At 71.2% G+C, this 57,099-nt stretch carries 48 protein-coding genes (2 of these 48 only partly in view); 26 read left to right on the forward strand and 22 right to left on the reverse strand.

Annotated features, from left to right (window positions below; genetic code table 11):
• Both murJ and ABD269_RS15170 read right to left on the reverse strand, forming a co-directional pair.
• On the reverse strand, nt 1–1,396 hold the 5' portion of the coding sequence (gene murJ / locus ABD269_RS15165) for a murein biosynthesis integral membrane protein MurJ (RefSeq protein WP_344118308.1). Its footprint begins 821 nt before the window's first position; the window shows 1,396 of its 2,217 coding nt (coding positions 1–1,396); the start codon lies at nt 1,394–1,396; its stop codon lies beyond the left edge, outside the window.
• 45 nt (nt 1,397–1,441) lie between these two features.
• On the reverse strand, nt 1,442–3,733 hold the full coding sequence (locus ABD269_RS15170) for a DUF6049 family protein (protein WP_344118309.1): 2,292 nt from the start codon (nt 3,731–3,733) through the stop codon (nt 1,442–1,444).
• Nucleotides 3,734–3,940: 207 nt separating this feature from the next.
• Here ABD269_RS15170 and ABD269_RS15175 point away from each other — a divergent pair, with 207 nt between their 5' ends.
• Entirely contained in the window at nt 3,941–5,398 is a 1,458-nt protein-coding gene (locus tag ABD269_RS15175; RefSeq protein ID WP_301894109.1) for a CCA tRNA nucleotidyltransferase, read from the forward strand.
• A gap of 88 nt (nt 5,399–5,486) precedes the next feature.
• Here ABD269_RS15175 and ABD269_RS15180 read toward each other — a convergent pair whose 3' ends face one another.
• From ABD269_RS15180 to ABD269_RS15190, 3 genes are all read right to left on the reverse strand, one after another.
• Complete coding sequence (locus ABD269_RS15180; protein WP_344118310.1) at nt 5,487–6,755, reverse strand: MFS transporter; 1,269 nt, start codon at nt 6,753–6,755, stop codon at nt 5,487–5,489.
• 133 nt (nt 6,756–6,888) lie between these two features.
• Complete coding sequence (locus ABD269_RS15185; RefSeq protein WP_344118311.1) at nt 6,889–7,971, reverse strand: inositol-3-phosphate synthase; 1,083 nt, start codon at nt 7,969–7,971, stop codon at nt 6,889–6,891.
• A 49-nt stretch (nt 7,972–8,020) separates the two neighbouring features.
• Nucleotides 8,021–8,689, reverse strand: a complete 669-nt coding sequence (locus ABD269_RS15190) for a PadR family transcriptional regulator (protein ID WP_301894106.1) — start codon at nt 8,687–8,689, stop codon at nt 8,021–8,023.
• 360 nt (nt 8,690–9,049) lie between these two features.
• Between ABD269_RS15190 and ABD269_RS15195 the strand changes: the two genes are divergently transcribed.
• Nucleotides 9,050–11,701, forward strand: a complete 2,652-nt coding sequence (locus ABD269_RS15195) for a transglycosylase domain-containing protein (protein ID WP_344118312.1) — start codon at nt 9,050–9,052, stop codon at nt 11,699–11,701.
• A gap of 133 nt (nt 11,702–11,834) precedes the next feature.
• Complete coding sequence (locus ABD269_RS15200) at nt 11,835–13,328, forward strand: glycosyltransferase family 87 protein (RefSeq protein ID WP_344118313.1); 1,494 nt, start codon at nt 11,835–11,837, stop codon at nt 13,326–13,328.
• Between the two features lie 35 nt (nt 13,329–13,363).
• On the opposite strand, the gene ABD269_RS15205 is transcribed toward ABD269_RS15200, so the two are convergent.
• The 3 genes from ABD269_RS15205 to ABD269_RS15215 form a co-directional block, all read right to left on the reverse strand.
• Nucleotides 13,364–14,395: an alanine racemase gene (locus tag ABD269_RS15205; protein WP_301894102.1), complete on the reverse strand. Its 1,032-nt coding sequence runs from the start codon at nt 14,393–14,395 to the stop codon at nt 13,364–13,366.
• 84 nt (nt 14,396–14,479) lie between these two features.
• Nucleotides 14,480–15,598, reverse strand: a complete 1,119-nt coding sequence (locus ABD269_RS15210) for a lipid II:glycine glycyltransferase FemX (protein WP_301894099.1) — start codon at nt 15,596–15,598, stop codon at nt 14,480–14,482.
• Nucleotides 15,599–15,699: 101 nt separating this feature from the next.
• Nucleotides 15,700–16,029 (reverse strand): hypothetical protein, encoded by a 330-nt coding sequence (locus tag ABD269_RS15215; RefSeq protein ID WP_116212868.1) that lies wholly within the window; start codon nt 16,027–16,029, stop codon nt 15,700–15,702.
• Between the two features lie 276 nt (nt 16,030–16,305).
• Here ABD269_RS15215 and rpsF point away from each other — a divergent pair, with 276 nt between their 5' ends.
• The 4 genes from rpsF (at nt 16,306) to rplI (ending at nt 18,048) form a co-directional block, all read left to right on the forward strand.
• On the forward strand, nt 16,306–16,596 hold the full coding sequence (gene rpsF, locus ABD269_RS15220; protein WP_058045341.1) for a 30S ribosomal protein S6: 291 nt from the start codon (nt 16,306–16,308) through the stop codon (nt 16,594–16,596).
• A gap of 81 nt (nt 16,597–16,677) precedes the next feature.
• Entirely contained in the window at nt 16,678–17,271 is a 594-nt protein-coding gene (locus ABD269_RS15225; RefSeq protein ID WP_116212869.1) for a single-stranded DNA-binding protein, read from the forward strand.
• A 75-nt stretch (nt 17,272–17,346) separates the two neighbouring features.
• Nucleotides 17,347–17,583 (forward strand): 30S ribosomal protein S18, encoded by a 237-nt coding sequence (gene rpsR, locus ABD269_RS15230; protein WP_004950692.1) that lies wholly within the window; start codon nt 17,347–17,349, stop codon nt 17,581–17,583.
• Nucleotides 17,584–17,601: 18 nt separating this feature from the next.
• Nucleotides 17,602–18,048, forward strand: coding sequence for a 50S ribosomal protein L9 (rplI, locus tag ABD269_RS15235; RefSeq protein ID WP_102918483.1), 447 nt, complete (start codon nt 17,602–17,604; stop codon nt 18,046–18,048).
• Between the two features lie 73 nt (nt 18,049–18,121).
• Here the strand turns inward: rplI and ABD269_RS15240 are convergent, their stop codons facing one another.
• Complete coding sequence (locus ABD269_RS15240; protein ID WP_344118314.1) at nt 18,122–19,462, reverse strand: MATE family efflux transporter; 1,341 nt, start codon at nt 19,460–19,462, stop codon at nt 18,122–18,124.
• A gap of 469 nt (nt 19,463–19,931) precedes the next feature.
• Here ABD269_RS15240 and dnaB point away from each other — a divergent pair, with 469 nt between their 5' ends.
• Nucleotides 19,932–21,428 (forward strand): replicative DNA helicase, encoded by a 1,497-nt coding sequence (dnaB, locus tag ABD269_RS15245; protein WP_301894080.1) that lies wholly within the window; start codon nt 19,932–19,934, stop codon nt 21,426–21,428.
• Between the two features lie 32 nt (nt 21,429–21,460).
• Here dnaB and trxA read toward each other — a convergent pair whose 3' ends face one another.
• Together trxA and ABD269_RS15255 are read right to left on the reverse strand one after the other, a co-directional pair.
• Nucleotides 21,461–21,829 (reverse strand): thioredoxin, encoded by a 369-nt coding sequence (gene trxA / locus ABD269_RS15250; protein ID WP_344118315.1) that lies wholly within the window; start codon nt 21,827–21,829, stop codon nt 21,461–21,463.
• On the reverse strand, nt 21,826–22,275 hold the full coding sequence (locus tag ABD269_RS15255) for a MerR family transcriptional regulator (protein WP_301894077.1): 450 nt from the start codon (nt 22,273–22,275) through the stop codon (nt 21,826–21,828). The genes trxA and ABD269_RS15255 overlap by 4 nt, the downstream gene beginning before the upstream one ends.
• Nucleotides 22,276–22,372: 97 nt before the next feature.
• Here ABD269_RS15255 and ABD269_RS15260 point away from each other — a divergent pair, with 97 nt between their 5' ends.
• The 3 genes from ABD269_RS15260 (at nt 22,373) to ABD269_RS15270 (ending at nt 25,878) form a co-directional block, all read left to right on the forward strand.
• Entirely contained in the window at nt 22,373–23,746 is a 1,374-nt protein-coding gene (locus tag ABD269_RS15260; RefSeq protein WP_344118316.1) for a serine hydrolase domain-containing protein, read from the forward strand.
• Nucleotides 23,747–23,836: 90 nt separating this feature from the next.
• Nucleotides 23,837–24,967: a pyridoxal-phosphate-dependent aminotransferase family protein gene (locus ABD269_RS15265; protein ID WP_344118317.1), complete on the forward strand. Its 1,131-nt coding sequence runs from the start codon at nt 23,837–23,839 to the stop codon at nt 24,965–24,967.
• Nucleotides 24,968–25,131: 164 nt separating this feature from the next.
• A complete protein-coding gene (locus tag ABD269_RS15270) occupies nt 25,132–25,878 on the forward strand; it encodes a TetR/AcrR family transcriptional regulator (RefSeq protein ID WP_344118318.1) in 747 nt (248 codons plus the stop codon).
• Between the two features lie 47 nt (nt 25,879–25,925).
• On the opposite strand, the gene ABD269_RS15275 is transcribed toward ABD269_RS15270, so the two are convergent.
• Nucleotides 25,926–26,387 carry a MarR family winged helix-turn-helix transcriptional regulator gene (locus ABD269_RS15275; RefSeq protein WP_301894070.1) on the reverse strand — a complete coding sequence of 154 codons (462 nt, stop codon included), beginning with the start codon at nt 26,385–26,387 and terminating at the stop codon, nt 25,926–25,928.
• Nucleotides 26,388–26,617: 230 nt separating this feature from the next.
• Between ABD269_RS15275 and ABD269_RS15280 the strand changes: the two genes are divergently transcribed.
• The 5 genes from ABD269_RS15280 to ABD269_RS15300 all read left to right on the forward strand — a co-directional run bounded on the left by ABD269_RS15280 (nt 26,618) and on the right by ABD269_RS15300 (nt 32,301).
• Nucleotides 26,618–27,850: an MFS transporter gene (locus tag ABD269_RS15280; protein WP_344118319.1), complete on the forward strand. Its 1,233-nt coding sequence runs from the start codon at nt 26,618–26,620 to the stop codon at nt 27,848–27,850.
• A 12-nt stretch (nt 27,851–27,862) separates the two neighbouring features.
• On the forward strand, nt 27,863–28,297 hold the full coding sequence (locus ABD269_RS15285; protein WP_344118320.1) for a GlcG/HbpS family heme-binding protein: 435 nt from the start codon (nt 27,863–27,865) through the stop codon (nt 28,295–28,297).
• Between the two features lie 192 nt (nt 28,298–28,489).
• The gene (locus ABD269_RS15290) at nt 28,490–29,884 is read left to right on the forward strand and encodes an FtsW/RodA/SpoVE family cell cycle protein (protein WP_301894065.1); all 1,395 of its coding nucleotides are present in this window, start codon (nt 28,490–28,492) and stop codon (nt 29,882–29,884) included.
• 29 nt (nt 29,885–29,913) lie between these two features.
• The gene (locus ABD269_RS15295; protein WP_344118321.1) at nt 29,914–30,537 is read left to right on the forward strand and encodes an HAD family hydrolase; all 624 of its coding nucleotides are present in this window, start codon (nt 29,914–29,916) and stop codon (nt 30,535–30,537) included.
• Nucleotides 30,538–30,708: 171 nt separating this feature from the next.
• Nucleotides 30,709–32,301: a globin domain-containing protein gene (locus tag ABD269_RS15300; protein WP_344118322.1), complete on the forward strand. Its 1,593-nt coding sequence runs from the start codon at nt 30,709–30,711 to the stop codon at nt 32,299–32,301.
• A gap of 32 nt (nt 32,302–32,333) precedes the next feature.
• On the opposite strand, the gene ABD269_RS15305 is transcribed toward ABD269_RS15300, so the two are convergent.
• The 4 genes from ABD269_RS15305 to ABD269_RS15320 form a co-directional block, all read right to left on the reverse strand.
• A complete protein-coding gene (locus ABD269_RS15305; protein WP_344118323.1) occupies nt 32,334–32,843 on the reverse strand; it encodes an NUDIX domain-containing protein in 510 nt (169 codons plus the stop codon).
• 54 nt (nt 32,844–32,897) lie between these two features.
• Nucleotides 32,898–33,797: a LysR family transcriptional regulator gene (locus ABD269_RS15310; protein ID WP_116212882.1), complete on the reverse strand. Its 900-nt coding sequence runs from the start codon at nt 33,795–33,797 to the stop codon at nt 32,898–32,900.
• A 193-nt stretch (nt 33,798–33,990) separates the two neighbouring features.
• Nucleotides 33,991–35,130 (reverse strand): cystathionine gamma-lyase, encoded by a 1,140-nt coding sequence (locus tag ABD269_RS15315; RefSeq protein ID WP_344118324.1) that lies wholly within the window; start codon nt 35,128–35,130, stop codon nt 33,991–33,993.
• 76 nt (nt 35,131–35,206) lie between these two features.
• Entirely contained in the window at nt 35,207–35,587 is a 381-nt protein-coding gene (locus ABD269_RS15320; protein WP_116212884.1) for a phage holin family protein, read from the reverse strand.
• 94 nt (nt 35,588–35,681) lie between these two features.
• Here ABD269_RS15320 and ABD269_RS15325 point away from each other — a divergent pair, with 94 nt between their 5' ends.
• The 3 genes from ABD269_RS15325 to ABD269_RS15335 all read left to right on the forward strand — a co-directional run bounded on the left by ABD269_RS15325 (nt 35,682) and on the right by ABD269_RS15335 (nt 37,161).
• Nucleotides 35,682–35,999: a cupin domain-containing protein gene (locus tag ABD269_RS15325; protein ID WP_301894059.1), complete on the forward strand. Its 318-nt coding sequence runs from the start codon at nt 35,682–35,684 to the stop codon at nt 35,997–35,999.
• A 188-nt stretch (nt 36,000–36,187) separates the two neighbouring features.
• The gene (locus ABD269_RS15330; protein ID WP_116212886.1) at nt 36,188–36,406 is read left to right on the forward strand and encodes a DUF5326 family protein; all 219 of its coding nucleotides are present in this window, start codon (nt 36,188–36,190) and stop codon (nt 36,404–36,406) included.
• 308 nt (nt 36,407–36,714) lie between these two features.
• Complete coding sequence (locus ABD269_RS15335) at nt 36,715–37,161, forward strand: SsgA family sporulation/cell division regulator (protein WP_116212887.1); 447 nt, start codon at nt 36,715–36,717, stop codon at nt 37,159–37,161.
• Here ABD269_RS15335 and ABD269_RS15340 read toward each other — a convergent pair.
• The 3 genes from ABD269_RS15340 to ABD269_RS15350 all read right to left on the reverse strand — a co-directional run bounded on the left by ABD269_RS15340 (nt 37,158) and on the right by ABD269_RS15350 (nt 40,454).
• Complete coding sequence (locus tag ABD269_RS15340; RefSeq protein WP_301894057.1) at nt 37,158–38,732, reverse strand: SPFH domain-containing protein; 1,575 nt, start codon at nt 38,730–38,732, stop codon at nt 37,158–37,160. The two genes, ABD269_RS15335 and ABD269_RS15340, sit on opposite strands and share 4 nt — an antisense overlap.
• Nucleotides 38,733–38,878: 146 nt before the next feature.
• Nucleotides 38,879–39,079, reverse strand: a complete 201-nt coding sequence (locus tag ABD269_RS15345; protein WP_301894056.1) for a hypothetical protein — start codon at nt 39,077–39,079, stop codon at nt 38,879–38,881.
• A gap of 16 nt (nt 39,080–39,095) precedes the next feature.
• The gene (locus tag ABD269_RS15350; protein WP_425572898.1) at nt 39,096–40,454 is read right to left on the reverse strand and encodes a YibE/F family protein; all 1,359 of its coding nucleotides are present in this window, start codon (nt 40,452–40,454) and stop codon (nt 39,096–39,098) included.
• A 195-nt stretch (nt 40,455–40,649) separates the two neighbouring features.
• Between ABD269_RS15350 and thiC the strand changes: the two genes are divergently transcribed.
• Nucleotides 40,650–42,410, forward strand: coding sequence for a phosphomethylpyrimidine synthase ThiC (thiC, locus tag ABD269_RS15355; protein ID WP_344118326.1), 1,761 nt, complete (start codon nt 40,650–40,652; stop codon nt 42,408–42,410).
• A 102-nt stretch (nt 42,411–42,512) separates the two neighbouring features.
• Here the strand turns inward: thiC and ABD269_RS15360 are convergent, their stop codons facing one another.
• The 3 genes from ABD269_RS15360 to ABD269_RS15370 all read right to left on the reverse strand — a co-directional run bounded on the left by ABD269_RS15360 (nt 42,513) and on the right by ABD269_RS15370 (nt 46,049).
• Nucleotides 42,513–43,391: a hypothetical protein gene (locus ABD269_RS15360; RefSeq protein WP_344118327.1), complete on the reverse strand. Its 879-nt coding sequence runs from the start codon at nt 43,389–43,391 to the stop codon at nt 42,513–42,515.
• A 181-nt stretch (nt 43,392–43,572) separates the two neighbouring features.
• On the reverse strand, nt 43,573–44,676 hold the full coding sequence (locus tag ABD269_RS15365) for a metallophosphoesterase (RefSeq protein ID WP_301894413.1): 1,104 nt from the start codon (nt 44,674–44,676) through the stop codon (nt 43,573–43,575).
• Nucleotides 44,677–44,948: 272 nt separating this feature from the next.
• Nucleotides 44,949–46,049 carry a LacI family DNA-binding transcriptional regulator gene (locus ABD269_RS15370; protein ID WP_116212893.1) on the reverse strand — a complete coding sequence of 367 codons (1,101 nt, stop codon included), beginning with the start codon at nt 46,047–46,049 and terminating at the stop codon, nt 44,949–44,951.
• A 377-nt stretch (nt 46,050–46,426) separates the two neighbouring features.
• Between ABD269_RS15370 and hisC the strand changes: the two genes are divergently transcribed.
• The 6 genes from hisC to ABD269_RS15400 all read left to right on the forward strand — a co-directional run.
• Nucleotides 46,427–47,506 carry a histidinol-phosphate transaminase gene (gene hisC / locus ABD269_RS15375; protein WP_344118328.1) on the forward strand — a complete coding sequence of 360 codons (1,080 nt, stop codon included), beginning with the start codon at nt 46,427–46,429 and terminating at the stop codon, nt 47,504–47,506.
• A 357-nt stretch (nt 47,507–47,863) separates the two neighbouring features.
• Entirely contained in the window at nt 47,864–49,444 is a 1,581-nt protein-coding gene (locus tag ABD269_RS15380) for a cytochrome ubiquinol oxidase subunit I (protein WP_344118329.1), read from the forward strand.
• Nucleotides 49,445–49,472: 28 nt separating this feature from the next.
• On the forward strand, nt 49,473–50,480 hold the full coding sequence (gene cydB / locus ABD269_RS15385; protein WP_344118330.1) for a cytochrome d ubiquinol oxidase subunit II: 1,008 nt from the start codon (nt 49,473–49,475) through the stop codon (nt 50,478–50,480).
• Between the two features lie 12 nt (nt 50,481–50,492).
• Entirely contained in the window at nt 50,493–54,035 is a 3,543-nt protein-coding gene (gene cydD / locus ABD269_RS15390; RefSeq protein WP_344118331.1) for a thiol reductant ABC exporter subunit CydD, read from the forward strand.
• Between the two features lie 171 nt (nt 54,036–54,206).
• Nucleotides 54,207–55,895 (forward strand): GAF domain-containing sensor histidine kinase, encoded by a 1,689-nt coding sequence (locus tag ABD269_RS15395; protein ID WP_344118445.1) that lies wholly within the window; start codon nt 54,207–54,209, stop codon nt 55,893–55,895.
• 103 nt (nt 55,896–55,998) lie between these two features.
• Nucleotides 55,999–57,099, forward strand: the 5' portion of a protein-coding gene (locus ABD269_RS15400) for a M23 family metallopeptidase (RefSeq protein ID WP_344118332.1). Its footprint extends 12 nt past the window's final position; the window shows 1,101 of its 1,113 coding nt (coding positions 1–1,101); its start codon is at nt 55,999–56,001; its stop codon lies beyond the right edge, outside the window.

Genomic DNA, 57,099 nt, shown 5'->3' on the forward strand with positions numbered 1-57,099 from the left:
CCCGGGTGGCGAGCTGGGTGACGACGACCATGCCGAGCTGGTTGGCGAGGACGAAGAAGAACGTCCACTTGGCGAGCCCCATGGCCTTACCGAGGCCGTGGCCGCGCCAGTCGAACCGCAGCCGGAGCCGGAAGCCGGTCTCGCGGAGGTACGGGAACATCGCGAGCGCCTGCACCACGAGGCCGAGCAGGGTGCCGATGCCGAGCAGCCGCACGCCCTCCGGGGGGATGTTGGCCGCGCTGACGCCGCTGGTGACGAAGCCGCCGTAGACCCAGATGAACGCGCCGAAGGTGGCGATGACGACGACGTTGTTGAGGACCGGGGTCCACATCATGGCGCCGAACTTGCCACGGGCGTTGAGGATCTGGCCCATGACGATGTGCACGCCCATGAAGAACATGGTGGGCAGGCAGTAGCGGGCGAACGCCACGGCGACGTCGAGCTGGCCGGGGCTGTCGCTGTTGTCCGGCATCATCATCCGGACGAGCAGCGGAGCCGCCAGCACACAGACGGTCGTGACCGCGCCCATGAGGACCACGACGAGGGTGAAGAGCCGGTTGGCGTACGCCTCGCCGCCGTCCTCGTCGTTCTTCATCGACCGCACCAGCTGCGGGATGAACACTGCGTTCAGCGCGCCGCCGCCGACGAGGATGTAGATCATCGTCGGCAGGGTGTTGGCGACCTGGTAGCTGTCGTTGAGGGTGCCGACGCCGAGCGCCGCCGCCATCACGAGGTTGCGGGCGAAGCCCAGGATGCGGGAGACGAAGCTGCCCGCGGCCATCACCGCGCTCGACTTCAGCAGGCTCGCCGCCTTGCCGCCCTTCGCCTGGGCCGACGGGGCCTCGGTCTCGGAGACGGGCGTGGGCTCGGGCACCGGCGGCGGGACCTGCGGGGCCGGTGCCGCGTACTGGCCGGGCGCCGGGATCGGCTGACCGGACGGGCGCTGCGGCTCGTACGGCTGCTGCTGGTCCCGGTACAGGTGCGCGAAGGCGTCCCGTTCCGGGCGCTCGTCCGGGGACGCCTGGCCGGCGAGGCCGCCGACTCCGGCGAACTGCGTCGTGGGGTCGTCACCGTACGGGCGCGCGGGCGCCCACTGCCGGGGGTCCGGGCCCTGCTGCGGCGCGGGCTGCTGCTGGTGCAGCGGGAAGGTGTTCTGGTAGGTGCCGGGCGGCGGCGGGGGGTGCGCGGCACGGTCGTACAGCGCATCGCTCACCGGGTCCTGGGCGGCCGGGTCGTGCTCGGGGTAGGGATGGGAGGCGTACGCGTCCCGGAGGTAGGGGTCCTGGGCGTACGGGCCCGGACGGGACGAGTCCGGGGCAGGCGGGGGCGGCGGGTACTGGCCCCGCTGGTCACCACCCGCGCCCTGCTCGCGGTCACCGTCGTACGGCGCGTTCATCGCTACCCCACCTCATCGTCCGCGGCCGGCCGGCCCCACTACACGTCAACGGTTCACTTTCTCACCTGTGCCGGATGGGTCGGTGCTTTCCGATCCGGTGTCCGGAGCCGGGTCCTCCGGCTGCTGGGGACTGTCATCGCCCGGACCGCCGTCCCCGGAGTCTCCCCCGTCCGCCGTCCCGCCGGCGGCGGACCGCTTGCGCTGGATGTAGATGCGGAGGCCCGCGAGGATCAGGAGGAGTACGCCACCGGCGATGACGATCAGCACCATAGGGGTGATGGACGTGACATGCACAGTGAAGGAGATGGGGTCGCCGTAGGGCTGCCCGTCATCCGTGTACAGCCGGGCCGTCACCTGGACGGGGCCGTTGGCGTTGGCGTGCGTCTCGAACTTCACCGACTGGCTGTGCCCGCCGTCGATCTTGATCTGCTGGGCCTCGCCCACCTTGAGGCGGTTCGGCCTGCTGGATTCGAGGACGAGCCGGAGCCCGGTGATGCCCTGCAGAAGACCGTTGCGCACCGTCACGGGGATCGTGGCGCTGCGCCCGGACAGCGTGGCGTCGGACTTCGGGATCAGCTGCACCTGGCGCTTGAGCTGGTACAGGTACGACTGCACGGCGTTGCGGAACTCCGCCGCTCCCCGGCGGTCACCGCGCCAGGAGTTGGACATCTCCCGCATGATCGCGCTGCCGAACGGGGTGACCACCCGGTCCTGCGAGGTCAGGATCACCTTGAAGCTGTCCAGGGTCTCCTGGGTCTTCTGGATCTCCTCGAACGCGTCGGTGGTCAGCTCCTGCTTGCGCAGCGAGTCGGGGTACGCGCCGGGGCCGGGCACCTGCTGGTTGGCGGCCGGGTCGGGCTTGGCCTTCGCCGCGTCGCCCAGGTCGACGGGCTGCGTCCAACGGCCGTCCGTCAGTCCGCCCAGGGCCGCCGCCATCGCCTGCGCCTGGCTCGTGGTGGGCATGCGCTGCGGCGCGACGACGATGCTGCGCTCGTCGTCCGGCGCCTGCTTGTTCACCAGCAGGCTCTGGGCGAGGAAGCGCTGCACGGCGAGCGAGGCGTCGTCGGCCCGGATCAGGTCGCCCTGGAAGGCGGTGGACATCCGGTCGTCCGCGACGACGGCCGTGTTGCCGCCGCCGATCTGCCGGGCGGCGCTCGGGGTGTACGAGGTCCGGTTCTCGCGGAGGCTGTCGCTGCGGGCGATGACGTTGTGGGCGCCCGCGGAGGTGGCCACGTCGACGATCGAGGAGTCGACGGCGCCCTCGAAGGGCCAGGTGAAGTCCGTGCGCGGCTTCACACCGAGGATGGTGTCCACGGTGGTCGCGGCGAGCTCCGTGGCCGACTGGAGGTGGCTGAGGGTGCCCGGGACGTCCTTGCCGTGGTGGGCGAGCGAGGCCAGGTCCGGGTCACCGAAGGGCAGCGCCACCACCTGATCGCCCGCGACGGCGGTCTGGAGCTGGCTGAGCCACTGCTTGGCGACCAGCTGGCCCTTGCCCGGCGTGTGCTTCCCGTCCGGGCCGTCGACCTTGTAGCTCTTGGTCATGGCCTCGACCGTGGCGAGCAGATCGGGGTCGATCACCCAGGTGATCGGCAGGTTCTTGCCCAGCGCCACCAGCTGCTGGAGCCGGCCGCCCGGCGCCAGGTCGGCGGCGAGGTCGTCGTTGGGGAAGATCGGCGTCTGCTGCTGGTCGGACTCCGTGCGGGCGGTCAGGTGCGTCGCGGAGACGAGCGGCCACAGGAAGGTGAGCCGCGTCTTCTTGCCCTCGGTCGCGGACGGCTGCCAGGGGAGCAGGGTCCGCTGGATGCCCAGCACCCGCTCGTAGGACTGGCCCGAGGTCTGCCCGGACAGGGAGACGCCCAGCTGATAGACGCCCTCCCGGCTGATGTCCAGGTCCTTCGCGGGCAGGGAGATGCTGAATTCGCGGCTGATGCCCGGAGGCAGCTTGTCGATCTTCTGCGTGTGGCTGCCGATCTCGGAACCGTCGGTGCCCTCCGAGAAGCCGGACCGGCCGCCGATGTCGTCGATGTCGCTGCGGCCGCTGACCTGGGGGCCCACCCGCAGGCCCACATGGGCGTCGGTGACCGTGGAGCCGCCGTTGTTGGTGACCGTGCCCGAGACGGTGAGCGTGTCGTTCTGCGTCGGCGCGACGGGCGTCAGGGCGCCGATGGAGACATCGACCGTGCGGGAGCCGGCCGACTCGGCGTGGGCCTCCGGTGCCGCCGGCAGCTGCACCAGGCCCACGAGCAGCAGCAGACCGACCAGCACCAGCGTGGTGTGCCGGGCCCACCGGCAGGCAGGAGCGGACGTCGTCCCCTGGAACTCTGCCGCCTCGGCCACGCGCTCGCCCGTCCCTCGTCGTCGTCAGTGGTCGTCGGTTATGCGTCCACGAATGGTAACGAGGCCCGCTGTGACGAAGTGCCGCGGACCGCTCCGCAAGATCGCCACCGCGCCCGATGTCCCGGCTGCGCCCGCTTTGTGCTGACCGGTGCCCTGCGCCCGTAACGAGGAGGCCCTCCGGCGTGCGGCCACGTACTCTTTTCTGTTGTGCCGAACGCCAACAATGACAGCCAGCTCCAGTCGTCGACGAACGAGCTCAGCCACGTGCAGCGCCGTGCCGTGACCGAGCTCCTGCGGGTGTCCCCCGTGGCCGACGATCTCGCCCGCCGATTCCAGGAGGCCGGGTTCACGCTTGCCCTGGTCGGCGGGTCGGTGCGGGACGCGCTGCTCGGCCGGCTCGGTAACGACCTGGACTTCACCACCGACGCCCGCCCCGAGGACGTACTGAAGATCGTCCGGCCGTGGGCCGACGCGGTCTGGGAGGTCGGCATCGCCTTCGGGACCGTGGGATGCCGCAAGTCCGACTTCGACATCGAGGTCACGACATACCGGTCGGAAGCGTACGACCGGACCTCGCGCAAGCCCGAGGTCTCCTACGGCGACTCCATCGAGGACGACCTGGTCCGCCGCGACTTCACGGTCAACGCGATGGCCGTCGCCCTCCCGCAGAAGGAGTTCATCGACCCGCACAACGGCCTGGAGGACCTGGCCGCGCGGGTCCTGCGCACCCCCGGCACCCCGGAGGAGTCCTTCTCCGACGACCCGCTGCGCATGATGCGGGCCGCCCGCTTCGCCGCCCAGCTGGACTTCGAGGTCGCGCCCGAGGTCGTCACCGCGATGACGGAGATGTCCGGCCGCCTGGAGATCGTCTCCGCCGAGCGGGTCCGGGACGAGCTCAACAAGCTGATCCTCTCCGCCCACCCCCGCGAGGGCCTGAAGCTCCTCGTCGACACCGGTCTCGCCGACCTCGTCCTGCCGGAGCTCCCGGCGCTGCGCCTGGAGCGCGACGAGCACCACCGGCACAAGGACGTGTACGAGCACACGCTCATCGTCCTGGAGCAGGCCATCGACCTGGAGGAGAAGGGCCCCGATCTCGTCCTGCGCCTGGCGGCGCTGCTGCACGACATCGGCAAGCCGCGCACCCGTCGCTTCGAGAAGGACGGCCGGGTCTCCTTCCACCACCACGAGGTGGTGGGCGCGAAGATGACCAAGACCCGGATGACCAAGCTCAAGTACTCCAACGAGCAGGTGAAGGACGTCTCGAAGCTCGTCGAGCTCCACCTGCGCTTTCACGGCTACGGCACGGGCGAGTGGACCGACTCCGCCGTGCGCCGGTACGTACGGGACGCGGGGCCGCTGCTGGAGCGGCTGCACAAGCTGACGCGGTCCGACTGCACGACGCGCAACAAGCGCAAGGCGAACGCCCTGTCCCGCGCGTACGACGGCCTGGAGGAGCGCATCGCGCGGCTCCAGGAGCAGGAGGAGCTGGACGCGATCCGTCCGGACCTGGACGGCAACGAGATCATGGAGATTCTCGGCGTCGGCCCGGGCCCGCAGATCGGCAAGGCGTACAAGCACCTGCTGGAGCTGCGGCTGGAGAACGGTCCGATGGAGCGCGACGCCGCCGTCGCCGCTCTCAAGGAGTGGTGGGCCGCGCAGGACTGAGGCGCCCGGCCGGTGTTTCACGTGAAACACCGGCAAGCGGGTGTCGTCGAGGGGCGGTGTTTCACGTGAAACACCGCCCTTTCGCGTGTCAGGGGCGGCGCAGTCCCACCAGGGCGGCGGCGACCACCGCGTAGATCAGGGCGACCGTGACCACCAGTGCGGGCGACCGGCCGTCGGGCGGCAGCATCAGGGCCGCCACGCCGGCCGCCCCGACGAAGGCGACGTTGAAGAGCACGTCGTAGAGCGAGAAGACCCGGCCCCGGAAGCCGTCGTCGACCGACGACTGGACCACGGTGTCCGTGGCGATCTTCGCGCCCTGCGTGGTGAGGCCGAGGACGAAGGCGGCGACCAGCATGGGGACGCGTTCGAAGGGGAGGCCGAGCGCGGGCTCCAGCACGGCCGCAGCCGTTGCGCAGGCCACGATCCAGCCGAGCCGCCCCAGCCGGGCCACGGCCCAGGGCGTGACGACGGCCGCCGCGAAGAACCCCGCCCCCGAGACCGCGACGGCGAGGCCGAGGAGGGCCAGCCCGTCGGACTCGGTCTCCGCCCACGCATGGCGGCAGAGCATCAGGACGGTGACCGTCAGCGCGCCGTAGCAGAAGCGCATCAGGGTCATCGCCGCCAGGGCGCGGGCGGCGGTGCGGCGTTCCGCGAGGTGCCGCAGACCGGCGGCCAGCCCTCGGGCGGTGGCCAGGAGCGTCGCGCGCAGCTCGGTCCTGGGCGTGCGGACGTCCGGACCCAGCAGGTCGAGGGGCATGCGCAGGGAGCAGAGGGCCGCGGCCAGATAGAGGACGGCGCCGAGGAGGACGACCACGGCGTCGGAGCTCGTGCCCTCGGGGGCCACCAGGCGCACGACGAAGGCGAGACCGCCGCCCGCGGTCGCCGCGAGCGTGCCGGCCGTCGGCGACAGGGAGTTGGCCATGACCAGGCGGTCCGGCGAGTCGACGACGCGGGGGAGGGACGCGGAGAGCCCAGCGAGGACGAAGCGGTTGACGGCGGTGACCGACAGGGCGGAGGCGTAGAAGAGCCAGTCGGGGACGCGGGCGACGACGAGGAGCGCGGTGCCGGTGGCCAGCGCCGCACGCAGCAGATTGCCGTGCAGCAGGACCTGGCGGCGGCGCCAGCGGTCCAGCAGCACGCCGGCGAACGGGCCGAGCAGGGAGTAGGGCAGCAGCAGGACGGCCATGGCGGAGGCGATGGCGGTGGGGGAAGCCTGTTTCTCGGGGGAGAAGACGACGTACGCGGCGAGCGCCACCTGATAGACGCCGTCGGCCCCTTGCGACAGCAGCCGGACGACCAGCAGACGCCGGAAATCCGGCAGTTGAAGCAGGACGCGCAGATCGCGCACAACAGGCATGCGGCCCAGCCTCACACACCGCGTGGGCCCCCGGGCGCATTACCCGGGGGCCCACGATCACGCGCGGTGGATCAGGCCGGACCGAAGCGGTGTGCGGCGTCCCGCACGGCGCTCCGCGGCCGTGGAGCGCTGGTCAGCGCTCGACCTCGCCCTTGATGAACTTCTCGACGTTCTCACGGGCCTCGTCGTCGAAGTACTGCACCGGCGGCGACTTCATGAAGTACGAGGAGGCGGAGAGGATCGGGCCACCGATGCCGCGGTCCTTGGCGATCTTGGCGGCGCGCACGGCGTCGATGATGACACCGGCGGAGTTCGGGGAGTCCCAGACCTCGAGCTTGTACTCCAGGTTCAGCGGGACGTCACCGAACGCGCGGCCCTCGAGGCGCACGTAGGCCCACTTGCGGTCGTCCAGCCAGGCCACGTAGTCGGACGGGCCGATGTGGACGTTGTCCTCGCCCAGCTCGCGGTCGCGGATCTGGGAGGTGACGGCCTGCGTCTTGGAGATCTTCTTGGACTCCAGGCGCTCACGCTCGAGCATGTTCTTGAAGTCCATGTTGCCGCCGACGTTCAGCTGCATCGTGCGGTCCAGGATGACGCCCCGGTCCTCGAACAGCTTCGCCATCACGCGGTGCGTGATGGTGGCGCCGACCTGCGACTTGATGTCGTCGCCGACGATCGGGACGCCCGCCTCGGTGAACTTGTCCGCCCACTCCTTGGTGCCGGCGATGAAGACCGGCAGCGCGTTGACGAAGGCGACCTTGGCATCGATGGCGCACTGCGCGTAGAACTTCGCGGCGTCCTCGGAACCCACCGGGAGGTAGCAGACGAGGACGTCGACCTGCTTGTCCTTGAGGGTCTGGACGATGTCGACCGGGGCCTCGGCGGACTCCTCGATGGTCTGGCGGTAGTACTTGCCCAGGCCGTCGAGGGTGTGGCCGCGCTGGACGGTGACGCCGCTGGCGGGCACCTCGCAGATCTTGATGGTGTTGTTCTCGCTGGCGCCGATGGCGTCGGCGAGGTCGAGGCCGACCTTCTTCGCGTCGACGTCGAACGCGGCCACGAACTCCACATCACGCACGTGGTACTCGCCGAACTGCACGTGCATCAGACCCGGCACGCGGCCGTTCGGGTCGGCGTCCTTGTAGTACTCGACGCCCTGCACCAGCGAGGCGGCGCAGTTGCCCACGCCGACGATGGCTACGCGAACCGAACCCATTCCGGTTGCTCCCTGTTTTGTACTCGACAAAGCCCTGCGAATGCAGAGCTCACTTGGCGGTGGGGTCGGACGGATCGGTCCGGGAACTCCCCCGGTCCCGGGACATGCCGCCCGTATCTCCCGATGTGTCCTGCGAAGTGGCGTCCCGGCGCAGGTCGCGCCCGGAGCGCTCGCTCTCGATCAGCTCGTTCAGCCAGCGGACCTCGCGCTCCACCGACTCCATGCCGTGCCGCTGCAGCTCGAGGGTGTAGTCGTCCAGCCGCTCGCGGGTACGGGCCAGGGAGGCGCGCATCTTCTCCAGACGCTCCTCCAGCCGGCTGCGGCGGCCTTCCAGCACCCGCATCCGTACGTCCCGCGAGGTCTGCCCGAAGAACGCGAAGCGGGCGGCGAAGTGCTCGTCCTCCCAGGCGTCCGGGCCGGTGTGGGCGAGCAGTTCCTCGAAGTGCTCCTTGCCTTCGGCCGTCAGGCGGTAGACGATCTTCGCCCGCCGCCCGGCGAGGGACGCCGCGCGGGCGTCCTCCAGGGCATTGCCGGGCTCCTCGATCAACCAGCCGTTGGCGACGAGAGTCTTCAGGCAGGGGTAGAGGCTGCCATAGCTGAACGCCCGGAACACCCCGAGTGAGGTGTTGAGGCGTTTCCGCAGTTCATAGCCGTGCATCGGGGACTCGCGGAGCAGGCCGAGGACGGCGAACTCGAGGATGCCGGAGCGTCTGCTCATATGTCGCCTCCTTGGTCCCTTAGGTCCCTTATGCCGAGCTGATGTATCGACTCGATACATCCAGACGATAGAACGAGCTTCCTGATGCGACAAGAGGGGGCACGGTGAACGAGGTCACATCACCGATTCGTGGGACACAACCTGCCTGAATTGGAGTGAACATCCGCAGTGGGAGCGATTTGACCGTGCGTAGTCTGTGCGCCATGCAGACCACCGGGAACCGAGTGACACCGTCAGGCGTCCTCGTCCCGGATGCAGTGCGCCCGGTTGCTCAGGGGGGCTACCGGACAGCGCATCGGGGGGAACGCAAGCCACCTGCCGCTTCCAGGCGATAGTGCCTGCCCGAGGAGTAGTCGTTCGATGAGCGAGCACCGCCGCAAGCCGCCGCAGCCTCAGGGCGGCGGACGAGCCGCGGCCAGGCGCGCGGCCCAGCCGACGTCCGGCCGCCGTGCCGCACCACCAAGCAGTTCCGCCGCGCCGGGTGCCGGCAGCGGTGAAGGCTCCCAGTACGGCAGCCGGGCCGAGGCCCGCCGCGCGGCACAGCGCGGCGGCGGAGGCAGCGGCAGCGGCGGAGGAGGCGGCGGGCGCAGGCGCCCGGGTGATCCGGGCCCCGCGGGCGGCGGCCGGGGTCGCAGAGACGGCGGCCGGCCGGGAAAGAAGCGCTTCATCGACTATCCGCGGTCGGGCAAGACCGGGGCGTGGCGCTGGATGCCGTCCTGGAAGCTCGTCCTGGGCGCGTGCTTCACCGTCGTCGCACTGATCCTGGGCACCGTGGGCATCGCGCTCGCGGTGGTGCAGGTGCCGAGCGAGCAGAAGGCGGCCGCCGTCCAGAAGAACGTCTATTACTGGGCGGACGGCAAGCAGATGGTCGTCGCGGGCGGCGGTGCCCTCAACCGGCAGATCGTGCCCATCTCCAAGATCCCCCTGTCCATGCAGGACGCGGTGATCTCCGCCGAGAACGCCAGTTTCCGCAAGGACTGGGGCGTCGACCCGATGGGCATCCTGCGCGCCGTCGTCAAGATGGCGCAGGGCGGTGAGACCCAGAGTGGCTCGACCATCACCCAGCAGTTCGTGAAGAACACCTATCTCAGCCAGGAACAGACGCTCAAGCGCAAGGCCACGGAGCTGCTGATCTCCATAAAGGTGGGTGCCACCAAGGACAAGGACTCCATCCTCGCCGGTTATCTCAACACCGCCTATTACGGGCGTGGTGCCTATGGCATCCAGGCCGCGGCGCGTGCGTATTTCGACAAGGACTGCACCCAGCTGACGCCCAGCGAGAGCGCCTATCTCGCGGCGACGCTGAACGGCCCGAATCTCTACGACCCCTACGGCGGTCAGGGCCCGGCGGCGACGCCCGAGAAGAACACCAAGCGGGCCACGGACCGCTGGAAGTGGACCCTGGACCGCGAGGTCCAGGTCGGTCACATGCAGGCCGCGGACCGCGACGACTGGGTGAAGAAGGGTTTCCCGATGCCCCAGAAGCCCAAGCCCGCGACCAACCGGGCCGGCCAGATCGGCTATCTCACCGACCTCGCCGACAACTACATCGTCGCCCACTCCGGAATCAGCAAGAGCCAGCTGGACCGCGGCGGATATCAGATCCACACGACCTTCGACCACGCCAAGGTCGATTACCTCTCCAAGGCCGTCGAGGACGTCCGCAAGGCCAACATCAAGCCCGATGTGCGGGACGTCGACAAATACGTCCAGTTCGGCGGGGCCTCGGTGGATCCGAAGACCGGCAAGATCGTCGCCATTTACGGGGGCGAGAACGCGCTGGAGCACTACACCAACAACGCCGACTACACCGGTGTGCAGGTCGGCTCGACCTTCAAGCCGTTCGTGCTCGCGGCCGCGATGACGCACGGCAAGCGGGATCCGTCGCTCGGCCCCACGCAGGACGACAGCCAGCGCACGCTCGTCTCGCCGGAAAGCGTCTACAACGGCAACAACAAGGTGACGCTGAGGACTTACGACGGCAAGGTCTGGCACGACGACACCGATGGCAGCGAGTGGCACCAGCCGAACGACGGTGACGAGGACAAGGGGCTCATCTCCCTCCGTACGGCGATGCAGTTCTCGGTGAACACGCCCTATATCCAGCTCGGTATGGACGTGGGCACGGATCTGGTCAAGGAAGCCGCTCTGAAGGCGGGTCTGGACAAGGACCAGCTGGCCTCCACCACTCCGACCTTCTCCCTCGGCACCTCGGCGCCGAGCGCCATCCGGCTCGCGGGCGCCTATGCGACCTTCGCCGCCAGCGGAAAGCAGATCGACCCCTATTCGGTCGAGAAGGTGGAGAAGGACGGCAAGCCGATCTTCACCCACGAGGTGTCCAGCAAGGTGGCCTTCGATCCGAACGTGGCCAATAACGTCACCGATGTGCTGAAGACCGTCGTCGAGGCGGGTACGGGCACGTCGGCACAGCTCGGGGACCGCCCGGTGGCGGGCAAGACGGGTACGACCGACGGCAATCGCTCGGCCTGGTTCGCGGGTTACACCCCGCAGCTGTCCACCTCGATCGGCATGTACCGCGTCGACCCCAACGCCAAGAAGCAGGAATTCCTCTCCATGCGCGGCGTGGGCGGCAAGCAGACCATTCACGGCGCGTCGTTCCCGGCGGACATCTGGGCCGATTACATGGGCAAGGCGCTCAAGGGCGAGCCCGTCGAGCAGTTCCAGCCGGCGCAGCCGATCGGTCAGAAGGTGTTCGGGGACGGCGCGAGCCCGTCGCCCAGCGCGGTCCCGTCCGCGACCCCGTCGGCGACGCCCTCGCAGACCCCGTCGGCGACTCCGTCGAAGCCCGCCTCCCCCAGCCCGTCGGCCAGCAGGCCCTGCTCGCCGTTCGACCGGCACTGCCAGCCGGGAGGCAACGGCGGGGCCAACGGCGGCGGTCCGGGCGGACCGGGCGGGATCGGGGGCCCCGGCGGCGACCCGGGCGAGTCACCGTCCCCGTCGGACCCCAGCCATGGCCGGCCCGGCGGACTGTTCGGCGGGATGCGCGGCTGACCAGCTGAAACACCCCGCCGAGAGACTCGGCTGAGCCATCCGACCCGAGGGCCGTCCCGCGTTCGCGTGAGGCGGCCCTCGAGGTTATCCACAGGCTCGGACGGCAACTGGCGCCGTACGGCAGGATGGGCGCATGAGGAGCGAGCGGGACGATCAGCTTGTACGGCCCACCGTCGAGGACGAGGTGGCCGCGGCCGGCAGCGAGCTCATCGGCGGACCGGTGGGGCGCCGGGCGCTGATCGGCGCGAGCTGGTGGACACCCGTCCGGGTGATCGCGCTCGTGGCGATCGGGATGTTCGCCCTCGGCATGGTGCAGAAGATGCCGTGCTACGACTACGGCTGGTTCTTCGGCGCCACCACGCAGTACACCCACGCCTGCTACTCCGACATCCCGCACCTGTACAGCGGGCGCGGATTCGACACCGGGATCGTCCCGTACTTCGACCGCATCCCGCAGGCGGTCTCCGGCGGTATGGACTATCTGGAATATCCGGTACTCACCGGCCTGTTCATGCAGGTCGCCGCCTGGCTCACCCCCGGCGGCGGGACGCTCCAGCACCGCGAGCAGCTCAACTGGTTCGTCAACGCGGGCATGCTGATGGCCTGCACCGCGGTCATCGCGGTCTGCTCCGCGCGCACGCACCGGCGTCGGCCCTGGGACGCCTTGCTGATCGCCCTCGCGCCCGCCTTCGCCCTGACGGCCACCGTCAACTGGGACCTCTTCGCGGTCGCGCTCACCGCCGCCGGGATGCTGATGTGGTCACGCGGGCGGACGGTCCTCGCGGGCATCCTGATCGGTCTCGCCGCCGCGGCCAAGCTGTATCCGCTGCTGCTGCTGGGGCCGCTGTTCGTCCTGTGCTTGCGGGCGGGCCGGCTGCGGGCGTTCCGTACGACCGCGCTGGCCGCGGCCGGGGCCTGGCTGGTGGTCAACCTGCCGGTCATGATCACGCATGACGCGGGCGGCTTCCACATCCGCGAGGGCTGGGCGAAGTTCTACACCTTCAGCCAGGAGCGCCCGATCGACTTCGGCTCGATCTGGCTCCTGATCTCCCAGCGCACGGGCAATCCGCTGGAGAACGCCAACACCTATGTGACGCTGCTGATGATCCTGGGCTCGCTGGCCATCGGGGCCCTGGCTCTGTGCGCCCCCAGGCGCCCGCGCTTCGCGCAGCTGGCCTTCCTGCTGGTGGCGCTCTTCATCCTCACCAACAAGGTCTATTCGCCGCAGTATGTGCTGTGGCTCGTCCCGCTGGCCGTGCTGGCGCGCCCCAAGTGGCGTGACTTCCTCGTCTGGCAGGCGTGCGAGGTGCTCTATTTCCTAGGCATCTGGATGTATCTGGCCTACACGGGCAGCGGCGACAAGCACCAGGGCCTGCCCACCGAGGGCTATCAACTGGCCATCGCCGTCCACTTGCTGGGGACGCTGTATCTCTGCGCGGTCGTCGTGCGCGACATCCTGCTGCCCGAGCGGGACGTCGTCCGCCGGGACGGCTCGGACGACCCCTCGGGCGGGGTGCTGGACGGGGCGCCCGACATATTCGTCCTCGGCTCCGCGCGCCGGTCCCGGCGCACGCAGCACGCTCACGGCACGTACGTCCAATGGGGGACGGAGAGCCGCCCGCAGTAGGGGCGGCTCCGGACCCCGTACCCAGGGGGGGTGGGTCAGTGGTCGAGCAGTCGGTCGAACTGGGTGGTGGTGTTCCGCAGATGGGCCACCAGCTCGTCGCCCACCTGTGGCGGTGCGACGTCGCCCGGCACGAAGAGGATCGAGACCTGCATGTGCGGGGGCTCCGCGAACCAGCGCTGCTTGCCCGCCCAGACGAACGGCGAGAGGTTGCGGTTCATGGTCGCGAGGCCCGCGCGGGCCACGCCCTTGGCGCGCGGCATCATGCCGTGCAGCGCCTTCGGCGCCTCCAGGCCGACGCCGTGCGAGGTGCCGCCCGCCACCACCACGAGGTAGCCGTCACCGGCGGTCTTCTGCTGGCGGTAGCCGAAGCGCTCGCCCTTGGCCACCGGCGTGACGTCCAGGACCGCGCCCCGGTACTGGGTGGCGTCGTGGTCGCCGAGCCACAGGCGGGTGCCGATGCGGGCGCGGAAGCGGGTCTGCGGGAACTGCTGCTGCAGCCGCCCGAGTTCCTCGGACTTGAGGTGGCTGACGAACATGGTGTGCAGCGGCAGCCGGGCGTTGCGCAGCCGCTCCATCCAGGCGCTGACCTCCTGGACCGCGTCGGAGCCGTCCGTGCGGTCCAGCGGGAGGTGGATCGCGAAGCCCTCCAGGCGCACGTCCTCGATGGCGGCGTGCAGCTTGGGCAGGTCCTCCTCGCTGATGCCGTGCCGCTTCATGCTGCTCATGACCTCGACGACGACCCGGGCGCCGACCAGGCCGCGCACCCCTTCGACCGAGGACACGGACCGTATGGCGCGGTCGGGCAGCGGCACCGGCTCCTCACCCAGCCGGAAGGGCGTGAGCACCAGCAGGTCGCCGCTGAAGAAGTCCTTGATCCGGGCCGCTTCGTAGGTCGTGCCCACGGCGAGGATGTCCGAGCCGAAGCGCGCCGCCTCGTCGGACAGCCGCTCGTGGCCGAAGCCGTAGCCGTTGCCCTTGCAGACCGGGACGATGCCCGGGAACTGCTGGAGGATGGACTGCTGGTGTGCCCGCCAACGCGCGGTGTCGACGTAGAGCGTGAGCGCCATGGCCGGTCCCGGAGCCTTTCCCTGTGCCTGCTGGATGACGTGTTCGTGTGCCTGACGGCGGTACTGCGAGGTCGGACGGAGGGGTCAGCGACGCGACATATACATGTCGAGGGCCTTGTGGAGCAGCTTGTTGAGCGGGAAGTCCCACTCGCCGAGGTACTCCGCGGCCTGGCCGCCGGTGCCCACCTTGAACTGGATGAGGCCGAAGAGGTGGTCGCTCTCGTCGAGGGAGTCGCCGATGCCGCGCAGGTCGTAGACGCTCGCCCCCAGGGCGTAGGCGTCGCGCAGCATGCGCCACTGCATCGCGTTCGACGGGCGGACCTCGCGCTTGTGGTTGGCGGAGGCGCCGTAGGAGTACCAGACGTGGCCACCGACGATCAGCATCGTCGCGGCGGCGACGGCCTCGCCCTCGTGCACCGCGAAGTACAGCCGCATGCGGTTGGGGTCCTCGGTGTTGAGGGCCGACCACATGCGCTGGAAGTAACTCAGCGGGCGCGGGCGGAACTTGTCGCGCTCGGCCGTGATCTCGTAGAGGTGCTGCCAGGTCGGCAGGTCCTCGTAGCCGCCCTGGACGACCTCGACGCCGGCCTTCTCGGCCTTCTTGATGTTGCGGCGCCACAGCTGGTTGAAGCCCTTGTGGACGTCTTCGAGGGAGCGGTTCGACAGCGGCACCTGGAAGACGTAGCGCGGCTGGACGTCACCGAAGCCGGCGCCGCCGTCCTCGCCCTGCTGCCAGCCCATGCGGCGCAGCTGGTCGGCGACCTCGAAGGCGCGCGGCTCGATGTGGGTGGCCTCGACGTCCCGGAGCCGCTTGACGTCGGGGTCGGCGATGCCGGACTTGATGGCGTTGGAGTCCCAGCGCCGGATGACGACCGGCGGGCCCATCTTCACGGAGAAGGCGCCCTGCTGCTTGAGGTGGGCGAGCATCGGGCGCAGCCAGTCCTCGAGGTTCGGCGAGAACCAGTTGATGACCGGGCCTTCGGGGAGGTAGGCCAGATAGCGCTTGATCTTGGGCAGCTGGCGGTAGAGCACCAGGCCCGCGCCGACGAGCTGGCCGTTCTTGTCGAACCAGCCCAGGTTCTCCGAGCGCCACTCGGCCTTCACATCGGCCCACGCCGGCACCTGCATGTGACTCGCCGCGGGCAGGCTCTGGATGTATGCCAGATGCTGCTCTCGGCTGATTGTCCTCAGGGTCAGGCTCATGCGGGGCGCTCCTCGGCAGGTGTGTCCCCAGGGTCGGGGCTCCGGCTCTCGCGCCGAAGCCTACTGCGACAAAGGAGCGCCCCGTCTGGGCGTACCCGCCGCTACCCGATCACACCTCCGAAGAGTCCGCCGTGCGCCATGCCCAGGAAGAAGCCCACGGCAGAGGCACCGAGCCCGATGATCAGCAGGAAGCGCTCGCCGGTCGTCGCCGATATGAACTGGCCCCACGCTCCCGTGAGGATGCCCACGAGACCGCTCCAGGAGCTGAGCAGATGGAGGTTGGAGAACGCCGAGCTGATGAAGGCGAGGGCGCCGAGCGCGATCGTCACCGCGGCGAAGGCGTTCTCGACGGGGTGGGGTTTGCCGTCGCTGTTGAGAGCGGCGTTGATCAGCGCCCGGGGACTGCGGGGCTGCCGAGCTGCCTGTGTCATGGGGCTACCTCCTGAAGGCAGGCGGCGCACTGTAGCGCCGGTCACACCCGATGCGTCCAGATTGCGGTGCCGGACCGCTCGATTTCAACCGGAAGCCCGAGTGCGGGTACTGTGTACGGTCTGCACCGGTGTCTGCCCAGACCCAGCTTCGGTCCCAGGGGCGACCCAGGGACTCTCCGCTGATTGTCAGTGTCGGCCGATACCGTTGCTTACGCATCACGACCCTCCTGCCACGGAACGACCGTGGCCGCTGAGTCCAAAGGAGGTGGGTTCCACATGCGTCACTACGAGGTGATGGTCATCCTCGACCCCGATCTCGAGGAGCGCGCTGTCTCCCCGCTGATCGAGAACTTCCTCTCCGTCGTCCGTGAGGGCAACGGAAAGGTCGAGAAGGTCGACACCTGGGGCCGTCGTCGTCTGTCGTACGAGATCAAGAAGAAGCCCGAGGGTATCTACTCGGTCATCGACCTGCAGGCCACGCCTGCGGTCGTCAAGGAGCTCGACCGCCAGATGAACCTGAACGAGTCGGTCCTCCGGACCAAGGTCCTCCGTCCCGAGACCCACTGAACCCCAGCGGTTCAGAGGTAATCGGGCTGCATCGCAACGAGTAGCAAGCAGCCAGCAGCACACCCGCCGAGAGGTTCATCCATGGCAGGCGAGACCGTCATCACGGTCGTCGGCAATCTCGTCGACGACCCCGAGCTGCGCTTCACCCCGTCCGGTGCGGCGGTCGCGAAGTTCCGCGTCGCGTCCACTCCCCGCACCTTCGACCGCCAGACCAACGAGTGGAAGGACGGCGAAAGCCTCTTCCTCACGTGCTCGGTGTGGCGGCAGGCGGCGGAGAACGTCGCCGAGTCGCTTCAGCGAGGCATGCGCGTCATCGTGCAGGGCCGGCTGAAGCAGCGGTCCTACGAGGACCGCGAGGGCGTCAAGCGCACGGTCTACGAGCTCGACGTCGAAGAGGTCGGCGCCAGCCTGAAGAACGCCACGGCGAAGGTCACCAAGACCTCGGGTCGCGGTGGCCAGCAGGGTGGTGGCTTTGGTGGCGGCGGTGGCGGCCAGCAGGGCGGCGGCTGGGGCAACGGCCCCGCCGGCGGCCAGCAGGGTGGCGGCGGGGCTCCCGCCGACGACCCGTGGGCGACCAGCGCTCCGTCCGGCGGCCAGCAGGGCGGCGGCGGAGGCGGCTGGGGCGGCGGCTCCGGCAACTCCGGCGGCGGCTACTCGGACGAGCCGCCCTTCTAGGCCCTTCGTGGGCCCGGGCCCGCAAGGGTCCGAGGGCGAAGCACCACAACTTCTTGATCACACAGGAGAGAGACAATGGCGAAGCCGCCTCCGCGCAAGCCTAAGAAGAAGGTCTGCGCGTTCTGCAAGGACAAGACCGCTTACGTGGACTACAAGGACACGAACATGCTGCGGAAGTTCATTTCCGACCGCGGCAAGATCCGTGCCCGCCGCGTGACCGGCAACTGCACTCAGCACCAGCGTGACGTCGCCACGGCCGTGAAGAACAGCCGTGAGATGGCGCTGCTGCCCTACACCTCGTCCGCGCGATAAGGGAAGGGTGACCGAAAAATGAAGATCATCCTCACCCACGAGGTCTCCGGCCTCGGCACCGCCGGTGACGTCGTCGACGTCAAGGACGGCTACGCCCGCAACTACCTGGTCCCGCGTGGTTTCGCGATCCGCTGGACCAAGGGTGGCGAGCAGGACGTGGCGCAGATCCGTCGCGGTCGCAAGATCCGCGAGATCGCCACGATCGAGCAGGCCAACGAGGTCAAGGGTCAGCTGGAGGGCACCAAGGTGCGCCTGGCGACCCGTGCCGGCGACGCCGGCCGCCTGTTCGGCTCCGTGACCCCCGCCGACATCGCTGCCGCGATCGAGGCTTCGGGTGGCCCGAAGGTCGACAAGCGCCGTGTCGAGGTGGGCTCGCCCATCAAGACGCTGGGCTCGCACCAGATCTCCGTGCGCCTGCACGCCGATGTCGTTGCCAAGCTCGGCATCGAGGTCGTCGCTGCCTGATCGCCTCGCGATCGGTAGCGTGAGAAGGGCCGCACCCCTCAGGGTGCGGCCCTTCCGCCGTTCCCGGGCGCCGTCAGGCCCGTACCGCGCCGGTGACGATCCAGCGGCCGGAGCGGGTGCGGAGCCACAGGCTCAGCATGCGCACCGTCATCATCAGCGTCATCGCCCACCACAGGGCTGTGAGCCCGCCGCCGAGCGTGGGCACCAGCAGCGCGACGGGTGCGAAGACCGCGAGCACTACCAGCATCGCCCAGGCGAGGTAGGGGCCGTCCCCGGCGCCCATCAGCACGCCGTCCAGGATGAAGACGACGCCCGCGATCGGCTGGCCGAGCGCCACGATCAGGAGGGTGGGCAGCAGGGCGTCCCGCACGGTGGCGTCGGAGGTGAACAAGGGGATGAAGAGCGGCCGCGCGGCCACCACCAGCACCCCCAGCACCACTCCTGACACGATCCCCCACTGCACCATGCGCCGGCAGGCCGCGCGGGCCCCGGCGGCGTCCCCGGCGCCGAGGTAGCGCCCGATGATCGCCTGTCCGGCGATCGCGATGGCGTCCAGGGCGAAGGCGAGCAGGCTCCACAGGGTCAGCACGATCTGGTGCGCGGCTATCTCGGCGTCACCGAGGCGGGCCGCGACCGCGGTGGCGATCATGAGGACGGCGCGCAGCGAGAGCGTGCGGACCAGCAGGGGCGCTCCGGCCTGGGCGCAGGCCCTGATGCCGGCGGCGTCGGGGCGGAGCGAGGCGCCGTTCCGTCGCGCGCCCCGGACGACCACGGTGAGATAGGCGGCGGCCATGCCGCACTGGGCGATGACCGTGCCCCAGGCGGAGCCCGCGATGCCGAGCCCGGCGCCGTAGACGAGGCCCAGGTTGAGGGCGGCGTTGGCGGTGAAGCCGCCGATGGCGACGTACAGCGGCGTACGGGTGTCCTGGAGGCCGCGCAGGACGCCGGTGGCGGCGAGCACCACGAGCATGGCGGGTATCCCGAGCGCGCTGATCCGCAGGTAGGTGGTGGCGTACGGGGCGGCGGTCGGCGAGGCGCCGAAGAGCTCGACGACCGGGCGCGCCGCGGGGAGCGTCACGGCTATGACGGCGGCGCCGATGAGGAGGGCGAGCCAGATGCCGTCCATGCCCTGGCGGATGGCGGCCTGGAGGTCGCCGGCGCCCACGCGGCGGGCGACGGCGGCGGTGGTGGCGTAGGCGAGGAAGACGAAGACGCTGACGGCGGTCGTGAGCAGGGCCGCGGCGACCCCGAGCCCGGCGAGCTGGGGGGTGCCGAGGTGGCCGACGATGGCGCTGTCGGCCATGACGAAGAGGGGCTCCGCGACGAGTGCGCCGAAGGCGGGGACGGCCAGCGAGACGATCTCGCGGTCGTGGCTGCGGGCGCTGTGCGGTCCTCGTGCGGGGGCCTTGGTCATGCTCTCAACCTAATCTTCCACAGGTAATCGCCGCAAGCGATCAGTGACCCTTACATTCGACGCGCTGCGGCGATCTTCTCTGCGTCGTTTGTCGCGATCTTGCGCCGAGCGGGAAAGTTTTTCTCCTCAACAGCCGGTGGATGGGGAAAGTGCAGGTCAGACGGGTGTGGAGGGAGTGATTGTGTGTTTGTCCACAGCGCTTTCCCCCGTGCCGTACACAGGATCCGCGGGGTTCTCCACAGGATGGGGGCCATCATCCACATGCCCTGTGGATAACCAGATTGGCTGACGGTGCCCGCGGGCCTACCGTGGACCGGCGCCCGGCGCCTGTTCCGGCTCCGAAGACCTTACGAGATCGACACGAACTCGATGCACATCAACCGGAGTCGGGCGTCTTATTTGTCAGAGCCGTGCCGTAAGAAAGAACAGCACGGCGAGGTCCGCACTGCGGACGGGAGGAGGTGGCGGGGTGAGCATCCCCGAGCCCATGGACGACCCCTGGGCGGACGCCGGCCCCGGCGACCGGCTCCCCGTCTCCCGCCCCCGCCGAGGCGACGGCCAGACCCGTGGTGAGCGTCACGACCGCGGTGGCGACGACGGCGGTTCCTGGGACCGGGGCGGATCCTCCCAGGGGGCGCAGGGCTTCGAGCGCGTTCCCCCGCAGGACCTCGACGCCGAGCAGTCCGTGCTCGGCGGCATGCTGCTCTCCAAGGACGCCATCGCCGATGTCGTCGAGGTGCTCAAGGGCATCGACTTCTACCGCCCGGCGCACGAGACGATCTTCCAGGCCGTTCTCGACCTCTACGCCAAGGGCGAGCCCGCCGACCCGATCACCGTGGCCGCGGAGCTCACCAAGCGCGGCGAGATCACCCGCGTCGGCGGTGCCGCGTATCTCCACACCCTGGTCCAGTCCGTCCCCACCGCGGCCAACGCGGAGTACTACGCCGAGATCGTCCACGAGCGCGCCGTGCTGCGCCGGCTGGTCGAGGCGGGCACGCGCATCACGCAGATGGGATACGCGGCCGACGGCGACGTCGACGACATCGTCAACAACGCCCAGGCGGAGATCTACGCCGTCACCGAGCAGCGCACCAGCGAGGACTACCTGCCGCTCGGCGACATCATGGAGGGCGCGCTCGACGAGATCGAGGCCATCGGCTCGCGCAGCGGCCAGATGTCCGGCGTCCCCACCGGCTTCACCGACCTCGACGCGCTGACCAACGGCCTGCACCCCGGCCAGATGATCGTCATCGCCGCCCGTCCCGCCATGGGCAAGTCGACCCTCGCGCTGGACTTCGCCCGCGCCTGCTCGATCAAGCACAACATGCCGAGCGTGATCTTCTCGCTCGAAATGGGCCGCAACGAGATCGCGATGCGCCTGCTGTCCGCCGAGGCGCGGGTGGCGCTGCACCACATGCGTTCCGGTTCCATGACCGACGAGGACTGGACGCGCCTGGCCCGCCGGATGCCCGACGTGTCGGCCGCGCCGCTCTTCATCGACGACTCCCCGAACCTGTCGATGATGGAGATCCGTGCCAAGTGCCGCCGCCTCAAGCAGCGCGCCGACATCAAGCTCGTGATCATCGACTATCTCCAGCTGATGCAGTCCGGCGGCGCCAAGCGCGCCGAGAGCCGCCAGCAGGAGGTCTCGGACATGTCCCGAAACCTCAAGCTGCTGGCCAAGGAGCTCGAACTGCCGGTCATCGCGCTGTCCCAGCTGAACCGTGGCCCCGAGCAGCGCACGGACAAGAAGCCGATGGTCTCCGACCTCCGTGAGTCCGGCTCCATCGAGCAGGACGCCGACATGGTCATCCTGCTGCACCGCGAGGACGCGTACGAGAAGGAGTCGCCCCGCGCGGGCGAGGCCGACATCATCGTCGGCAAGCACCGAAACGGCCCGACGGCCACGATCACGGTGGCCTTCCAGGGCCACTACTCCCGCTTTGTCGACATGGCCCAGACGTGACGCGCGGGCTGTAGGTCACGGAGGCCGCCGTCTCATTCGGGCGCGATCCACGGGAGTTCGGGCGCGAGGTCCTGGCGGAGGCGGCGCAGGGGGCGGGCGCCGACCAGGGAGCGCACCGGGGCTCCGGCGCGAAAGAGCAGGAGCGTCGGCATGGACAGGACGCCGTATGCCGCCTGCGTCCGCGGGTTGTCGTCCACGTCGAGCTGAACGATCTTGATGCGGCCCGCCTCCTGCCGGGCCAGCTCGGCGAGGACGGGCGCGATCATGCGGCAGGGAGCGCACCAGGCCGCGGTGAAGTCGACGAGTACGGGCAGCTCCGAGGCGAGTACCTCGGCTGCGAACGTGGCGTCGGTGACGGCGGGGATGTGTGTGGTGGACAGGGCACCTGTGCCGGTCGTCATGGTGTGCCGGTCTCCTCTTCGGTGTCGGGCGGGGTGAGCGCGCAGAGCGGGGGCGGGCCTCCCGGGACGTCCGCGGCGGCCTTCAGCGCGGCGGTCTCCCGTTCGGCGCGGGCGAGTTGGGCGCCGACCTCCGCCCGTACGCGCCGCAGGTGCCCGATACAGTCGTCGAGCTCCGCCAGCTTGCGGCGGTAGACCTCCAGCGAGGCCGGGCAGGAGTCGCCCGCCGGGTGGCCCGCGCGCAGACAGTCGACGAACGGACGGGTCTCCTCCAGGCCGAACCCGAAGTCCTGGAGGACCCGGATCTGCCGTAGCAGGCGCAGGTCGTCCTCGTCGTACGTGCGGTAGCCGTTGCCGGTGCGGCGGGCGGGCAGGAGCCCCAGCGACTCGTAGTGCCGCAGGGTGCGAGTGGTGGTGCCCGCCTGTTGGGCCAGTTCCCCGATGCGCATGAACACGACCGTAGACGTTGACGTGGACGTCAAGGCCAGGCCGCGGCGTGGCCCGTTTGGCTAGGGTGTGGACATGACCGCATCGTACGAAGTGTCCATGGATGGTACCCAGTTCACCGAGTTGCTCCCCGCCACCCGGCGGGCCCTGCTGCACCGCGTCGCCACCGCGCAGTCGGAGGGACGCACGCCCTCCTTGGTGGGAGCGGTGATGCGGGAGGGGCGGATGGTGTGGTCGGCGGGGCGGGGGGAGATCGCCGGGGCGGTGCCCGGACCCGATACGCAGTACCGCGTCGGCTCGATCACCAAGACCCTGGTCGCGGTCCTGGTCATGCGGCTGTACGAGGAGGGGCGCATCGATCTCGACGCCCCGCTCGACACCTACTTCGACACCCCGGAGGCCGGCGGGGCCACCGTCGCGCAGCTTCTCTCCCACACCTCCGGGCTGGCAGCGGAGGCGCGCGGACCCTGGTGGGAGCGCACGGAAGGCGCGTTGCGCCCCGAGCTCGCCGACATCTTCGGTGAGCGCCCCCAGCGGCACCCGGCCGGCCGGCTCTACCACTACTCCAACCCGGGTTACGCGCTGCTCGGCGCGCTCGTGGAGCGGCTGCGCGGGGAGCCCTGGGGGGAGGCGCTGCGCCGCGAGGTGCTGGCGCCGCTCGGCATGGACCGTACGACGCTCGCGCCCGAGGAGCCGTGCGCGGAGGGCTGGGCCGTGCACCCCTGGGCGGACGCGCTCCTTCCGGAACCGGCGGTGGACACCGGGCGGATGGCACCCGCCGGGCAGGTGTGGTCGACGGCGGCGGACCTGTGCAGATTCGCCGCGTTCCTGCTGGACGGTGACGAGCGCGTGCTCGGCCCGGAGGCCGTCGCGAGGATGCGGGTGCCGGAGTCGGGGCCGCAGGATCCGGGCTGGACGTCCGGCTACGGCCTCGGCCTGCAGCTGACCCGCCGCAACGGCCGCACGCTGATCGGTCACACGGGATCGCTGCCCGGCTTCGTGGCGACGCTGTGGGCGAGCCCGGAGGAGGCGCTGGCCGGGGTCGTCCTGGCGAACCGCACCTCCTGCCCGGTGGTCGATCCCGCGGCCGCGGACCTGGTGGACGCGGTCGTGAGCCGCGAGCCGCGGATCCCCCGGCCCTGGCGCCCGCTGGGCGAGGTGGACAGCGCGCTGCTCGAGCTGACCGGGCCCTGGTACTGGGGCGCCGCGCCGTTCGCCCTGCGCCTGTGCGCCGGGCGGGGGCTGGAGCTGACCCCGCTGTCCGGTACGGGCCGCAGTTCGCGCTTCCGCGCGGAGGACGACGGCACCTGGACCGGGCTCGACGCGTACTACGCGGGGGAGACGCTGACGGTCGTGCGGAGCGCGGAGGGCGCGGTCAGCCACCTCGACGTCGGCACCTTCGTGCTCACCCGCGAACCGTACGAGCAGGGCGACGCGGTGCCCGGCGGGGTCGGGAAGGCCGGCTGGCGGTAGGGCAGGTACGCGGCGCGCGGCGCGGACGTAGGGTCGGGGAGAGATTGGCGGGCGCCGGTACGCGGCGCGATACCACCCTGGAAGGCCACCGTGACTGCGAACACCGCACCGGTCCTGCTCGACCTCGAACCGCTCGGCGCCGCGCACTTCGCGCGCATCGAGGACAAGGTCGCCGCACTGATGCGCACGCGCGAGAGCGTCGTCGCGATGCAGGGGGAGGCGCTGCTGCCCCTGGAGGCGTGCATCCGCTCCGCCGTGCGCCCCGGCAGCACCGCGCTGAACATCATCACGGGCCCGTACGGGGAGACGTTCGGCGGCTGGCTGCGCTCCTGCGGCGCCGAGGTGGTCACGGTGACGGCGCCGTTCAGCGGCGCGGTCGGCCCGGAGCAGGTGGCCGAGGCGCTGCGCGCGCACCCGGAGATCGACTTCGTCAGCCTGGTGCACGCCGAGGCGGCCACCGGCAACACCAACCCGGTCGCCGAGATCGGGGCCGTCGTGCGGGAGCACGGCGCCCTGCTGATGCTGGACGCGGTGGCGTCCGTCGCCGCGGAGCCGCTGCTCACGGACGAGTGGGGCGTCGACCTGTGCGTCATCGGCGGGCAGAAGGCGATGGCGGGCCCGGCGGGTGTGTCGGCCGTGTCGGTCAGCGCCCGCGCGTGGGAGCGGATCGCCGCCAACGAGCGGGCCCCGCGCCGCTCCTACCTCTCGCTCCTGGACTGGAAGGAGCGCTGGATCGACGGGGGGCGTACGGCGCTTCCGCACGCCCCCGCGCAGTTGGAGATGCTCGCCCTGGAGCAGGCGGTGGACCGGATCGAAGCGGCCGGCCTGGACGCCGTGATCGCCCGGCACCGGGCCGCCGCCGCGGCCACCCGCGCGGGCGTGCGGGCGCTGGGCGCCCTCTCCCCGTACGTCACGCGTGACGAGGACGCCGCCCCCGCCGCGACGACCCTGCGCGCCCCCGACGGCGTCGACGCCCGGGAGATTGTCGCGGCGGCACTGGCCGCCGACCCGGCCGTGCCCGTGCAGGCGGCGGCCGGGACGCTCGCCAAGGAGATGATCCGCGTGAACCACTACGGGCTCGCCGCGGACCGCGCCGTCGTCCTGGCCTCCCTCTCGGCGCTCGCCGCCGGGCTGCGGGCGCTGGACATCACGGCCGGTGGCGGGACGGACGAGGCGCTGGAGGCCGCGGGCGCTGCCTGGGACGCGGTGTCGGCGGGCTGACACCCCGGGGCCACAAGGGCCGCTGTCGGTGCGTTATGCACCGACAGCGGCCCTTTTTTATGTTTTCGTCCTGTTCTGGTCGCTGCCGCACCTCGCTCATCTGCCCGGATAGAATCGGAACACCCGGCCCGTTTCGGTTTTCCGCCCCTCCGGAGGTTTCCCGCATGTCGCGACGCTGGAACACGGCGGCGCAGCTGCCCGCCCCGGCGGCCCTCCGTGCGGATGCCCGCCGCAACAGGGCACTCATCCTCGACGCGGCGCGATCCGCCTTCGAGGAACGGGGGTTGGGGGTTCCGCTGGGGGAGATCGCGCGCCGCGCGGGCGTCGGCACGGGCACGGTCCACCGCCATTTCCCTTCCAAGGAAGCGCTGTTCAGGGCCACGGTCGTGGACCGGATACGGCTTTTCACCGATACGGCACGGGAGTTGGCGGAGGCCGACGACCCCGGGGCGGTGTTCTTCCGCTACCTGGCGGCGGTGGTGCGGCTCTCGGCGCGGAACAGAGCGCTCCTGGACGCGCTGGAGGCGAGCGCCGAGGGTCTTTTCGAGCCGACCCCGGGCGTGGAGAAGGGCTTCCGGGAGGCGCTGGACGTACTGCTGACGCGTGCTCAGAAGGCAGGCGCCGTAAGGAAGGACGTCGAGGTTGAGGACGTCGTCACGCTGCTCTTCGGGTGCCTGTCCATGGAGCGGCGGCGGGGGCCGGCGGGGGCGCCCGGCAGGATGACGGCGCTGATGTGCGACAGCCTCCGGCCGAGCCGGAACGTAACGAAACTGCCCGCCATCCCGGTTTCGCGTGACGAAACGGCCTGTGCGGTGTGCGGGGGGCCGGTGGCGGCGGCCCGTACGGGGCGGCGGGCGCGGTACTGCGGTGGGGCGTGCCGGCAGAAGGCGCATCGCTCGCGTACGCGGTAGCTCCCGCTCCGAGGGTCTCCCCTTGGTCGGGGCGGGGGGAAGCCCCGTCACCCCACCGGAGCCACTGACTCCACAGCCGCCACCAGCGGCGCCAGTTCCGCGCGCTTGGACGCCTCGTCCAGTGCCTCCCGCAGTGCCGTGTCGTTCGTCGGCCGCGCCTCCGCGAGCAGCGCCAGCCCGGCCTCCGTCACGTCCGTGTAGATGCCCCGGCGATCCGTGAGACAGAGGTAGCGCGTCAGCAGGCCGCGGTCCTCCAGGCGGTTGACCAGGCGGGTCGTCGCGCTCTGGCTGAGGACGACGGAGTCGGCGACCTCGTTCATGCGCAGGTGGCCGCCCTCGCCGTTGTGCTGGCGGCTGAGCACGTCGAGTACGCCGAACTCGCGCACGCTCAGGTCGTGCCGGGACTGCAGGGCGCGCTCGATGTGGGCCTCGATCCGGCCGTGGAGCGCGGAGAGCGCGCACCAGCCCTGTGCCAGTCCGAGCAGAGCGGGATCCGGGGTGCGGGACATGGGGCGGGCCCTCCTTCGCATGCGGAGTCTTCGTGACGGGCGCCACGTACTGGGAGCACGTACAGGACGTACATGCCGTACGCCCCAGGGCCCGTACGGACAGGATAGCCCTCCGGCGCAATAGCCCGCGCTTGCAAGTAACCCGCGTCTGCAATTATTGTTCACGCTCGTAAGGCTCGCCTGCAATCAGTCTGCGCGGCCGCTCCCACCCCCTCGCTGAAGGACCCGTCATGCCTCTCGCCCTGCTGGCGCTCGCCATCGGCGCCTTCGGGATCGGCACCACCGAATTCGTGACCTCCGGGCTGCTCCCCGAGATCGCGGACGAGTTCGGCGTGTCCATCCCCACCGCCGGATACCTGACCACCGGCTATGCGCTCGGCGTCGTCGTGGGCGCCCCGATCCTCGCGATCATCGGCAGCCGCGTGCCGCGCAAGCGGATGCTGATGGCCCTGATGGGGCTGTTCATCGCGGGCAACGCGCTCTCCGCCGCCTCCCCCGTCTTCGCCCTGATGCTCGCCGGGCGCATCGTCGCGTCGCTCGCGCACGGCGCGTTCTTCGGCATCGGCGCGATCGTCGCCGCCGGGCTCGTCGCCCCGCAGAAGAAGGCGGGCGCGATCGCGATGATGTTCACCGGCCTGACCGTGGCCAATGTGGTCGGTGTGCCGCTGGGCACCGTGGTCGGCCAGAACGCGGGCTGGCGCCTCACCTTCTTCCTCATCGCCGGGCTCGGCGTGCTCGCGGTGCTCGGCATCGCCGCGCTCGTGCCCCGGCTGCCCGGGGAGCCGCGCGCCGAGCGGTCGCGCGTCGGCGGCGAACTCGCCGCCTTCCGCAACCCCCAGGTCCTGCTCGCCATGGGGATGACCGTGCTCGGCTTCGGCGGCGTCTTCACCATGAACACCTACCTCGCGCCGATGATGACCGACGTCACGGGCTACGCGCCGTCCTCCGTGACCTGGCTGCTCGTCCTCTTCGGCCTCGGCATGGTCGTCGGCAACCTCGTCGGCGGGCGGTACGCGGACCGGGCGCTGATGCCCCTGCTGTACGTCTCCCTGAGCGCGCTCGCGATCGTGCTCGCGCTGATGCCGTTCGCCGCGCACAGCAAGGTCGCCGCCGCCGTCGCCATCCCCCTGATCGGGGCCTTCGGCTTCGCGTCCGTACCCCCGCTGCAGAAGCGCGTACTCGACCAGACCGCCGACGCGCCGACCCTCGCCTCCGCCGTCAACATCGGCGCCTTCAACCTGGGCAACGCCATCGCCGCCTGGCTCGGCGGGCTCGTCATCGCGGCGGGCTTCGACTACGCCGCCCCCACCTGGGTCGGCGCCGCGATGGCCGCCTCCGCGCTCGCCCTGGCCGTGCTCTCCGCGGCCCTGGAGCGGCGCACGGGCGGGGGCGGCAGCCGGATCGCGGCGCGGTCCGCCGCACCGTCCTCCCTCACCACCGAAGCACCGTACGCATCCCACTAGGAGCACCACGTCATGACCGACACCACTTCCACCCCCGTCCTCCCGCTCACCACGGACGAAGCGGAGGCCCTGATGGCCGCCGCCCGCCGTGCCGCCGACGAGCAGGGCGTACGGATCGCCGTCACCGTCCTCGACGCGGGCGGCCACCTGCTGGCCTTCCGCCGCGACGACCGGGCGGTGCTGATCGCGGGGGAGACGAGCACCCGCAAGGCGTTCACCGCGGTGCAGCTGGACGCGCCGACCGCCGACCTGGTCGAGGCGGTGCAGCCGGGCGGGCTCTTCCACACGCTGCCGACCGCGCTCGACCGGCCGCTGCTCTTCATCGCCGGCGGGGTGCCCCTGCACCGTGCCGGGCGGCTGATCGGGGCGATCGGTGTGGGCGGCGGTGCGCCCGACCAGGACCACGGCATCGCGACCGCCGCGATCGCGACGGTCCTGGGCGGCTGACCGGAGCGCCGGGGCTCCTGCCGGGGCCCCGGCCCGCGCTCGATCAAGGACACGGCGGGGGTGCGTGACATAGCCCTCTTCAAAGGTTGCGTAATCACGCAACCTTTTCCCGTACCGTTCCCCTCCTTGAAGTAGGAGAAGTGCGGTCGCCCGTCGAAAGAGGCGGGGACCGTCCGAGCCGAGGGGGACGCGATGAGCGCTGGGGCAAGGGCCTCGGCCCGCACGGCGCGCAGCCGGAACGCGGAGTTGCTGCTGCTGGGTGCGGCGGTGCTGCTGACGTTGTTCGGCTATGCCTCGGTGGGCCTGGCCACGGCCGGTGAGCTGCCCGGTGAGCTGCTCGGCTACGCCGTCGGCCTGGTGGCCGCCGCCGCGCTGGCGCACTTCGCGGTGCGCCGCTTCGCCCCGCACGCCGATCCGCTGATCCTGCCGCTCGCCTTCGCGCTGAGCGGCCTGGGACTGGTGCTGATCCACCGGCTCGACATCTCGTACGCCATTCGCTACCACTCGCCGCCGGCCGCGTCGAACCAGGTGATGTGGAGCGCCATCGGACTGGCCGTCCTGCTGGCCGTGCTGGTGTTCCTGAAGGATCACCGCCACCTCCAGCGGTACGCGTACGTCACCGTCTTCGCCGCCCTGGTGCTGCTGATGGCGCCGGCGTTCTTCCCCGGCGACTCCTACGGCGCGAAGCGGTGGATCCGGCTGGGGGCGCTGTCCTTCCAGCCCGGCGAGTTCGTCAGGATCGCCATCGCGGTGTTCTTCGCCGGGTACCTCACCATGCACAAGGACGCGCTCGCGCTGGCCAGCAGGCGGGTGCTGGGCTTCTATCTGCCCCGCGGGCGCCAGTTCGGGCCGATCGCCGCGGTGTGGGTGCTGAGCCTGCTCGTGCTGATCTTCGAGCGGGACCTCGGCACGTCGCTGATCTTCTTCGGGCTGTTCGTCATCATGCTCTACGCCGCGACCGAGCGGCCCAGCTGGGTGGTGTCGGGCATGGGCATGTTCGCCGTCGGAGCGTTCGTCGTGGGCTCCATGGAGCCGCACGTGCACGGGCGCATCGTCGCCTGGCTGCACCCCATGGACTACTACCTCCCGCACCCGCCGGCCGGCCTCACCTCCCCGCAGGCGGCGGAGGCGCTGTTCAGCTTCGGCAGCGGGGGCGTCCTCGGCACCGGACTCGGACGCGGCCACTCCGATCTCATCGGCTTCGCCGGGCGCAGCGACTTCATCCTCACCACCGTCGGCGAGGAGCTGGGGCTCGCGGGCATGATGGCCGTGTTCCTGCTGTACGCGCTGCTGATCGAGCGTGGTCTGCGGACGGCGCTGGACGCGCGGGACCCCTTCGGCAAGCTCCTGGCGACCGGACTCGCCGGTGCGCTGGCCCTCCAGGTCTTCGTGGTCGCGGGAGGCGTCACCGGGCTGCTGCCGCTGACCGGCAAGGCCCTGCCGTTCCTCGCCGCGGGCGGTTCCTCGCAGGTGGCGAACTGGGTGCTCATCGCCGTGCTCCTGAAGATCAGCGACTCGGCGCGCAGGCCGCCGCCCGAGCCCGCCGCCGACGTCGACGAGCAGGCGACCCAGCTGATCAGGCGCTGAGGCGGCCGGGCCGCCTACCCTCGGACACCGTGACCAGACTGCATCTGTTCGATATGGACGGGACCCTGATACGCGGGTCCGCGGCGGCTGTCGAGATATCCCGGCAGCTCGGCCTGGAACGCGAGACCGGCGAGCTGGAGCGGGCCTTCGCCGCCCGGGAGCTGACCCCTCCGCGCTTCGCCGCCCTGGCGTGCGAGCTGTGGAGCGGGCTCACCGAGGAGCACATCGCCGCCGCCTTCGACGGCGCGCCCTGGATGGAGGGCATCCGGGAGGTGTGGGCGGACATCCGGGCCCGTGGCGAGCGCTGCGCGGTGATCTCGCTGTCGCCGGGCTTCTTCGTGGAGCGCCTGCTGGACTGGGGCGCGGACACCGCCCACGGCTCCCGCTGGCCGGCGGTCCCCTTCCGCGACCCCGTCGACCCGGCGGCGATCCTCGACGCGCACGCGAAGGTGCGGATCGCGGACGAGCTCTGCGCGGAGTACGGGCTGGGCCGGGCGGACTGCGTGGCGTACGGCGACTCGATGTCGGACGCGGAGCTGTTCGCGGCCGTGCCGGTGTCGGTCGCGGTGAACGCGGACCACCACGTACGCGACGTGGCCGCGCACGCGTACACGGGCACGGACCTCAGGGCGGCCTACGAACTGGTGCGCTGAGCCCCGGGTGGCGGCCGGAAGCGGGTCAGCCTAGCCTCAACCGCCCGATCCCCACCGGGAGTTCCCGCTATTTCCCCGGAGCTCCACAAGAAGGTGGCATGCTGCGCGGACGGCACCTTCCGGCTCGGTCGGAAGGGGGAGGACCGACCGAGACATGTTCGAGGCGAGACGATGAGGGACGCTCCGACCACCACGGCGGGAGACGGCGGCGACGCCAACGGGGGTGACCGGGGCTGGTTCACCCGGCCCGTCCCCGGGAGGCGGGCGGGCGGCAGCCCTCCGGGCGACCGCGGCGCCGGCCCCCCGGAGAGACCGGACGGCCCGCCACCCGAGCGGCCCGCCGTGCGCGCCGCGAAGTGGGTGCCCGTGCGGGCCGTGGCCCCGGCCCGGGCGCCCGCGGACCGCCCCCCGGCCGACCCCGTGCGCCGCCACTACGCGAGCCCGGAGGAACGCCCGGCGGGCCACCCGCACCGCCCGGACGACCATCCCTCCCGCCAAGTCGGCACCGAATTACCCCGGCTCCCGTACCGGGCAAGCCCGCAGGGCGAGCACCAGCGCCCTGCCGAGCTTCCCCCGGATCGCCCCACCCGGCCGGCACCGCCCGCCGAGCCCGCCGCCGCGGCCGGGCAACCACCCTCCGCCGACGCCCTGTTGATCCGGCGGACCCTGACCGGGATCGAGCCCGTCGCCGACAAGGTCACCTCGTACTTCTACGCATTGCTGTTCGTGCGCCACCCCGATCTGCGGGCCCTCTTCCCCGCCGCGATGGACCTCCAGCGCGACCGGCTGTTCAAGGCGCTGCTGACCGCCGCGCGACACGCGGACGACGCCCCCACGCTCACCGCCTACCTCTCCCGGCTCGGGCGCGGACACCGCAAGTACGGGACGCTGCCCACGCATTACCCCGCTGTCGGCGAGTGTCTGATCGCCTCCCTCACCCGCTTTGCGGGGGACTCCTGGAGCGAGGCGGCCGAGGCCGCCTGGGTGCGGGTCTACACCGCGATCTCACAGATCATGATCGACGCGGCCGCCGAGGACGAGGCGCGCTCCCCCGCCTGGTGGCAGGCCGAGATCATCGGCCATGAGCTGCGCACGCCGGACGTCGCCGTCGTGACCGTACGGCCCGATCAGCCCTATCCCTTCCTCGCCGGGCAGTACACCAGCCTGGAAACCCCCTGGTGGCCGCGCATATGGCGGCACTACTCCTTCTCCGCCGCGCCCCGCCAGGACGGGCTGCTCTCCTTCCACGTCAAGGCCGTTCCGGCCGGGTGGGTTTCCGGTGCGCTCGTCCATCGCGCCCGCCCGGGCGACGTCCTGCGACTCGGTCCCCCCACCGGTTCCATGATTGTGGACCACACCACTGACAACGGCCTGTTGTGCCTGGGTGGCGGCACCGGCATCGCGCCCATCAAGGCGCTGGTCGAGGACGTCGCCGAGCACGGCAGGCGCCGTCCCGTCGAGGTCTTCTACGGCGCCCGGCACGACGACGGCCTCTACGACATCGACACCATGCTGCGGTTGCAGCGCTCGCACCCCTGGCTGTCCGTCCGCCCCGTCGTCGCCGAGGGACCGACCCGCGGTCTGGTCGGGCAACTGCCGCACATCGTCCGGCAGTACGGCCCGTGGAACGCCTATGACGCGTATCTCTCCGGGCCCCCGGGGATGATCCGCAGCGGTGTGGACACCCTGAAGCGCATCGGTGTGCCGTTGGACCGCATACGGCACGACGCGATCGACGAGCCGAGGGGCACGCCCACGGACTGACGCTCCTGTCGGCCGGTTGGTGGTCGGCGGCCTCAGCCGAGGTCGTCAGCCAGGAGCGCCCGCACGCCCTCGATGTTCGCGTCGAGATACGCGCGCAGGGACGGCGGCACCAGCACGACGGAGGCGATGCCGGCGCGGGTGAAGGGGATGCGCACGACCTCGTACGTCCCGCACGGCTCGTCCACCTCGGGGCCGTGGCGCAGCGCGAGGTCCATGGAGGCGAGCCGGCAGACGAAGAAGTGCTGCACCTTGACGCCGTGGGCGGCGTGATGGGTGGAGTGGGTGACGGTGTCGACGAAGGCGGGGACGACGTCGACGACCTTGGCGCCGAGCTCCTCGTCGACCTCGCGGTGGAGGGCGGCGACGACGGTGGAGTCCTCGGGCTCCATGCCGCCGCCCGGCGTGATCCAGTACGGCTCCTCGCCGGGCTTGGTGCGCTTGATGAGGATCATTTCGGGATCGGAGCCGTCGGCGGACCCCGGTGCGGTGCTGTCGAGCAGGATGGCACGTGCGGTGCGCTTGACCACTGGACGTTCGGTCATAGGGGACATCTGCCGCGTGAATGCCCTGGTGAAACTCTTCCGTGCGGGCCTTTCTCACCAGGAGACGGCAGCGCGCAGCAGCCACTCGTGTGCGCGGGCGAGGTGCGGGTGGGCGAGGCTGCCGGTGCGTACGACCAGGAAATAGGTGCGCAGCGGGGGGACGGGCGGGTCGAGGAGTGCCACGATCTCCCCGGTGTCGAGGGCGTCGGAGCAGAGGTAGCGGGGCAGCACGCCGAGCCCGGCCCCGGCGGCCACGCAGGTGAGGACGGCGCGCAGGTCGGGGGCGATGACGCTGCCGTTGGTGACGGGCTCGGCGTCGAAGACGGCCGTCCAGTAGCGGGTGACGAGCGGCAGGCTCTCGTGGACCTCGACGACGGGCAGGTGCTCCAGGGCCGGGGCGCCCTTGTCGCGCAGGACGGCCGCGCCGCCGAGGCGGGCCGCCCAGCGCGGGGCGGCGACGAGGACGTGTTCCTCGTCGCAGAGCGGGGTGGCGGTCAGCAGGCGCCCGCGGGGGCGCGAGGTGGTGATGGCGAGCTCGTGGTGGCCCGCGGCGAGCCCCTCGAAGAGCTCCTCGGCCGTCCCGTGCGCGGCGCGGACCGCGAGCCCCTGGGTGATGAGCGGGGTGAGCGCGGGCAGGGCGCGCAGGGCCAGGAACTCGGGCGGTCCCGCGAGGTGCAGCGTGCTGCTGGCGGACGGGTCGTCCAGCCCGCCGGCCTCGGCGATCTCCAGGAGGGCGTCGACGTGGGGCGCGACCTTGTGGGCGAGTTCGTCGCCGATGCCGGTGGGGGTGACGCCGCGCGCCTGCCGGAGGAAGAGGGGGCGGCCCAGCTGTTTCTCCAGTGCCCTTATCTGGCTGGTGACGGCCGGCTGGGAGAGCCCGAGGAGGGCGGCGGCCCGGGTGAAGGAACCGGCCCGGTGCACCGTGACGAATGTGCGTAGCAGGGTCAGGTCCATGCTGGCTCCCCTGGGCCGAGGCACTCGCTCGTACGGGAACTATAAATAAGTCGATAGGGCTGTGTCGTCGGAGTGATTGGACACTGACGCAGAGTCAACTAGCCTTGGTCGCGCGGCTGGTCGTGTGTTCTCCGGTCCGCCGCGGCGGCTCAAGCCAAGAGGGGGGAGGCTTGAGCCGTCTTCTTGCGCGCGGTCAACGCGCCTTCTCCCCGGCTTCGTTCAAGGCGGACAGCACGTCGCCCACGAGGTCTTCCGTGTCCTCCACCCCCACGGAGAAGCGGATGAAACCTTCCTGCACCGCGTCGCCGCCCCAGCGTCCGCGGCGCTCGGCCGTCGAGCGGACGCCGCCGAAGCTCGTGGCTTCGTCGACAAGGCGCAGGGCGGTGAGGAAACGTTCCGCGTGGGCGCGGTCCGGGAGGGTGAAGGAGACGACGCAGCCGAAGCGCCCGCCGTGCATCTGGCGCGCGGCGAGCTCGTGCGCGGGGTCCGTGGGCAGGCCGGGGTGGCGCAGGCCGGTGACCTCGGGGCGGTCGCGCAGGGCCTCGGCCAGGGCGAGAGCGGTCGCCGCCTGCCGGTCCACCCGCAACTGGAGGGTGGCGAGGGAGCGGTGCGCCAGCCAGGCCTCCATGGGGCCGGGGATCGCTCCGGTGACCTTGCGCCACGCCCGTACGCCCGCCGCGAGCTCCGGGTCGAGCGTGGCGACATAGCCCAGGAGGACGTCGCCGTGGCCGGTGAGGGCCTTGGTGCCGCTCGCCACGGAGAAGTCGGCGCCCAGCTCCAGGGGGCGCTGGGCGAGCGGGGTGGCGAGGGTGTTGTCGACGGCGACGAGCGCGCCCTCGCGGTGCGCGGCCGTTGCGAGGCGGCGGATGTCGCACACGTCGAGACCGGGGTTGGACGGGGTCTCGATCCACAGCAGCCGCGCGCCCTCCAGCGCGGCCAGTTGGGCGTCGCCCGCGGTCGGCGCGGTCCGCACGACGATGCCGAAGCCCTCCAGGCGCTCCCGCAGGGCGGGCAGCAGCTGATAGCCGTCGCTGGGCAGCACGGCGGTGTCGCCGGGGCGCAGCCGTGACAGGAGCACGGCCGAGATCGCGGCCATGCCGGAGGGGAAGACCACGGTCTCGGCCCCGGCGGCGGCCCCGGGGGCCTCCAGCGCGCCGATGGCCTCTTCCAGGGCGGTCCAGGTGGGGTTGGCCTCGCGGCCGTAGGTGTACGGCCCGGAGACCTCGCCCGGCAGGTGGAAGTGGGCGGCGAAGGCGGGTCCGCGGAGCGCCGGCTCGTTCGCCCGCGGCTCCGGCAGACCTGCCCGTACGACCCGGGTCCCGTCGCCTGTCATCTGTGCTCCCTCCGGTGGTGCCTCGCGCTTGCCGCGCCCGTTCCGTGTATCCGGTGCGTTCGTCCCGTGCGGTGGGTCAGTCCTTCTCGTCCGGCAGGATCACGTGCATCGCCCATGCCACGACCGAGATGATCACGCCGCCGACCAGTGCGCTCCAGAAGCCGTCCACGTGGAAGGCCAGGCCGAGCCTGCCCGCGAGCCACGATGTCAGCAGCAGCATCAGCGCGTTGATCACCAGCGTGATGAGGCCGAGGGTCAGGATGAAGAGCGGGAACGACAGCAGCTTCACGACCGGCTTGACGATGAAGTTCACCACGCCGAAGACGAGCGCGACGAGAATCAGCGTGAGCACCTTGCGCACGGTGTTCTCACCGGACAGCGTGATGCCCTTGAGCAGCCAGATGGCGACCGCCAGGGCCGCCGCGTTGGCGATCGTCTTGACTACGAAATTCTTCATGGTGAGATCGTTGCAGACGGGATCGGCTGCCGAGGTCCTGCGCGGCAACGCACAGCGAAGCGACAGCGAGGGACGGTAACGAGGTGGGCGAGAGATGAAGGCGTTCCGGCTGGACGAGCTGGAGGCGGAGCGGGCCGCCAACGAGGGTGCCTATTTGCAGTTCCTGCGCGAGCGGAACATGTCCGTCGGTCTCTACGCGCTCGACGCGGGGGACACCGACCCCCAGACGCCGCACGCGCAGGACGAGGTCTACATGGTCATGAGCGGCCGCGCGGCGATCACGGTGGGCGACGGGACGACCGAGGTGGCGCGGGGGAGCGTGGTGTACGTACCGGCCGGAGTGCCGCACCGCTTCCACCACATCAGCGAGGACCTGAGGGTCCTGGTGGTCTTCTCTCCGCCTGAGAGCTGACCCGGAACCCCGGGATCCCGTAGGGGGTCGCTCAGGGACGGACGGGGGCTGCGGGGCCCCCGCGGACCCACCGGGCCGTCCTAGCATCGAGAGCGAGGCCGGAGCGGTTCCGTTCCGGCCGGCCGAAGAGCCTCACGAAGAGCTCCACGAAGAAGAGCTCCCCGAAGCGGAAAGCAGGGACGGACGACATGGGTGAGAAGGGGATTTTCGCAGGACTCCCGTGGTGGGTTAAGTGGATCGCCGTGCCGGTCCTCGTCCTGATGGTGTTCGGCAGCCTGATCATGACCGCGCTCGGTTTCGTGATCGCGCTGCTCTTCAAGGCGCTGCTGCTGGTGGCGCTCGTCGGCGGTCTGATCTTCGTCGTCAGGAAGTTCACGTCGTCCTCGTCGTCCAAGGGCGACTGGTAGGCGGATCCAATCGATGTGCGGGAGACAGCAGTACGTCACCCGCACCGGCCCTCGGCACCGCCTTCCGACTGTCGCCCGCGGTCGGTGTTGACGGCTGTGGCGATTTCTGTGCCGTGAAACGCCCGGAACGACTCCGCCCCGTAGTCGAGTCGCTACGCTCCAGAGTCATAGAGCTCGTAAGCTCACTCTCGATCTCTATCGGTATCTGAAATATCACTCCCCGTGATCCATGGATGCCGTCGAATGACGGAGTCTTTGGACATAAGGGAGCCAATCCCGGCCAAAACGACGAATCGGGGCATTGGGCGATGCGTGAAACGGTTCAGGCAGAAGTGATCATGACCTTCCTCGTCTCCGAGGAGTTGTCCTTCCGGATTCCGGTGGGGCTGGTCTACGACAGCAGTGACCCTTATGCGGTGAAATTCACCTTTCACCTGCCCGGGGACGCCCCGGTGACCTGGGCGTTCGCGCGCGAGCTGCTGCTCGACGGACTCAGCCAGCCGTCCGGCGAGGGCGATGTGCACATCGCCCCCGCCTCCGCCGAACACCTCTCGGATGTCTTCATCCGGCTGCAAGTGGGCTGCGAAGGGGCCCTGTTCCGAGCCGGGGCGGCGCCTCTGGTGGCCTTCCTCGACCGGACCGACCGCATCGCACCCCTCGGCGAGGAGCGCACGGTCGCGGACTTCGAGTACGACCTCGCGGCCGCACTCGACAACATCCTCGCCGGCAACCCCGAGGGGCAGAACGCTGGTTAGCGGCCCGGAATGGCTCCATCGTCCTTCTGGACCGTCACCCGCTCCGAGCGCGGGGCCGCGCCCTGCGGCGCGGACACAGGTCCCCGGCCCGCCGGGCTCCCGCTGCCGCCCCGGGCCGTAGCGCCGTCGGCGCCACCGGCACCGGTGCCGCCGAGGCCGTTCGCCCCCGGGCCCTCCGCCGTGCCCATGCCGGCGAGCAGCTGCCGCGCCAGGCCCAGGCCCGTGCCGCCCATCGTCAGGGCCTTCGCGAACAGCTCGGACATGCCGTCCGCCCCGTTCAGCAGCACCATATGATCGACGTTCCCGAAGGCCTCCGCCCCGGCGCGCACGATCTCCGGCCAGTTTTCGGCCAGTTGCTGGGCGACCACCGCCTCCTGGTTCTCCGCCAGGGCAGCCGCCCTGGCCTTGATCGACTCGGCCTCGGCGAGGCCCTGTGCACGCGCCGCCTCGGCCGCCGCCAGACCCTTGGCCTGCGCGGCCGCGGCCTCGGCCTCACCGGTCGCCCGCGTCGCCTCGGCCGCCGCGGTACCGCGCGCCTTGGTGGCCTCGGCCTCCGCGCCCGCCGCCGCCTTCACCCGGGTCGCCTCGGCGGCCGCCGCCAGCTCCGTCTCCCGGGCCTTCGCCTGCGCCGCGGAGATCCGCGCGTCGCGCTCCGCCTCGGCCAGCGTCCGCTTCTCGTACGCCGCCGCGTCCGCCGGCTTGCGGACGTCCGCCTGGAGCTGCTGCTCCTTGCGCTGCGCCGCGAGCTCGGCGACCCGGGTCTCCTGGACCACGACCTCCTGCTGCGCCGCGGCGTCCGCCAGCGGGCCCGCCTGCCGCGCCTTGGCCGCCGCGCTGTCCCGCTCGGCCTGATAGCCGGCCTGGAGGATCTCGCTGTCGCGGGTCGCCTCCGACATCCGGGCCGCGGCCTGCTGCTCCGCCTCCGTGGCCAGCCGGTCCGCCTCGGCCTGGGCGATCCGCGCGTCCCGCTGGACCGCGGCCGCGTGCGGCGCGGAGAGGTTCTTGATGTAGCCCGTGGGGTCCTGGATCTCGTGGATCTGCAGGGAGTCGATGATCAGACCCAGCTTCTCCATCTCGGAGCCCGAGGCGGAGCGGGTCTCGCCGGTCAGCCGCTCCCGGTCGCGGATCATGTCCTCGACCGTCAACCCGCCGACGATCGAGCGGAGGTGACCCGCGAAGACGTTGTGCACCCGGTCGCCCATGTGCTTCTGCTGGTCCAGGAAGCGGCGGGCCGCGTTCGCGATCGACACGAAGTCGTCGCCCACCTTGAATATCACCACGCCGTGCACCTTGAGCGGGATGCCCTGCTTGGTGACGCAATCCACGTTCAGATCGGCCTCGTTGAGATCGAGCGACAGCTTCCGCACCACCTGCACCCCGGGCAGCACGAGCGTCCCGCGACCGGTGACGATCCGGAAGCCCATGCCCTCCTCCAGGCCCTCGGTGCGGTGCTTGGAACCGGAGATGACCAGCGCCTCATTGGGCTCCGCCACCCGCCACATCAGCTTGAACAGCCCGATCATGATGCCGACGCCGACGACGACAACCCCCGCCACGATGCCGATGAGCATCGCTCAGCCCCCCTTTTGCGGCCCCTGGGTACGGAGCCCTGTGATCGAAAGTGTGCTCCCGCGCAGGCCGGTGGTGAAGAGCCCCGCGCTTCTTGGCGCTTTCTTGACACCGTGCGTCCGGTGAACCCCCGCTCACCCCATGCGGATCAGCCGTAGGCGGCCGCCACATAGACCGTGCGCGGCGGCTGATACTCCACGACCACCACCACCGTCCCCCGCTCCAGGCGCTCGCCCGCCTCCACCGCGTACGCCAGGAAGGCCTCGGCACCGCCCCTGACCCGCACGATCACCTCGCCGACCAGACCCGGGCCGACCGTCCCCGTCACCCTGCCTTGTTCCCCGACCACTTGCCGCCCCCCGCGATCACTTCGCCCGACGGCGCTTCCCGCCTCGCGACGCCCCTCGCACCCTCGGGCCCGACTTCGCCCTCGCCTTCGTATTGTGCCGGTCGGCACTGACAACGAGCGCCGCCAGCGCGGTCGTCACCGGCACCGAGGCCACCAACCCGATGCTGCCGACCAGCGTCCGCACGATCTCCTCCGCGACGATCTCGCTCGTCGCGACCCGCTCGATCCCGCTGTCCGCGATCGAGAACAGCAGCATCAGCGGCAGCGACGCGCCCGCGTACGCCATCACCAGCGTATTGACCACCGACGCGATGTGGTCCCGCCCGATGCGCATCCCCGCCCCGTAGAGCTTGCGCCAACTCGCCTCCGGGTTCGCCTCCTTCAGCTCCCACACCGCCGACGTCTGCGTCACCGTGACGTCGTCGAGCACGCCGAGGGAGCCGATGATGATCCCGGCGAGCAGCAGGCCGCGGATCTCGATCCCGGGGTAGAGGCCGTGCACCAGACCGGTCTGGTCGTCGGTGTCGCCCGTCAGGTGGGCCCACTGCGTGAACAGCGCGCCGAGCAGGCCGATGAGCATCAGGGACGTGAGCGTGCCGACGACGGCCACGGATGTGCGGGCGTTGAGGCCGTGGCACATGTAGAGCGCGATCAGCATGATCGCGCTGCCGCCGATCACGGCCACCAGCAACGGGTCCGAGCCGTGCAGGATCGCGGGGAGGATGAACAGCGTCAGCACCCCGAAGCTGATCACCAGGGCGACCAGCGCGAAGACCCCGCGCAGCCGCCCGACCACCACGACGGCCAGCGCGAACAGCCCGGCGAGCAGCGCCATGGGCAGCGTCCGGTCCACGTCGCTGACCGCGTACTGCAGATTCTTCGGCGCCTTCGGCGCGTACGCCAGGACGACCTCCTGGCCCACCGAGTAGTGGCGCGAGGCGTTCGGCTGCACCAGCTCGGTGAAGGTGCGGCCCTTGTCCGGGCCCGAGGTCACCTCGATCTCCGACTTCTCGCAGGGCCCCTGCGCCGGCGCCGCGCCGCCCGGCTGCGCGGACTGCGCCTGCGGCTGGGCGCCCGCCTTGGCGCAGTCCATCTCCTCGATCTTCACCACCCGCCCCGACCGCGTCTGCTGGTCGAGGCCGAGCCCGGAGTGCTTGTGGGGAGGCGCTCCGCCCGGCCACATCACGATCAGCCCGGCGAGCACGGCGACGGCGAAGGGGATGAGCACGGCCGCGATCACCTTGCGCAGGTGCGCGGAGACGGGCGTGGGCGGCCCGTGGCTGTGGGAGTGGCCGTGCGAGTGGCCGTGGGCCATGGAGGCGCCGTGGCCGGGGTGCGGGACGTCGGGGCGGGTCTGCTGTTCCGTGGGGGTCACGCCCCGCATCATCGCAACCCCCTCTGGTCCTCCGTACGGGGGAAGCGCTAGCGTGGTGGCACCTTTGCAATCGCGGGAGCTCGGAGCACCGGGCTGAGAGGGCGCTGACCTCCGTACGGCTGGCACGTACGGACATCGCTGCGTCGACCGCCGAACCTGTTACCGGGTAATGCCGGCGTAGGGAGTTCTGGTCTCATGACCTCGCAGGATGATGCACGCACGTCCGAAACCGGTCCGATCGGCTGGCACAAGGACTACGTGACCGGCTCGCGGCCGGACCTCAGGGTTCCGGTGCGGCGGGTGCATCTCACCAACGGGCAGGACGTACGGCTGTACGACACCTCCGGCCCGTACACCGACCCGGCCGCCGAGACGGACGTCCGCCGTGGCCTCCAGCCGCTGCGGGAGAACTGGATCATCGGCCGCGGCGACACCGAGGAGTACGCGGGGCGACCGATGCGCCCCGAGGACGACGGCCTCAAGCACACCTCTCCGCGCGGGGGGCTGAAGAACCTCGACGCGGTCTTCCCCGGCCGTCCGCGCCAGCCCCGCCGGGGCCGGTCCGGCGCCGCGGTGACCCAGCTCGCGTACGCCCGCCGCGGTGAGATCACCGAGGAGATGGAGTACGTCGCGCTCCGGGAGAACGTCTCCCCCGAGACCGTCCGCGAGGAGATCGCGGCGGGCCGGGCCGTGCTCCCGGCCAATGTGAACCACCCGGAGATCGAGCCGATGATCATCGGCAAGAAGTTCCTGGTGAAGGTGAACGCCAACATCGGCAACTCGGCCGTCACCTCCTCGATCGAGGAGGAGGTCGAGAAGATGACCTGGGCGACCCGCTGGGGCGCCGACACGGTCATGGACCTCTCGACCGGCCGCAACATCCACACCACCCGCGAGTGGGTGCTGCGCAACTCCCCCGTGCCGATCGGCACCGTGCCGCTCTACCAGGCCCTGGAGAAGGTCGACGGCAGGGCCGAGGAACTCACCTGGGAGATCTACAAGGACACGGTCGTCGAGCAGGCCGAGCAGGGCGTGGACTACATGACCGTCCACGCGGGCGTGCTGCTGCGCTACGTCCCGCTGACGGCCCGCCGCAAGACCGGCATCGTCTCGCGCGGCGGCTCGATCATGGCCGCCTGGTGCCTGGCGCACCACAAGGAGTCGTTCCTCTACGAGAACTTCGAGGAGCTCTGCGAGATCCTCGCCTCGTACGACGTGACGTACTCCCTCGGTGACGGGCTGCGCCCCGGCTCGATCGCGGACGCCAACGACGAGGCGCAGTTCGCCGAGTTGAGGACGCTGGGCGAGCTCAACTCGATCGCCAAGCGCCACAACGTCCAGACGATGATCGAGGGCCCGGGCCATGTCCCGATGCACAAGATCAAGGAGAACATCGACCTCCAGCAGGAGATCTGCGAGGAGGCGCCGTTCTACACGCTCGGCCCGCTGACGACCGACGTCGCGCCCGCGTACGACCACATCACGTCGGGCATCGGCGCGGCGATGATCGCCTGGTGGGGCACGGCGATGCTCTGCTACGTCACGCCCAAGGAGCACCTGGGCCTGCCGGACCGCGACGACGTCAAGACCGGTGTGATCACGTACAAGATCGCGGCCCACGCGGCGGACCTCGCCAAGGGGCACCCGGGCGCGCAGGAGTGGGACGACGCGCTGTCCGACGCGCGCTTCGAGTTCCGCTGGGAGGACCAGTTCAACCTGGCGCTCGACCCGGACACGGCACGGGCCTTCCACGACGAGACGCTGCCCGCGGAGCCGGCGAAGACGGCGCACTTCTGCTCGATGTGCGGGCCCAAGTTCTGCAGCATGAAGATCTCGCAGGACATCCGCCGCCAGCACGGCGGGGACCTCGCCGTCGACCCCGAGGCGGGGATGGCGGAGAAGTCCAAGGAGTTCGCGGCGGCGGGCAACCGCGTCTATCTGCCGATCGCGGACTAGCGGCCCGGCAACGCGGTCCGAGAGGCCCCGGCCGGTGTCGGGGCCTCGTCCGCGGGCCGGCCCGGGGAACCGGGCGCGAAGGCGCGCACGGCGGCCCGCGGCTCACTCCGGCCGGTGATCCGGGCCGCCGTAGTCGGGGCTGGTGAAGTCGGGGCTGGTGTAGCGCGGGCGGACGTGCGGCGAGGACTCGCTGTCGGGGCTGGAGAAGCCGGGGCGGGAGTACCCCAGATGCGGGGTGCGGCTGTGGCTCTCCTGCTGCCTCGGGACGTACGAGGAAGGCGTGTTGACCGGGGCGTTGGCCAGCGCCTCGCGCAGGAAGGGCAGTATGCCGCGGTGGAGCAGCGCCTGCCGCCAGGCCTCCCCGGCCCGGTCCGCCTCCTCGCTCAGGCCCATTCCCCGCGCGTCGCTGCCCTCGCCGACGCCGTTGCGCAGGGCGGTCACCACCATGCCGATCATGGCGACGAGCGCGCCCGCGGCGGTGAGCCCGGCGAACCACCAGCCGATGGTGATCATCGAGTCGGCGACGGACGGGTCGGTGCCGACCGTGCGCAGCACATAGCCGACGAAGAGGAAGATCAGCGCGGCTATCCCGGCGAGAACGGGGGCCAGCACGGCGAGGACCGCGCCCGCGCCCGCGCCGGAGGACTCCACGATCTCGCCGTCCGGGCCGGCGAATCCATCGGGGGCGTTTTCGTCACCGTGCGCGCCCCCGGCGCTCACGGTCTGGGGGTGCACGCTCGTGGAGAGCGCGCGCACGGCGTCGCGCGCCTTTACGTAGGTCTGGTATTCGGTCGTCGCGCATGCCGAGATGGCGGACATGGCGTTGAGCGCCATGGTGCGCAGCTGTTCTGCGTTGAGCCGCTGTCCTATCGCGGCGGCCAGTTCCGGGTCATGGTCCGCGGTACGCAACGCCTGGTCGAGAACCCGCTCGAATTCCGGGCGGTCCTCGGCCAGCAGGTGCGGAGCGCTGTTCATGTGCATCCCCCGATGCTCCGTAGGGCCTTCTTGCCGGCTTACACCGGGCAGTGGGCGGAAACGGAGGAGAGCCTGCTACGGATAAGCCGATGGTAGAGCGGTACCGGCGCGCGGTGACAGTGTGTTTCGTGAATTGCCCCGCGCCGGTGGAACTCCCTACCTGCCCGGGCACTTACCCGCTGAACCCTCACCCACCCAGAGGAAGTTGCACCACCAGCAGTTTTCCGGCCATCGTGACCCCTCCGTCCATCGCGAGCGCGAGCCCGTCCGCGTACAGATGAGGGCCGTCGACGGCGGGCGCGCCGCCGTCCTCGCCGTCCTCGTCCTCCGCGCCGACCTCGCCCAGCAGATACGGAATCGGGCTGTGGCCGTGCACGAGGCGGCGGCCGCCGTAGGTGTCCAGCAGCTCGCGCACGGCCACCGGGCCGCCTTCGTCGCGGAAGGCGAACCGCTTGGTGAACTTGCGGAACAGGTCCCAGCACTCGTCGGGGTCGTTGCGCTGGAGCGCCTCGGTGACGGAGTCGTTGACGGCCTCGATGGAGTCGCCGTACTCGAGGTAGGCGGTGGTGTCGGAGTGCACGAGCAGGTGCCCGTCCTCCTCGGCCATCGCGTCGAGCCGCGACATCCACTGGAGGTGGTGGTCCTCCAGGCGCTCCATGTCGGTGCGCTGGCCGCCGTTGAGCAGCCACGCGGCCTGGAAGGAGGCGGTGCCCGCACCGGAGTTGACCGGCGTGTCGGCGAACCGCTTGGCGCCGATGATCAACAGCTCGTGGTTGCCCATGAGGGCCTTGCAGTAGCCGCCGGCGGCCGCGGCCTCGGCGGACAGCCGCATCACGAGGTCGATCACGCCGACGCCGTCCGGGCCGCGGTCGGTGAAGTCGCCGAGGAACCACAGGCGCGCGTTGCCCGCGCACCAGCTGCCGTTCGCGTCGATGAGCCCCTGGGCCTCCAGCGCGGCGTGCAGCTGGTCGAGATAGCCGTGGACGTCGCCCACGACGAAGAGCGGCCCGAGGCCGGGCCGCGGGGCCGCGTGGTGCTCGGTGATGGGTGTCAGCGCGACGGTCGGCACGTCGTCGGGGACGGCCTGGCCGATGACGGGCAGGTCGCGCTCGGTGGGGGTGTAGCCCTCCGGGGCGGCCGGCGGCGGCTGCACGGGCGGGGCCGCCCGGTCGTACGGGGGCGCGGGGGCATGCGGAGGGGGCGCGGCATACCCGGGGAAGGGCGGCATCGCCGCCGTGGTCCGTGCCGCGGGTCCCTGACCGGCCCCCTGAGTCATCGACCCCTCCACCATCGCGCCGCCGTGCACCTTGTGGACCTTGCCTGGTCGACGGCGGTCCGTGGTGTCGTGCGCCCATCATAGGAATGACCGTCGCGCCTTGTGACGCACCAGGGGCCGTCAATCGGGGCGGGAGGGTGCGCGCGCCGGTCATTTCTCCCCAATTGAGTCATTCGCCCACGGGTCTCCGCGCCCCTCGCGCCCTCCTCGCGGCTTCGGCGAAGGTGTGGCGGCCCGGAAACGGCGCGTTGACCCCGAGGCCCTCCGCGGGCCCGTCCGGCCCGGGGTCAGCCCGGGGCGGGGCCGCGCGGCGGGCTGACCGTGGTGCGCGGCCTGCGGCGCTGCGAGGAGGTCCGGACGATCAGCTCCGTCGGTATCACCTGCTCGACCGGCTGCCCGCTGTCGAGCCCTTCGATGGCGTCGATGAGGAGCTGGACGACCGCCGTGCCGATGCGCCGGGGCTTGAGGGACAGGGTGGTGACGGGCGGCTCCGTGGCCGCGTAGACCGTGGACTCGCTGCAGCAGACGAGCAGGAGGTCGTCGGGGACGCGCAGGCCGTAGCGGCGGGCGGCGGCGAGCAGGTCCGTGCCGTTGGGGTCGAACAGGCCGTAGACGGCGTCCGGCCGGTCGGGGCGGGCGAGCAGCCGGTCGGCGGCCACGGCACCGGCGCAGGGGTCGTGGGCGGGGTACTTCTCGTAGACCGGGTCCTGGCCCACCCGCTCGCACCAGTGCAGGTAGGCGTGGGTGGAGAGGCGGGTGTACGTGTCGGTGGTGGTGCCCGTCAGCAGGCCGATCCGGCGGGCGCCGGCCGCCGCGAGGTGGTCGAGGATGCCGAGGACGGCGGCCTCGTGGTCGTTGTCGACCCACGCGGTGACCGGGAGCGAGCCCGCGGGGCGGCCGTCGGAGACCACCGGGATGCCCTGCCGGACCAGGTCGGAGACGACCGGGTCGTGGTCGGAGGGGTCGACGACGACGGTGCCGTCGAGCGCGACGTTGGACCACACGTCGTGGCGCGAGGTGGCGGGCAGGATGACCAGGGCGTAGCCGCGGGCCAGCGCCGCCGAGGTGGCGGCCCTGGCCATCTCGGCGAAGTACGCGAACTCGGTGAAGGTGAAAGGTTCATCCCCGTATGTGGTCACGGTCAGGCCGATGAGCCCCGACTTGCCCGTGCGGAGGGTGCGGGCCGCGGCGGACGGGCGATAGCCCAGCCGGTCGGCGACCTCGCGGACATGGCGGCGGGTCGCGTCCGGTAGCCGGCCCTTGCCGTTGAGCGCGTCGGAGACGGTCGTGATCGAGACCCCGGCGGCGGCGGCCACGTCCCGGATGCCCGCCCGTCCCAGCCGGCGTCCGGTGGGCCGGCTCACCTGATGCTTCCCTGGTGCTGTCATGGCGAGCCGATAGTAGGGCTCGGGTCGTCCGTTGGCAGGGCGCCATATTTGGCTGTTGACAGGCACGTTTCTGCAAGCGCAATTACATCCAATGACCATGGAAATGCAGAGAGTTGTGGGGGAAGACGGTGAACCATTGGCCTCTGGCATATCCGGCTCCGGGGAAAGCCCCAGGTCTCGAAGAGGTCTCAACTCACCTTCATGGGTGATGCGCGCCACGGCGCCCGCCACCGGCGCATGGAACTTCCGGTGGCGCTCCCCCTGCTCTGGACGCCGCCCCGGTGAATCCTCTTAAGGTGTGCAGTATTCATGTCCGCTATTCGTGTGCGGCCTGCCCGTGCGGGTGCGAGCGCACGGGATGTCGAGGAGGACCTGCGGTGACCGAGAAGACCCCGAGGCTGCGCCCCGCCCTGGACGGCGTGCCGACCTACAAGCCGGGCAAGCCCGCTGCCGCGGACGGCCCCGTCGCGTACAAGCTGTCCTCCAACGAGAACCCCTATCCGCCGCTGCCCGGCGTGCTGGAGAAGGCGGTCGACGCGGCGGGCACCATCAACCGCTACCCCGACATGACCTGCACGGCGCTGATGGCCGAGCTGGCGGACCGTTTCTCCGTGCCGGTGTCGCACCTGGCGACCGGCACCGGCTCGGTGGGTGTCGCCCAGCAGCTGGTGCAGGCCACCTCGGGCCCCGGTGACGAGGTGATCTACGCCTGGCGGTCGTTCGAGGCGTACCCGATCATCACCCAGGTCTCCGGTGCCACCCCGGTGCAGGTCCCGCTGACGGACGACGAGGTCCACGACCTCGACGCCATGCTGGCCGCGATCACCGAGCGGACCCGGCTGATCTTCGTCTGCAACCCCAACAACCCCACGGGCACCGTGGTGCGCCGGGCCGAGCTGGAGTCCTTCCTGGACCGGGTGCCCGCCGACGTGCTGGTCGTGCTGGACGAGGCGTACATCGAGTTCGTCCGTGACGCGGACGTCCCCGACGGCCTCGACCTCTACCGGGACCGCCCCAACGTCTGCGTGCTGCGCACCTTCTCCAAGGCGTACGGGCTGGCCGGGCTCCGCGTCGGCTTCGCGGTCGCGCACGAGCCCGTCGCGGCGGCGCTGCGCAAGACCGCCGTCCCGTTCGGCGTGAGCCACATCGCGCAGGAGGCGGCGATCGCCTCGCTGCGGAGCGAGGACGCGCTGCAGGAGCGGGTGCGGGCGCTGGTGGAGGAGCGGGCCCGGGTGGTCGAGGCGCTGGCCGGGCAGGGCTGGACCGTGCCGGAGACGCAGGCCAACTTCGTCTGGCTGCGGCTGGGGGAGCGGGCGGCGGACTTCGCGGCGGCGTGCGAGAAGGCGGGCGTGGTCGTACGGCCGTTCCCGGGCGAGGGCATCCGCGCGACGATCGGCGAGACGGCGGCGAACGACCTCTTCCTGGAGGTCGCGGCGGCGTTCCGCAAGGAGCTCTAGCGGTACCTCCGGCGGCCCCTGACGGGCCGCCGGACCTGTTCGGCCGCGGACGGGCCGGGACGTGCGGGAAGGACCGCATGCCCCGGCCCGTCCGCCGTTGTGCGGCCCCGGGGCCGGCGGGACGCTTCCAGCGGGGTCCGGCATGAGCCGAAGCGGTCGTTCCGGATTTGGCCGAAGAGCATCGGTCCCGCGGCTGGGGGGACCCCCTTGATGATCGCGAAAACGTGTGGGTGATAATTGCTTGTGAATGTGAACGCGTTCACAAGCATGCCCTTTACCTCCCGCTTTCGTTGGGGCGAAAGGTGCATATCACCGGTGCATGAGTCGTCGGTGACGCAAGAGGCAAGGAGAGACCGCGTGAATCTCGCGTTGGCGCCGGAGACCCTGGCGCGCTGGCAGTTCGGCATCACCACCGTCTACCACTTTCTCTTCGTCCCGCTCACGATCAGTCTCGCGGCGATCACTGCCGGCCTTGAGACGGCTTGGGTACGTACCGGCAAGGACAAGTACTTCCACGCGACGAAGTTCTGGGGAAAGCTCTTCCTGATCAACATCGCGATGGGGGTGGTCACCGGCATCGTGCAGGAGTTCCAGTTCGGCATGAACTGGTCTGATTACTCACGCTTCGTCGGTGATGTCTTCGGGGCGCCGCTCGCGATGGAGGCGCTGCTTGCCTTCTTCTTCGAGTCCACCTTCATCGGTCTGTGGATCTTCGGCTGGGACAAGCTGCCCAAGAAGATCCACTGCGCGTGCATCTGGATCGTCGCCGTCGGCACGGTGCTCTCCTCGTACTTCATCCTGGCGGCCAACTCCTGGATGCAGCACCCGATCGGCTACGCCATAGACAAGGCGACGGGGAAGGCCAGGCTCACCGACATCTGGGCCGTCCTGACCCAGGACACCACCCTTGTCGTCGTCTTCCACACGCTCACCGCGGCGTTCCTCACCGGTGGCGCCTTCGTGGTCGGCATCGCCTCCTTCCACCTGTGGCGCGCCAAGCGCAAGCAGTTGCGGGGCGAGGAGCTCGGCGAGAAGCAGCGGACGCAGGTCGGCGCCATGCGGGCCTCGCTGCGCGTCGGCCTGGTGGTCGCGGTCATCGCCGGTCTGGGCACGGCACTCAGCGGTGACAGCCTCGGCAAGGTGATGTTCGAGCAGCAGCCGATGAAGATGGCCGCCGCCGAGGCCCTGTGGGAGACCCAGGCGCCCGCGCCCTTCTCGGTCTTCGCGGTCGGCGACGTCACCAAGGGCCACAACAGCGTGGAGATAGAGGTTCCGGGCATCCTCTCCTTCCTCGCCCACAGCAACTTCTCCGAGGCCGTCCCCGGAATCAACGACGTGGCGGCGCGGGAGGCCGCGGCGTACGGCGGCAAGCCGGAGGACTACATCCCCAGCATCTTCATGACCTTCTGGGGCTTCCGGCTGATGATCGGCTTCGGGATGACCTCCTTCGTCGCCGCGCTCATCGGACTGTGGACCACCCGCAAGAAGTTCTGGCTCGCACCCGAGTTCCGCACGGGCGACAACGAGGTGCCGCGCCTGATGCTCACGCGCACCCGGGAGATGAGCCCCTTCTTCACCGCCTGGTCCTGGCGCATCGGCCTGCTCACCATGGGCTTCCCGCTCATCGCCAACTCCTTCGGCTGGATCTTCACCGAGATGGGCCGCCAGCCGTGGGCCGTCTACGGCCTGATGAAGACCGGCAGCGCGGTCTCCCCCGGCGTCGGCCAGGCCGAAGTCCTCACCTCCATGGGCGTCTTCACCCTGCTGTACGGAGTGCTGGCGGTGGTCGAGGTCAAGCTGCTCGTGAAGTACGCCAAGGCCGGGCCCGACACGGACGAGAAGCCGCCCACGCGGGACCCGAGGCTGCGCCTGCCGTCGGGGGGAGCCGGGGCGGAGACCCCGGCGGACGCCGACAAGCCGATGACCTTCGCGTACTGACGCGGCGGCGGAACGGAGACAACGAACCATGCACCTCCACGACTTCTGGTTCCTGCTGATCGCCGTCCTGTGGACCGGCTACTTCTTCCTCGAAGGGTTCGACTTCGGCATCGGCGTCCTGACCAAGGGCCTGGCCAAGGACCGCACCGAGCGCCGGGTGCTGATCAACACGATCGGCCCCGTCTGGGACGGCAACGAGGTCTGGCTGATCACTGCGGCGGGCGCCACCTTCGCCGCCTTCCCCGACTGGTACGCCACCCTGTTCAGCGGCTTCTACCTGCCGTTCCTGGCCATCCTGGTCTGCCTGATCGTGCGCGGCGTCGCCTTCGAGTACCGCCACAAGCGCACCGGTGAGCGCTGGCAGCGCAACTGGGAACACGCGATCTTCTGGTGCTCGCTGCTGCCCGCCTTCCTGTGGGGCCTCACCTTCGCCAACCTCGTGCGCGGGGTGCCGATCGGGTCGGACAAGAACTTCAGCGGATCCGTCACCGACCTGCTGAACCCGTACGCCCTCCTGGGCGGCCTCCTCACCCTCGTGCTCTTCACCTTCCACGGCGCCGTCTTCGCCGCCCTCAAGACGGAGGGCCCGATCCGGCACCGGGCCAGGTCCTACGCCACCGTGCTCGGCATGACCGCGGGCGTCCTCGCCGTGGCCTTCCTCGGCTGGACCCAGGCCGAGTCGGGCAACGGGCGCAGCCTGGCCGCCCTGATCGTCGCCCTCGTCGCCCTGGGCGCGGCGCTGGTGATGAACCACGCGGGGCGCGAGGGCTGGGCGTTCGCCCTCTCCGGGGTGACCGTCGCGGCGGCCTTCGCGCTGGTCTTCCTCGCGCTCTTCCCCGACGTCATGCCCTCCTCGGCCAACCCGGCCTGGAGCCTGACCGTGGCCGACGCCGCCTCCAGCCCGTACACACTGAAGATCATGACGTGGGTCGCGGTCCCCATGACGCCCCTCATCATGGGCTACCAGGCGTGGACCTACTGGGTCTTCCGCAAGCGGATCGGCACCCAGCACATCCCGGCACCCGCCACCCACTAGGACGGATCGCGCATGAAGCCCGTCGACCCCCGACTGCTCAGGTACGCCTCCGCGACCCGCTTCTTCCTGGTCGCCTCCGTCGTCCTCGGGCTGGCGGGGGCCGGCCTGGTCATCGCCCAGGCGATGCTGATCGCCGAGGTGGTGACCGGCGCCTTCCGGCACGGCCGGACCACCGGTGACCTGGCCGCGCCGCTGGCGCTGCTGGCCGCCGTGGCCGCGGGCCGGGCGGCCGTCGGCTGGCTCACCGAACTGACCGCGCACCGCGCGAGCGCGGCCGTGAAGTCCGAGCTGCGCACGCGGCTGCTGACGCGGGCCACCGCCCTCGGGCCGGACCGGCTCGACGTGGGGCGGACCGGGGAGCTGGCCACCCTCGCCACGCGGGGAATCGACGCGCTGGACGACTACTTCGCCCGCTACCTGCCCCAGCTCGGCCTCGCGGTCGTCGTGCCGGTGGCCGTGCTCGCCCGTATCGTCACCGCGGACTGGCTCTCCGCGCTCGTCATCGTCCTCACGCTGCCGCTCATCCCCCTCTTCATGATCCTCATCGGCTGGGCCACCCAGTCCCGGATGGACAGGCAGTGGCGGCTGCTCTCCCGGCTGTCCGGCCACTTCCTCGACGTCGTCGCCGGGCTGCCCACCCTCAAGGTCTTCGGGCGGGCCAAGGCGCAGGCCGAGTCGATCCGCGCGATCACCTCCGACTACCGGCGGGCCACGCTGCGGACGCTGCGCATCGCCTTCCTCTCCTCCTTCGCGCTGGAGCTGCTGGCCACGCTGTCGGTGGCACTGGTCGCGGTGGGCATCGGCATGCGGCTCGTCCACGGTGAACTCGACCTGGAGACGGGTCTGATGGTGCTGGTCCTGGCGCCCGAGGCGTATCTCCCGCTGCGCCAGGTCGGCGCGCAGTACCACGCGGCGGCGGAGGGCCTGGCCGCCGCCGACCAGGTCTTCGCGGTGCTGGAGACCGAGCCCGCACCGGCCGGCACCCTGCCCGCCCCCGACGCCCGGACCGCGACCCTGACGGTCGACCGGCTGGTGGTGCGGCACGCGGGGCGGGCCGAACCCTCCCTGCCCGAGACGTCGTTCGAGGTGCGGCCCGGGGAGACGGTCGCGCTCGTGGGCCCGAGCGGCGCCGGGAAGTCCACCCTGCTGGACGTCCTGCTCGGCTTCGCCCGCCCGGCGGCCGGGCGGGTGCTCGTAGGCGGTACGGACCTGTCATCGCTCTCCCCCGAAAGCTGGCGGGACCAGGTGGCCTGGGTCCCGCAACGACCCCACATCTTCGCCGGGACAGTCGCCGAGAACGTACGACTGGCACGGCCGGACGCGACGGACGCGCAGGTGCGGGAAGCACTGCGCGCCGCCGGTGCGCTCGACTTCGTCTCCATGCTGCACCACGGCACTGACACCCGCCTCGGCGAGGACGGCGCCGGGCTCTCGGCCGGGCAGCGGCAACGCGTCGCGCTGGCACGGGCGTTCCTCGCCGACCGGCCCGTCCTGCTCCTCGACGAGCCCACCGCGAACCTGGACGGCGAGACCGAGGCGGCCGTGGTCGAGGCCGTGCGGCGGCTGGCCGAGGGCCGGACCGTCCTGCTGGTCGTGCACCGCCCGGCGCTGCTCGCGGTCGCGGACCGGGTGATCCGGCTCGGCGCCCGGCCCGTGGAGCGGCAGGCGGTGCCGGCGGTTCCGGCCGCCCGTCCGGAGCGGCAGGGCGCGGCGGCGGACGACGCCGGTGCGCACGACGCCCCGGCCGAGCCCGCGCCGGTACGCGGTGCGGGGGCGCTGGCCCGGGTGCGGGCCGCGGGGAAGCCGCTGCGGTCGCGGTTCGCCCTCTCGCTGCTGCTGGGCGCCCTGGCCCTCGGCAGCGCCGTCGGCCTGATGGGCGTCTCCGGCTGGCTCATCTCCCGCGCGTCCCAACAGCCGCCCGTGCTCTATCTGATGGTGGCCGTCACCGCGACCCGCGCGTTCGGGATCGGACGCGCCGTCTTCCGCTACGCCGAGCGCCTCGTCTCCCACGACGCCGCGCTGCGCACCCTCGCGGGCCTGCGGGTCGCGGTCTACCGCCGCCTGGAGCGCCTGGCGCCCGCCGGGCTCCGGGACACCCGCAGGGGCGACCTGCTCTCCCGGCTCGTCGCGGACGTGGACGCCCTCCAGGACTACTTCCTGCGCTGGCTGCTGCCCGTGGGCTCGGCCGTCGCCGTGGGCGCCGCCTCGGTCGCCTTCACCGCGTGGCTGCTGCCGGAGGCGGGCCTGCTGCTCGCCGCCGGTCTGCTGTTCGCCGGAGTGGCCGTGCCCGCGCTCTCCGGCGCGTTCGCCCGGCGCGCGGAACGGCAGTTGGCGCCCGCCCGCGGTGTGCTGTCGACCCAGGTCGTCGACGTCCTGGCGGGCACGGCGGAACTGACGGTCGCGGGCGCCCTGCCCGCCCGGCTGGCGCGGCTGCGCGCCGCGGACGGCACGCTCACCGGAATCGCCCGCCGCGCCTCCGCCGCCACCGCGCTCGGCTCCGGCCTGACCGCCCTCGCCTGCGGCCTGACCGTGGCGGCCGCGGCCTGGGCGGGGGTGGGCGCGGTGCACGAGGGGCGCATGGCGGGCCTGTGGCTCGCGGTGGTGGTGCTGCTGCCGCTGGCCGCGTTCGAGGCGGTGACCGGACTGCCGCTCGCCGTGCAGTACCGGCAGCGCGTACGGCGGTCCGCGGAGCGGGTGTACGAGGTGCTGGACGCGCCCGTGCCCGTACGGGAGGGGACGGAGGACGCGCCCGAGTCCCCGTTCCCGCTGCGGGTGGCCGGGCTGGGCGCGCGCCATCCGGGGCAGTCCGAACCGGCCCTGGAGGGGTTCGACATGGAGCTCGTGCCGGGCCGCCGGGTGGCGGTCGTGGGCCGGTCCGGGGCGGGCAAGACGACGCTCGCGCAGGTGCTGCTGCGCTTCCTGGACGCGGAGTCCGGCACGTACACCCTCGCGGGCCGGGACACCGGCCCCATGGCGGGTGACGCGGTGCGGCGGCTGGTCGGCCTGTGCGCGCAGGACGCGCACCTCTTCGACAGCTCGGTGCGCGAGAACCTGCGGCTCGCGCGGCCCGGGGCGGACGACGCGGAACTGCGCGCCGCCCTGCGGTCCGCGCGGCTGCTGGAGTGGGTCGACGGCCTGCCGGAGGGGCTCGACACGCTGGTCGGCGAGCACGGGGCGTGGATGTCCGGCGGACAGCGGCAGCGGCTCGCACTGGCCCGTGCGCTGCTCGCCGACTTCCCCGTGATCGTGCTGGACGAGCCCGCCGAGCATCTCGATCTGGTGACGGCCGACGCGTTGACGGCAGATCTGCTGGCGGCCACCGAGGGCCGTACGACCGTGCTGATCACCCACCGGCTGTCCGGCCTCGAGGCGGTCGACGAGGTGATCGTGCTGGAGCGCGGGCGGACCGTGCAGCGGGGCGCCTACGAGGAGCTGGCGGGGGCGGACGGGCCGTTCCGGCGGATGCTGGAGCGCGAGCGCGTGGCGGACGCCTGGGGGGACTCCCGGGAGGACGGCGGGGCGGCGGTGGCCGCCGGGGCGGTCTCCGGCCGGTGACCTCCGACGCGGGTGAAACACCACTCGTGGCCGCTTTCCATGACAAATAGTGCTTATTAGTCTCGGGGTATGGCAGCCATGGCAGAACCCTCCGACCCGCGGGACCCCGCAGGCCCGGCCGGCGCACCGGCGCCGCGGGACGCGCGTGGGGCGGAGGACGCACAGCGCCCGATGGACCCGCTGGCCATCGCCACCGAGGCCACCCGCAGCCTCCAGGGGATGTCCGTCGAGCTGACCGCGCGCGTGCCGCAGCTGCTCGAAGCCATGCGCTCGGTGGGCACCGGCCTGGAACTGCACACCACGCTCGACCGGATCGCCGAGACCGCCGCCGAGCTGGCCGACGCCCGCTACGCCGCCATCGGCGTCATCGACTCCACCGGGGAAGGGCTGGCCGACTTCATCACCCACGGGGTCACCGAGGAACAGCACGCGCGCATCGGTGCCCTGCCCGACGGCCACCACGGGCTGCTGGGCGCGCTCATCCACACGCCCGCGCCGGTGATGCTCTCCGACCTGGCGTCCGACCCCCGGTCGGCCGGTTTCCCGCCGGAACACCCGCCGATGCGCAACTTCCTGGGGGTGCCCATCCAGGTGGAGGGGGAGATCTTCGGCAATCTCTACCTCACCGAGAAGCGCGACGGCGGGGAGTTCAGCCTCGCGGACCTCAACATGGTGAAGATCCTCGCGACCGAGGCGGGCATCGCGATCGGCAACGCGCGCGTGCACGACGAGGGCCGCCAGCGGATGCGCTGGATCGACGGTTCGGTGGCCGTCACCACGGCCCTGCTGTCCGCCAGTGACGCCGAGGACGCGCTGTCCGTCGTCGCCGAACAGGCGCGCAGGCTCGCGGACTCGGCGGCGGGCATCGTGCTGCTGCCGGACGACGAGGGCGGGCTGGAGATGGTGGCCGTCTCCGCCGACGACCCCACCGGGCTGCTGGGCACGGTGATGCCGCCGCACAGCCCCGTCGTGTCCCATCTGCTCGCGGGCGAACCGGTGTTCATCGACGACTCGGCCACCGACCCGCGCATGATCACGGGCGTGGCGCCCCGCTTCGGGCCGAGCATGCTGCTGCCGCTCAAGAGCGGGGACCGGGTGCTCGGCACGCTCGCGACGCCACGCGCGCGTGGAGCGCGCAGGTTCACCGAGACGGAGCGCACGCTCGCCGCCCAGTTCGCCGCGCAGGCCGCTCTCGCGCTCGTCCTGGCCGAGGCGCAGCGCGACCGGGAACGGCTCGCCGTCTACGAGGACCGCGACCGGATCGCCAGGGATCTGCACGACCTGGTGATCCAGCGGCTGTTCGCCACCGGGCTGATGCTGGAGAGCGCGCAGCGCAACGCCGTCGTGCCCGATGTGCGGACGAAGGTCGGCCAGGCCGTCGACCAGCTGGACGTGACCATCCAGGAGATCCGTACGGCCATCTTCGCGCTCCAGCAGGGCCCCGCCGAGGCGCCGGCGGGGCTGCGCACGCGGGTGCTCAGGGAGCTCGGCACGGCCGCCGTCCCGCTCGGCTTCCAGCCCTCCGCGAGCTTCGTCGGACCGGTCGACGCGAAGGTCGGCGAGCTCACCGGCAAGAACCTCGTCGCCGCGCTGCGCGAAGCGCTGTCCAACGCCTTCCGGCACGCGCGGGCGTCCCGCATGGAGGTCGTCGTCGACGCCACGGTCCGGCTGCCGGACGGCAGGGAAGCGGTACGGCTCACGGTCGCCGACGACGGGGTCGGCATCCCTGAGGGCGGGCGGCGCAGCGGGCTGCGCAACCTCGCCAAGCGGGCCGAATCGCTGGGCGGCTCCAGCTCGTACGGGCCGGGGCTTGGGGAGGACGGGTCCGGTACGCGGGTGGTGTGGGAAGCGCCCTTGTAGAAGGCGCGTCCGGGCTTCCCGCGCTCACTCTGTGGCGCTCCCGCGTCCTCCGATTGGACCTCTGCGGGCGCGCGCGGCCGCGGCGCGGGACACGATCGCGTTCATGCGACATCTGTACCGTCCGGGCCGCATATCCCGCGGACCTCGGATATCCGTCGACCGCGTGCTCTGTGTGCTGTGCGCACTCTGCGCGGTGGTCTGGCCGCCGTTCGGCTCCGGCTCTTCGGCGGCGGGCAGGACCCCCCACAGGATCACCCGTGTCACGTCCGAGGTGTTCCGGCTCGCCGAGGAGGCGGGAGACGTCAAACAGCGGTACGAGCGGGCGGAGCGCTCGGCCAGGGAGCAGAAGGCACGGGCCGAGGAGCTCGACCGGATGCTGCGGGGGCGCAAGGTGGTCACGACGGCACTGCGCGACGACGCGGGAGCCGCCGCCCGCGCGCAGTACCGCACCGGTGGCTTCACCATCGGGGACGGCGCGGAGGACGTCGAGGACCCGGTCGAACTGCTGGAGCGCCAGGAGCCCGCCGTGCGCCGCAGGGCCGCGCTGGGGCGGCTGCTGGACGAGGACGGCCGCATGGTCGGGAAGCTGGCCGCGGAGCGGCAGGCCCTGGCGGCGTCCCGGCCCGTACTGGAGAGCGACAGCGCCCGGCTGAAGGCGGCGCAGCACTCGCTCACGACGCGTCTCGCGGCCGCCCGGGACCAGCTGAACGCCATGTCCCAGACGGCCGTCGAGAGCGGCCACTGCGAGCCGCTGGACGTGGAGGACGTGCGGGGCGGCGACGTCGCCGAGCGGGCGGCGGGGGATCCGCACGAGGAGTGGACCCGGCCCGTGGTGTCGTACGAACTCTCGGCCGGTTTCGGTGGCACCGGGGCGAACTGGGCGAACGGTCACACGGGACAGGACTTCGCGGTGCCCGTCGGCACACCGGTGCGCTCGGTCGGCTCGGGGACGGTCGTGGCCGCCGGGTGCGGCGGCGCCTTCGGCATCAGCCTGGTGATCCAGCACGAAGGCGGCTGGTACTCGCAGTACGCGCACCTGTCGGCGTCGCTGGTCACACCGGGCCAGCAGGTGCACCCCGGGCAGTGGATCGGGCTGGCGGGGACGACGGGCAACTCCACCGGCCCGCACCTGCACTTCGAGGTCCGCACGACGCCCGAGTTCGGGTCGGCGGTCGACCCGGTGGAGTGGCTGAACGCGCACGGC

The sequence above is a fragment of the Streptomyces blastmyceticus genome (assembly GCF_039521185.1).
Taxonomy (GTDB): Bacteria; Actinomycetota; Actinomycetes; order Streptomycetales; family Streptomycetaceae; genus Streptomyces; species Streptomyces blastmyceticus.

Bases quoted from the DNA above. Each gene is read 5' to 3' on its own strand.
- ABD269_RS15180 (WP_344118310.1), bottom strand. From the start codon at position 6,755: ATGCCTGTTGTGCGCGATCTGCGCGTCCTGCTTCAACTGCCGGATTTC.
- ABD269_RS15185 (WP_344118311.1), bottom strand. From the start codon at position 7,971: ATGGGTTCGGTTCGCGTAGCCATCGTCGGCGTGGGCAACTGCGCCGCC.
- ABD269_RS15190 (WP_301894106.1), bottom strand. From the start codon at position 8,689: ATGAGCAGACGCTCCGGCATCCTCGAGTTCGCCGTCCTCGGCCTGCTC.
- ABD269_RS15195 (WP_344118312.1), top strand. From the start codon at position 9,050: ATGAGCGAGCACCGCCGCAAGCCGCCGCAGCCTCAGGGCGGCGGACGA.
- ABD269_RS15200 (WP_344118313.1), top strand. From the start codon at position 11,835: ATGAGGAGCGAGCGGGACGATCAGCTTGTACGGCCCACCGTCGAGGAC.
- ABD269_RS15205 (WP_301894102.1), bottom strand. From the start codon at position 14,395: ATGGCGCTCACGCTCTACGTCGACACCGCGCGTTGGCGGGCACACCAG.
- ABD269_RS15210 (WP_301894099.1), bottom strand. From the start codon at position 15,598: ATGAGCCTGACCCTGAGGACAATCAGCCGAGAGCAGCATCTGGCATAC.
- ABD269_RS15215 (WP_116212868.1), bottom strand. From the start codon at position 16,029: ATGACACAGGCAGCTCGGCAGCCCCGCAGTCCCCGGGCGCTGATCAAC.
- rpsF (WP_058045341.1), top strand. From the start codon at position 16,306: ATGCGTCACTACGAGGTGATGGTCATCCTCGACCCCGATCTCGAGGAG.
- ABD269_RS15225 (WP_116212869.1), top strand. From the start codon at position 16,678: ATGGCAGGCGAGACCGTCATCACGGTCGTCGGCAATCTCGTCGACGAC.
- rpsR (WP_004950692.1), top strand. From the start codon at position 17,347: ATGGCGAAGCCGCCTCCGCGCAAGCCTAAGAAGAAGGTCTGCGCGTTC.
- rplI (WP_102918483.1), top strand. From the start codon at position 17,602: ATGAAGATCATCCTCACCCACGAGGTCTCCGGCCTCGGCACCGCCGGT.
- ABD269_RS15240 (WP_344118314.1), bottom strand. From the start codon at position 19,462: ATGACCAAGGCCCCCGCACGAGGACCGCACAGCGCCCGCAGCCACGAC.
- trxA (WP_344118315.1), bottom strand. From the start codon at position 21,829: ATGACGACCGGCACAGGTGCCCTGTCCACCACACACATCCCCGCCGTC.
- ABD269_RS15255 (WP_301894077.1), bottom strand. From the start codon at position 22,275: ATGCGCATCGGGGAACTGGCCCAACAGGCGGGCACCACCACTCGCACC.
- ABD269_RS15260 (WP_344118316.1), top strand. From the start codon at position 22,373: ATGGATGGTACCCAGTTCACCGAGTTGCTCCCCGCCACCCGGCGGGCC.
- ABD269_RS15270 (WP_344118318.1), top strand. From the start codon at position 25,132: ATGTCGCGACGCTGGAACACGGCGGCGCAGCTGCCCGCCCCGGCGGCC.
- ABD269_RS15275 (WP_301894070.1), bottom strand. From the start codon at position 26,387: ATGTCCCGCACCCCGGATCCCGCTCTGCTCGGACTGGCACAGGGCTGG.
- ABD269_RS15280 (WP_344118319.1), top strand. From the start codon at position 26,618: ATGCCTCTCGCCCTGCTGGCGCTCGCCATCGGCGCCTTCGGGATCGGC.
- ABD269_RS15285 (WP_344118320.1), top strand. From the start codon at position 27,863: ATGACCGACACCACTTCCACCCCCGTCCTCCCGCTCACCACGGACGAA.
- ABD269_RS15290 (WP_301894065.1), top strand. From the start codon at position 28,490: ATGAGCGCTGGGGCAAGGGCCTCGGCCCGCACGGCGCGCAGCCGGAAC.
- ABD269_RS15300 (WP_344118322.1), top strand. From the start codon at position 30,709: ATGAGGGACGCTCCGACCACCACGGCGGGAGACGGCGGCGACGCCAAC.
- ABD269_RS15305 (WP_344118323.1), bottom strand. From the start codon at position 32,843: ATGACCGAACGTCCAGTGGTCAAGCGCACCGCACGTGCCATCCTGCTC.
- ABD269_RS15310 (WP_116212882.1), bottom strand. From the start codon at position 33,797: ATGGACCTGACCCTGCTACGCACATTCGTCACGGTGCACCGGGCCGGT.
- ABD269_RS15315 (WP_344118324.1), bottom strand. From the start codon at position 35,130: ATGACAGGCGACGGGACCCGGGTCGTACGGGCAGGTCTGCCGGAGCCG.
- ABD269_RS15320 (WP_116212884.1), bottom strand. From the start codon at position 35,587: ATGAAGAATTTCGTAGTCAAGACGATCGCCAACGCGGCGGCCCTGGCG.
- ABD269_RS15325 (WP_301894059.1), top strand. From the start codon at position 35,682: ATGAAGGCGTTCCGGCTGGACGAGCTGGAGGCGGAGCGGGCCGCCAAC.
- ABD269_RS15330 (WP_116212886.1), top strand. From the start codon at position 36,188: ATGGGTGAGAAGGGGATTTTCGCAGGACTCCCGTGGTGGGTTAAGTGG.
- ABD269_RS15335 (WP_116212887.1), top strand. From the start codon at position 36,715: ATGCGTGAAACGGTTCAGGCAGAAGTGATCATGACCTTCCTCGTCTCC.
- ABD269_RS15340 (WP_301894057.1), bottom strand. From the start codon at position 38,732: ATGCTCATCGGCATCGTGGCGGGGGTTGTCGTCGTCGGCGTCGGCATC.
- thiC (WP_344118326.1), top strand. From the start codon at position 40,650: ATGACCTCGCAGGATGATGCACGCACGTCCGAAACCGGTCCGATCGGC.
- ABD269_RS15360 (WP_344118327.1), bottom strand. From the start codon at position 43,391: ATGCACATGAACAGCGCTCCGCACCTGCTGGCCGAGGACCGCCCGGAA.
- ABD269_RS15365 (WP_301894413.1), bottom strand. From the start codon at position 44,676: ATGGTGGAGGGGTCGATGACTCAGGGGGCCGGTCAGGGACCCGCGGCA.
- ABD269_RS15370 (WP_116212893.1), bottom strand. From the start codon at position 46,049: ATGACAGCACCAGGGAAGCATCAGGTGAGCCGGCCCACCGGACGCCGG.
- cydB (WP_344118330.1), top strand. From the start codon at position 49,473: ATGCACCTCCACGACTTCTGGTTCCTGCTGATCGCCGTCCTGTGGACC.
- cydD (WP_344118331.1), top strand. From the start codon at position 50,493: ATGAAGCCCGTCGACCCCCGACTGCTCAGGTACGCCTCCGCGACCCGC.
- ABD269_RS15395 (WP_344118445.1), top strand. From the start codon at position 54,207: ATGGACCCGCTGGCCATCGCCACCGAGGCCACCCGCAGCCTCCAGGGG.